The sequence below is a fragment of the Streptomyces sp. NPDC107559 genome (assembly GCF_055657365.1).
Genome location: NZ_JBVKBD010000012.1, coordinates 166,590 through 223,506, shown reverse-complemented (window position 1 = coordinate 223,506; position 56,917 = coordinate 166,590). Strand labels below are relative to the sequence as shown.

Annotated in this window: 50 protein-coding genes (2 of these 50 only partly in view); 33 read left to right on the top strand and 17 right to left on the bottom strand. The window is 71.7% G+C overall.

From position 1 onward, the window contains the following. From ACZ7OY_RS30890 to ACZ7OY_RS30880, 3 genes are all read left to right on the top strand, one after another. A protein-coding gene (locus ACZ7OY_RS30890; protein WP_471914459.1) for a winged helix-turn-helix transcriptional regulator crosses the window boundary here: on the top strand, window positions 1-291 show its 3' portion. The gene continues 93 nt to the left of window position 1, outside the view; 291 of the gene's 384 nt are visible here — the last part of the coding sequence; its start codon lies beyond the left edge, outside the window; the stop codon is at window positions 289-291. Window positions 292-461: 170 nt separating this feature from the next. Beyond that, window positions 462-953: a DUF1877 family protein gene (locus tag ACZ7OY_RS30885; protein ID WP_471914458.1), complete on the top strand. Its 492-nt coding sequence runs from the start codon at window positions 462-464 to the stop codon at window positions 951-953. Window positions 954-1,009: 56 nt separating this feature from the next. After that, a complete protein-coding gene (locus ACZ7OY_RS30880) occupies window positions 1,010-1,654 on the top strand; it encodes an SMI1/KNR4 family protein (protein ID WP_471914457.1) in 645 nt (214 codons plus the stop codon). 179 nt (window positions 1,655-1,833) lie between these two features. Here ACZ7OY_RS30880 and ACZ7OY_RS30875 read toward each other — a convergent pair whose 3' ends face one another. Continuing rightward, the gene (locus tag ACZ7OY_RS30875; RefSeq protein ID WP_471914456.1) at window positions 1,834-3,897 is read right to left on the bottom strand and encodes a cell wall-binding repeat-containing protein; all 2,064 of its coding nucleotides are present in this window, start codon (window positions 3,895-3,897) and stop codon (window positions 1,834-1,836) included. Window positions 3,898-4,481: 584 nt separating this feature from the next. Then, window positions 4,482-4,955: a hypothetical protein gene (locus ACZ7OY_RS30870; protein ID WP_471914488.1), complete on the bottom strand. Its 474-nt coding sequence runs from the start codon at window positions 4,953-4,955 to the stop codon at window positions 4,482-4,484. Between the two features lie 912 nt (window positions 4,956-5,867). Here ACZ7OY_RS30870 and ACZ7OY_RS30865 point away from each other — a divergent pair. The 7 genes from ACZ7OY_RS30865 (at window position 5,868) to ACZ7OY_RS30835 (ending at window position 11,094) form a co-directional block, all read left to right on the top strand. After that, window positions 5,868-6,902 (top strand): threonine/serine dehydratase, encoded by a 1,035-nt coding sequence (locus ACZ7OY_RS30865; protein WP_471914455.1) that lies wholly within the window; start codon window positions 5,868-5,870, stop codon window positions 6,900-6,902. A 23-nt stretch (window positions 6,903-6,925) separates the two neighbouring features. Continuing rightward, window positions 6,926-7,198, top strand: a complete 273-nt coding sequence (locus ACZ7OY_RS30860; RefSeq protein WP_471914454.1) for a hypothetical protein — start codon at window positions 6,926-6,928, stop codon at window positions 7,196-7,198. Between the two features lie 162 nt (window positions 7,199-7,360). Next, on the top strand, window positions 7,361-8,170 hold the full coding sequence (locus tag ACZ7OY_RS30855; RefSeq protein ID WP_471914453.1) for an ABC transporter ATP-binding protein: 810 nt from the start codon (window positions 7,361-7,363) through the stop codon (window positions 8,168-8,170). Then, a complete protein-coding gene (locus ACZ7OY_RS30850) occupies window positions 8,167-8,928 on the top strand; it encodes an ABC transporter permease (RefSeq protein ID WP_471914452.1) in 762 nt (253 codons plus the stop codon). The genes ACZ7OY_RS30855 and ACZ7OY_RS30850 overlap by 4 nt, the downstream gene beginning before the upstream one ends. Window positions 8,929-8,943: 15 nt before the next feature. Then, a complete protein-coding gene (locus ACZ7OY_RS30845; RefSeq protein ID WP_471914451.1) occupies window positions 8,944-9,747 on the top strand; it encodes a helix-turn-helix domain-containing protein in 804 nt (267 codons plus the stop codon). Between the two features lie 54 nt (window positions 9,748-9,801). Further along, entirely contained in the window at window positions 9,802-10,092 is a 291-nt protein-coding gene (locus ACZ7OY_RS30840; RefSeq protein WP_471914450.1) for a hypothetical protein, read from the top strand. A 159-nt stretch (window positions 10,093-10,251) separates the two neighbouring features. Then, complete coding sequence (locus ACZ7OY_RS30835) at window positions 10,252-11,094, top strand: SAM-dependent methyltransferase (RefSeq protein WP_471914487.1); 843 nt, start codon at window positions 10,252-10,254, stop codon at window positions 11,092-11,094. Here ACZ7OY_RS30835 and ACZ7OY_RS30830 read toward each other — a convergent pair. Further along, window positions 11,091-12,035: a 5'-nucleotidase gene (locus ACZ7OY_RS30830; RefSeq protein ID WP_471914449.1), complete on the bottom strand. Its 945-nt coding sequence runs from the start codon at window positions 12,033-12,035 to the stop codon at window positions 11,091-11,093. The two genes, ACZ7OY_RS30835 and ACZ7OY_RS30830, sit on opposite strands and share 4 nt — an antisense overlap. Window positions 12,036-12,234: 199 nt before the next feature. Between ACZ7OY_RS30830 and ACZ7OY_RS30825 the strand changes: the two genes are divergently transcribed. After that, a complete protein-coding gene (locus ACZ7OY_RS30825) occupies window positions 12,235-15,315 on the top strand; it encodes an AfsR/SARP family transcriptional regulator (protein WP_471914448.1) in 3,081 nt (1,026 codons plus the stop codon). 10 nt (window positions 15,316-15,325) lie between these two features. Here ACZ7OY_RS30825 and ACZ7OY_RS30820 read toward each other — a convergent pair whose 3' ends face one another. From ACZ7OY_RS30820 to ACZ7OY_RS30810, 3 genes are all read right to left on the bottom strand, one after another. Then, complete coding sequence (locus ACZ7OY_RS30820) at window positions 15,326-15,871, bottom strand: sigma-70 family RNA polymerase sigma factor (protein ID WP_471914447.1); 546 nt, start codon at window positions 15,869-15,871, stop codon at window positions 15,326-15,328. A 186-nt stretch (window positions 15,872-16,057) separates the two neighbouring features. Beyond that, a complete protein-coding gene (locus tag ACZ7OY_RS30815) occupies window positions 16,058-17,008 on the bottom strand; it encodes a hypothetical protein (RefSeq protein WP_471914446.1) in 951 nt (316 codons plus the stop codon). 11 nt (window positions 17,009-17,019) lie between these two features. After that, entirely contained in the window at window positions 17,020-17,895 is an 876-nt protein-coding gene (locus ACZ7OY_RS30810) for a lysozyme family protein (protein ID WP_471914445.1), read from the bottom strand. 172 nt (window positions 17,896-18,067) lie between these two features. Between ACZ7OY_RS30810 and ACZ7OY_RS30805 the strand changes: the two genes are divergently transcribed. The 8 genes from ACZ7OY_RS30805 (at window position 18,068) to ACZ7OY_RS30770 (ending at window position 26,854) form a co-directional block, all read left to right on the top strand. Further along, the gene (locus ACZ7OY_RS30805; protein WP_471914444.1) at window positions 18,068-18,970 is read left to right on the top strand and encodes a hypothetical protein; all 903 of its coding nucleotides are present in this window, start codon (window positions 18,068-18,070) and stop codon (window positions 18,968-18,970) included. Next, complete coding sequence (locus ACZ7OY_RS30800) at window positions 18,967-19,251, top strand: hypothetical protein (RefSeq protein ID WP_351611864.1); 285 nt, start codon at window positions 18,967-18,969, stop codon at window positions 19,249-19,251. The genes ACZ7OY_RS30805 and ACZ7OY_RS30800 overlap by 4 nt, the downstream gene beginning before the upstream one ends. A gap of 72 nt (window positions 19,252-19,323) precedes the next feature. Further along, on the top strand, window positions 19,324-19,629 hold the full coding sequence (locus ACZ7OY_RS30795; RefSeq protein WP_351611861.1) for a hypothetical protein: 306 nt from the start codon (window positions 19,324-19,326) through the stop codon (window positions 19,627-19,629). After that, complete coding sequence (locus ACZ7OY_RS30790) at window positions 19,626-20,396, top strand: DUF8175 domain-containg protein (RefSeq protein WP_471914443.1); 771 nt, start codon at window positions 19,626-19,628, stop codon at window positions 20,394-20,396. The genes ACZ7OY_RS30795 and ACZ7OY_RS30790 overlap by 4 nt, the downstream gene beginning before the upstream one ends. A 1-nt stretch (window position 20,397) precedes the next feature. Further along, window positions 20,398-21,618, top strand: a complete 1,221-nt coding sequence (locus ACZ7OY_RS30785; RefSeq protein WP_471914442.1) for a hypothetical protein — start codon at window positions 20,398-20,400, stop codon at window positions 21,616-21,618. 237 nt (window positions 21,619-21,855) lie between these two features. Further along, the gene (locus tag ACZ7OY_RS30780; RefSeq protein WP_471914441.1) at window positions 21,856-23,349 is read left to right on the top strand and encodes an SCO6880 family protein; all 1,494 of its coding nucleotides are present in this window, start codon (window positions 21,856-21,858) and stop codon (window positions 23,347-23,349) included. Then, entirely contained in the window at window positions 23,346-25,055 is a 1,710-nt protein-coding gene (locus ACZ7OY_RS30775) for an ATP/GTP-binding protein (protein ID WP_471914440.1), read from the top strand. The genes ACZ7OY_RS30780 and ACZ7OY_RS30775 overlap by 4 nt, the downstream gene beginning before the upstream one ends. Then, window positions 25,052-26,854, top strand: coding sequence for a type IV secretory system conjugative DNA transfer family protein (locus ACZ7OY_RS30770; protein WP_471914439.1), 1,803 nt, complete (start codon window positions 25,052-25,054; stop codon window positions 26,852-26,854). Before ACZ7OY_RS30775 ends, ACZ7OY_RS30770 begins: the two co-directional genes overlap by 4 nt. Here ACZ7OY_RS30770 and ACZ7OY_RS30765 read toward each other — a convergent pair. Together ACZ7OY_RS30765 and ACZ7OY_RS30760 are read right to left on the bottom strand one after the other, a co-directional pair. Continuing rightward, window positions 26,769-27,995 carry a DUF418 domain-containing protein gene (locus tag ACZ7OY_RS30765; protein ID WP_471914438.1) on the bottom strand — a complete coding sequence of 409 codons (1,227 nt, stop codon included), beginning with the start codon at window positions 27,993-27,995 and terminating at the stop codon, window positions 26,769-26,771. The genes ACZ7OY_RS30770 and ACZ7OY_RS30765 overlap by 86 nt on opposite strands. Then, window positions 27,992-28,387 (bottom strand): hypothetical protein, encoded by a 396-nt coding sequence (locus ACZ7OY_RS30760; protein ID WP_471914437.1) that lies wholly within the window; start codon window positions 28,385-28,387, stop codon window positions 27,992-27,994. Before ACZ7OY_RS30760 ends, ACZ7OY_RS30765 begins: the two co-directional genes overlap by 4 nt. 195 nt (window positions 28,388-28,582) lie before the next feature. Between ACZ7OY_RS30760 and ACZ7OY_RS30755 the strand changes: the two genes are divergently transcribed. Next, window positions 28,583-29,629 carry a C40 family peptidase gene (locus ACZ7OY_RS30755; RefSeq protein ID WP_471914436.1) on the top strand — a complete coding sequence of 349 codons (1,047 nt, stop codon included), beginning with the start codon at window positions 28,583-28,585 and terminating at the stop codon, window positions 29,627-29,629. Between the two features lie 102 nt (window positions 29,630-29,731). Here the strand turns inward: ACZ7OY_RS30755 and ACZ7OY_RS30750 are convergent, their stop codons facing one another. Together ACZ7OY_RS30750 and ACZ7OY_RS30745 are read right to left on the bottom strand one after the other, a co-directional pair. Next, on the bottom strand, window positions 29,732-31,468 hold the full coding sequence (locus tag ACZ7OY_RS30750) for a hypothetical protein (RefSeq protein WP_471914435.1): 1,737 nt from the start codon (window positions 31,466-31,468) through the stop codon (window positions 29,732-29,734). A 73-nt stretch (window positions 31,469-31,541) separates the two neighbouring features. Beyond that, entirely contained in the window at window positions 31,542-32,741 is a 1,200-nt protein-coding gene (locus tag ACZ7OY_RS30745; RefSeq protein WP_471914434.1) for a hypothetical protein, read from the bottom strand. Window positions 32,742-32,894: 153 nt separating this feature from the next. On the opposite strand from ACZ7OY_RS30745, the gene ACZ7OY_RS30740 reads away from it, so the two are divergent. The 4 genes from ACZ7OY_RS30740 to ACZ7OY_RS30725 all read left to right on the top strand — a co-directional run bounded on the left by ACZ7OY_RS30740 (window position 32,895) and on the right by ACZ7OY_RS30725 (window position 39,416). Then, entirely contained in the window at window positions 32,895-33,401 is a 507-nt protein-coding gene (locus ACZ7OY_RS30740) for a DUF4913 domain-containing protein (RefSeq protein ID WP_471914433.1), read from the top strand. A gap of 164 nt (window positions 33,402-33,565) precedes the next feature. Next, window positions 33,566-34,975 (top strand): hypothetical protein, encoded by a 1,410-nt coding sequence (locus tag ACZ7OY_RS30735; RefSeq protein ID WP_471914432.1) that lies wholly within the window; start codon window positions 33,566-33,568, stop codon window positions 34,973-34,975. 93 nt (window positions 34,976-35,068) lie between these two features. Then, the gene (locus ACZ7OY_RS30730) at window positions 35,069-38,335 is read left to right on the top strand and encodes an AfsR/SARP family transcriptional regulator (protein WP_471914431.1); all 3,267 of its coding nucleotides are present in this window, start codon (window positions 35,069-35,071) and stop codon (window positions 38,333-38,335) included. A gap of 604 nt (window positions 38,336-38,939) precedes the next feature. After that, window positions 38,940-39,416: a hypothetical protein gene (locus ACZ7OY_RS30725; protein ID WP_351618145.1), complete on the top strand. Its 477-nt coding sequence runs from the start codon at window positions 38,940-38,942 to the stop codon at window positions 39,414-39,416. A 204-nt stretch (window positions 39,417-39,620) separates the two neighbouring features. Here the strand turns inward: ACZ7OY_RS30725 and ACZ7OY_RS30720 are convergent, their stop codons facing one another. Next, window positions 39,621-40,274 carry a dihydrofolate reductase family protein gene (locus tag ACZ7OY_RS30720; RefSeq protein ID WP_471914430.1) on the bottom strand — a complete coding sequence of 218 codons (654 nt, stop codon included), beginning with the start codon at window positions 40,272-40,274 and terminating at the stop codon, window positions 39,621-39,623. An 85-nt stretch (window positions 40,275-40,359) separates the two neighbouring features. Between ACZ7OY_RS30720 and ACZ7OY_RS30715 the strand changes: the two genes are divergently transcribed. Further along, window positions 40,360-40,650: a hypothetical protein gene (locus ACZ7OY_RS30715; protein WP_471914429.1), complete on the top strand. Its 291-nt coding sequence runs from the start codon at window positions 40,360-40,362 to the stop codon at window positions 40,648-40,650. Window positions 40,651-40,757: 107 nt separating this feature from the next. Here the strand turns inward: ACZ7OY_RS30715 and ACZ7OY_RS30710 are convergent, their stop codons facing one another. Continuing rightward, complete coding sequence (locus ACZ7OY_RS30710) at window positions 40,758-42,365, bottom strand: MDR family MFS transporter (protein WP_471914428.1); 1,608 nt, start codon at window positions 42,363-42,365, stop codon at window positions 40,758-40,760. A gap of 248 nt (window positions 42,366-42,613) precedes the next feature. Between ACZ7OY_RS30710 and ACZ7OY_RS30705 the strand changes: the two genes are divergently transcribed. Together ACZ7OY_RS30705 and ACZ7OY_RS30700 are read left to right on the top strand one after the other, a co-directional pair. Further along, window positions 42,614-43,243 carry a TetR/AcrR family transcriptional regulator gene (locus tag ACZ7OY_RS30705; RefSeq protein WP_471914427.1) on the top strand — a complete coding sequence of 210 codons (630 nt, stop codon included), beginning with the start codon at window positions 42,614-42,616 and terminating at the stop codon, window positions 43,241-43,243. A gap of 73 nt (window positions 43,244-43,316) precedes the next feature. Beyond that, window positions 43,317-43,655, top strand: a complete 339-nt coding sequence (locus ACZ7OY_RS30700; RefSeq protein ID WP_471914426.1) for a thioredoxin family protein — start codon at window positions 43,317-43,319, stop codon at window positions 43,653-43,655. 71 nt (window positions 43,656-43,726) lie between these two features. On the opposite strand, the gene ACZ7OY_RS30695 is transcribed toward ACZ7OY_RS30700, so the two are convergent. Continuing rightward, window positions 43,727-43,948 carry a DUF7489 domain-containing protein gene (locus ACZ7OY_RS30695; protein ID WP_351613653.1) on the bottom strand — a complete coding sequence of 74 codons (222 nt, stop codon included), beginning with the start codon at window positions 43,946-43,948 and terminating at the stop codon, window positions 43,727-43,729. A gap of 457 nt (window positions 43,949-44,405) precedes the next feature. Between ACZ7OY_RS30695 and rph the strand changes: the two genes are divergently transcribed. Beyond that, window positions 44,406-47,018 (top strand): rifamycin-inactivating phosphotransferase, encoded by a 2,613-nt coding sequence (gene rph, locus ACZ7OY_RS30690; RefSeq protein WP_471914486.1) that lies wholly within the window; start codon window positions 44,406-44,408, stop codon window positions 47,016-47,018. A 168-nt stretch (window positions 47,019-47,186) separates the two neighbouring features. Here the strand turns inward: rph and ACZ7OY_RS30685 are convergent, their stop codons facing one another. Further along, window positions 47,187-48,656, bottom strand: coding sequence for an endonuclease domain-containing protein (locus ACZ7OY_RS30685; RefSeq protein WP_471914425.1), 1,470 nt, complete (start codon window positions 48,654-48,656; stop codon window positions 47,187-47,189). A gap of 254 nt (window positions 48,657-48,910) precedes the next feature. Here ACZ7OY_RS30685 and ACZ7OY_RS30680 point away from each other — a divergent pair, with 254 nt between their 5' ends. Genes ACZ7OY_RS30680 through ACZ7OY_RS30670 form a run of 3 tightly spaced genes read left to right on the top strand, consistent with a single transcriptional unit; the run spans window position 48,911 to window position 52,664 of the window. Next, window positions 48,911-50,710, top strand: a complete 1,800-nt coding sequence (locus ACZ7OY_RS30680; RefSeq protein ID WP_471914424.1) for an FAD-dependent oxidoreductase — start codon at window positions 48,911-48,913, stop codon at window positions 50,708-50,710. Next, entirely contained in the window at window positions 50,710-51,765 is a 1,056-nt protein-coding gene (locus tag ACZ7OY_RS30675) for a maleylacetate reductase (protein ID WP_471914423.1), read from the top strand. The genes ACZ7OY_RS30680 and ACZ7OY_RS30675 overlap by 1 nt, the downstream gene beginning before the upstream one ends. Next, complete coding sequence (locus ACZ7OY_RS30670; RefSeq protein ID WP_471914422.1) at window positions 51,762-52,664, top strand: intradiol ring-cleavage dioxygenase; 903 nt, start codon at window positions 51,762-51,764, stop codon at window positions 52,662-52,664. Before ACZ7OY_RS30675 ends, ACZ7OY_RS30670 begins: the two co-directional genes overlap by 4 nt. 39 nt (window positions 52,665-52,703) lie before the next feature. Here the strand turns inward: ACZ7OY_RS30670 and ACZ7OY_RS30665 are convergent, their stop codons facing one another. Together ACZ7OY_RS30665 and ACZ7OY_RS30660 are read right to left on the bottom strand one after the other, a co-directional pair. Next, window positions 52,704-53,633 (bottom strand): helix-turn-helix domain-containing protein, encoded by a 930-nt coding sequence (locus ACZ7OY_RS30665; RefSeq protein ID WP_471914421.1) that lies wholly within the window; start codon window positions 53,631-53,633, stop codon window positions 52,704-52,706. Window positions 53,634-53,964: 331 nt separating this feature from the next. Beyond that, on the bottom strand, window positions 53,965-54,582 hold the full coding sequence (locus ACZ7OY_RS30660; protein ID WP_471914420.1) for a YceI family protein: 618 nt from the start codon (window positions 54,580-54,582) through the stop codon (window positions 53,965-53,967). Window positions 54,583-54,799: 217 nt separating this feature from the next. Between ACZ7OY_RS30660 and ACZ7OY_RS30655 the strand changes: the two genes are divergently transcribed. Next, on the top strand, window positions 54,800-55,561 hold the full coding sequence (locus ACZ7OY_RS30655; protein WP_471914419.1) for a pirin family protein: 762 nt from the start codon (window positions 54,800-54,802) through the stop codon (window positions 55,559-55,561). A 135-nt stretch (window positions 55,562-55,696) separates the two neighbouring features. Here the strand turns inward: ACZ7OY_RS30655 and ACZ7OY_RS30650 are convergent, their stop codons facing one another. After that, window positions 55,697-56,575 (bottom strand): SCO6745 family protein, encoded by an 879-nt coding sequence (locus tag ACZ7OY_RS30650; protein ID WP_471914418.1) that lies wholly within the window; start codon window positions 56,573-56,575, stop codon window positions 55,697-55,699. A 124-nt stretch (window positions 56,576-56,699) separates the two neighbouring features. Here ACZ7OY_RS30650 and ACZ7OY_RS30645 point away from each other — a divergent pair, with 124 nt between their 5' ends. Then, on the top strand, window positions 56,700-56,917 hold the beginning of the coding sequence (locus tag ACZ7OY_RS30645) for a TetR/AcrR family transcriptional regulator (RefSeq protein WP_471914417.1). Its footprint extends 364 nt past the window's final position; only the first 218 of its 582 coding nucleotides appear in the window; its start codon is at window positions 56,700-56,702; its stop codon lies beyond the right edge, outside the window.

The following is a 56,917-nucleotide window of genomic DNA, read 5'->3' as shown; positions in this document are numbered from 1 at the left end:
TTCGGGCTCAGCCAACAGCCGCGCAGGCACGGTGAGCTCGTCGAAGTCATCGGCGGTATCTCGCGCAAGGTCCTCACCCAAACGCTGCGTCGGCTGCAGCAGTACGGTCTGGTCGCACGCCACGCCGAAGCGCCGCGGCGGGTCGAGTACAGCCTCACCGACCTCGGCCGGACCCTCGTCGAGCCCATCGAGGTCCTGACGAACTGGGCGAGGGACTATGGCGGGGCCATCCTCGACTATCAGGAGGCGGCGCGGGCTGCTGCCTCCGCTCGGCCCCGCGCCACGGATTGATGCCGGCGATTCAGGCCAGGACGCCGGCGTGTGGCGTGACTTGAGCATGGAACTCGCTCGACCTGGGGCCGAACAGCAGACGGGACGACAGCGGGACGCGCACGCATCCACTGGGCGGTCGTGTGGTTGGATCACGCCGAACGAAATCGTCGCGGCGGTGGGAGGACACAATGGCGGCTCGCGCGGTGCTTTTCGCCCTGGGCGCCCAGGATGCCGAACGCTTCCTGGCCTGCCGGGGCGATGACGAGGTCCTCGAACTGGTCGAAGAGGTCGAGGAGCGCTGGGACCTGGACCATCTCTGCGAGCTCGACAAGTCCTGGGACGCACTGCACCGCTGCTTCACGGACGGCGAGCTCGCCTTCGAGAACGGCGAGTACCCCTTGTCGCACGTCATCCTCGGTGGAGTGCCCCTGCACGAGGGCGACGACTACATCGTCTGTTACGTCGCCCCGGAGCAGGTCCGCGAGGTCGCGGCGGCCCTCGGAGCCGTGGATGACCAGTGGCTGAACAACCGCTTCGCCACACTGACGTTCAACGACTACCAGGGCACCGGCAACGCCGAGGACATCGCGTACACCCAGGCGTTCCTGCCGGGACTGAAGGACTTCTACCGCACCGCGGCGCAGAACGGCAGCGCGGTGATCTTCACCGTCGACCAGTAGGCGGCCGGGGCGGGCCATCAATACCTTCTCAGGTGTGAAGCTCATAAGGTTGCCATATGAGCGACGCCCTTGGTGTCACCCTCGCCCGCCTCGATGCGTGGCTGAAGGCCAATGCGCCCGCGGATTACGCCGCCTTGAACCCACCCGCCGCCCGGGACGACATCGACTCCATCACCGAATACCGGTTCACCCTGCACCCCGACCTGGCGACCTGGCTGGGGCACCACGACGGGGCGACAGCTGTGAAGGGTCATGACGGTCCCGGCGTCATCCTCCCCGCGGGGTTCATCCTGCACAGCGCCGGGGCAATGCGCGACGGCCAGCGAACACAGGAGGAGGCGATCGCCGAGTGGGTCGACGAGAACGAGTCGGAGGCTCCCGGCCTGCGGGACATCTATGAAGGGGTGTACGGATACCTGTTCCACGCCCGGTGGGTTCCCATCGCCACGGACAACACCGGAGGCAAGCTCATCGTCGACCACCGTGCGGGAGACCGGTACGGGAACGTGCTGCACGGTCTCCACGGCGGGGACACGGAGGGCCCGGTGAAGGTGTGGGACAGCCTGTCGCACATGTTCCGGGACCTCGCCGACGCCTTTGCCGGAGGGACGGGGATCCGCTTCCCCGGCTACGCCAATGCGGTGACACCGCGCCTCTGCGATGACGGCGACGGCGACGGCACGTTCGTACGGTGGTCGTAGGACAAAGCGGGGTCCGGAGCATGCCGCTCCGGACCGCCGCTTGCCTGAACGGTTCAGGGATCACGGGGTGACCACGCACAGGTGCTCACGGCGGGCTTGCATCAGCGCCGCACGACGATGGTCCTGGGACCGGCGGGTTCTCCGGTCTCGGTCATCCGGCCCGATCGCAGCGGAACACCCTAGTGGCCGGTGCGTCCATCGGGCGCCGGCAGGTGCTCGCCGGGCACCACCGTGGGGTCGGCCGCAGGCCGGCCGGTTGTGGTGGGAGCCGTGCCGGCGGCCAGGAACGACCGTGCCGTGGCGGACGCACTCGGAACGTCACCGTTGGCGAACGAGTAGGTCGTGGTCCAGGCACTGCTCGCGGCGATCGCGGCACTGAGGGAGAGCCGGACGCCGGCCGCGTACGACGCGTTCCCGCCGAAGGTCTGCACGTTCCAGACGCTCGCAGCCTCCTGGTTCAGGTATGTCGAGGCGGGCCCCGAGAGCGCGTTCGGCGCCGACCAGAGCATCGGTCCGTAGGTGGCTGCGGCTGAGCCGCCCGCGACCGCGTTCTGCCAGTTCTTGTTGTCCTCGACGGTGGCCTCGGTCGGTGAAGTCCACCAGAAACGCGCCAGGTTGGCGGCGACGTCCTCGTGTGTCTTGCCTGCGACGTCCCAGAAGCTCCACTGCTTGGTGAACGTCGTGTGCTCCATCGCGTACGTCGCGTTGGTGCCGACCGTCACCAGGTTGGTCTTGGCCGGGTTGAGGGCGTTGAGGTAGCTCTTGACCGAGGACGGGATGGTCTTGCCGGTTGTCAGCAGGACCACACCGGTGCCGCGGTAGCCCAGCGCGCCGGCCGCCGTCGCGGCGGCGATCGGGTCGTGGTAGTCGCTGCCGTCGGCGACGAAGATCCAGCTCGGGCTCGGGGTGATCTGCTTGGCGACCCGGACCGACAGCGACGACAGGTCGGGGGCGTCGAGGCGCAGTGCCTTGTATCCGAGGGCCTGCACCTGGCTGGCCACCTTGGAGCTGAGGATGCGTGTGCTGCCGTTCAGGTAGACGGTGGCGCCCTTGGGAAGCGAGCGTTTGAGCTCCGCGACCGTGGCGGAGTCCAGTCCGCTTGCGGAGGTCATCAGGACCGGCCCCTGCTTCTCGGGGGCCAGCGTGACGGCGGGCGCCGAGTAGGTGGCGATGGCCTTGTTGACCAGTACCGCGGACCGGGCGGCGATCAGGCCGGGCACGTGCGTTCCGCCCGACTTGTCGAACGTCCAGCGGGAGGCGGCCGCGTCGATGCCGACGGAGCCGGTCCCGAAGATCCGGAGCAGGGAGTTCTTCTGCAGTGGCTGCCAGGCGGGCTTGCTGCCCTTGCCCGCGCCGACGACCTGGGTGGACGTGCCGCTCGCCAGGTCGAGGAGGCGTACCGTCTGCACGTCGTCGGACCAGCCGGCGTGCGAGGTGTGCGCGTCGTAGGCGATCCGGCCGCCGGCCGGGTCCCACGTCGGGTTGAGGTGGTCGGACGCGTCCGTGGTCACCTGCTGGATGTTGCCGCCGTCCGCGTCGGCCGTGAAGAGCTGAGTCCAGTCGTCCACCAGGCGCGTGAACGCCAGCTTGGTGCCGTCCGCCGAGAACACGGGCGACGAACCGGACTCGATGATCTTCTTCAGCGTCTTGGTCGCGGAGTCGTACGTCCAGATGCCCTGGCTGTCGTAGCAGCCGTAGTTGGCGCGCCGCTCGAAGGCCAGGATGCCCGTCGGGCTCGACGTCGGGTGGACGTCGCAGACCGTCGAGGGTTCCTGGGCGTTTGTCAGCAGCGGCTCCGGGGCCCACGAACCGTCCGAGGGGCCGTAGACCAGCTGGCCGGCCGTGCTGAACACCACGAATCGGCCGCTCAGCCAGAACGCCGGGTCGTCGTACGACGCGCTGGAGCGAACCCCGGTCGCCCAGGGCAGGGTGACGAGTGCGGTGGTGCCGGTGGTCCGGCCGGTGGCGAGCTGGCTCCATCCGGCCACCAGCCTGCTGCCGTCCGGCGACCAGTTCGGGGTGTAGGCATAGTTCGGGATGTTCGGGACGGAACGCAGACCTGTCCCGTCGGCGTTGACGGTTTCGACGCCCGAACCGCCGTACAGACCGAGCTGGCCGGCCGTCACATCGCCGGCCGTGGCAGGCGCCGCCTGTGCACCCGGCGCCATCGCGCCGAGCAGGCCGGCCACCAGCGAGGCGGCCGACGTGATCGCCGCGAGGTCGCGGCGCTTGCGTGAGTTCAAAAGAATGCCCCCTGTAAAAGTACCTGTTCGCGTGACGAGCACCCCGCCCTGTCGCGTTCAGGTGTGCAGGTGCGCAGACCCCGTGATTCCGGCGTGTTCATGCGCGCAGTACTGCGGGCCCCCGGCGGTCGGTCGTCAACAGACGGACACTATGAGACGGCACGCGATCTCACACCAAGTGCATTTGAACGATGAATGAACGTATGTGCGAGTTCACTGCGGCTGAGGGGACTTGAGCGCCAGGTGAAGCGACAGTCTCGGGTACCGTCACCGGCCGGCCGCGGTTCATGATGGGGCGGCGGCATGCCTGACGTCGCGTCACTCCCGCCCGGGCGGACGGACCGGGCGACAGGGTGGATCGGGAGCCGGACGTCTGTGCGAGCGGGGCGGGGGCGGGGCGGCTCGCGCGACTTTCGCCGAACCTCGACAGCGGAGTGGATCACTCGGCCGGGGCCTGGCATCGGAGCCCCGATCCTCGGTCCTGCCCTACAGGCCCGGCTTCAGCCGACTTGAGCAGCACGCTTGGGCGCGGCCGCCAGGTGATCATGAACGGCTCCAGAGCCCACTGCCAAGCCCCCGGCCCGCTAGGGCCTGTCCACGTTCCATTCCTGCGGCAGTTCCTCGTCACAGAAGACGCAGACGAAATACTCCTCTCGAACGATGTTCAGCTGATCGCAGGCGGGACAGCGCCGGAATACCACTTCATGGGTGAAGCCGGCTGGATGATCGATCCCAGCTGCGTCCAGAGCCCGCGCGACAGCCGCCCACGAGCTGGCGTCCGGGCAGTATCCGGTCGACTGATTGCTCACCTCACCGACCGTCCACTGCCCGCCCTCCGCACGGAAACTCATCTCCCCGGCACCCAGAACATGGCCACCGCCGGCACAGATCACGTGCTCGCTCCGGCGCGGCGCCAGCCGCAGCACACCTGCCGAGTCGACGACGAACGTGAAGGGCTCAGCCAGTTCCGCCGCGGTCAGAGTCGAAACCCAGTCGTCGAAGTCCGCCGCCGAGTGGATGCTTCGGCCCTCAGCCTCCGGCCGGACGAGGGCCCGCAGATCAGGCGGCCCGACATACCGATAGCTCCCCTCGGCGCCGGCCCGTGCCGTGGTGGCGGCGTGGATCAGCTGGCGGAGGGCGCCGTAGTAGACCTCGTGGTCGACCAGGGCGGGCAGGAGTGCCGACAGGTGGCCTGTCAGCTCGGGGAACTCCTCGGGGTCGAGCGCGGCCAGTGCCTGGCGGGTGGCGGTCTGGGCGGTCTTCGGATGTCGGTGATCTACGAAGCTCGCGCTGCCGAGCGTGAGGAGGTACAGCCGCCGGTAGGTGACGATCGCCGCCTCGGGTGTCATGCCGGCCTTGAGGGAGTGGGCGAGCTGCGGCTCCACCAGCCGTTTGAGGAGCTGCGGGCCGAGCCAGGGCCGCGCGCCGCGCAGGGCGACCAAGCCCGGATGGGCCGTCAGCAGCTCGTACAGCGCGCTGAACCGCTGCTCGGTGGCACTGGCCCAGTCGGCGTCGGCGGGGATGTGCGGCAGTCGGGCGGCCAGATGGTCGGTGACCAGGTCCAGCAGGCCGGCCAGGTCGGTGCAGCGGCGCTGGAGTGCGGCGACGGAGATGTCCAGCGCCGCGGCCAGGGTGCGGAAACTGAGGGCGGTATGCCCGTCCTGGTCCACGATCCGGAGGGCTGTCTCGGCGATGTGGCGAGGGGTTGCGAGGTCCAGGGAAGCGGATTGCCTAGGCATGCGAGTCAGCGTACGGTACATCGTATCGCCATGCTGGGCTCACCGTCCCGCGCGGAGGCGACATGCCGGCAGTTCCGGCGTCTCGACGCGGATCGGTACCGGCGGCCTGCGGCTGCCGATCCGCGACGGTCGAGCGCCGGCGATACGTGTGCCTGACCCCCTGCGGGCGACGCGCTGCTGTTCAGCCCGGCCGGCTCATCGCCTGGTCCCGACCCTGACTGGAGCAACACCATGCACGCCCTCACCTATGGCGACGTCAAGGCCGCCACCGACCGGATCGCCGGACGCGTCCGGCCCGTCGCCGTCACCCCAGTGGACCCGGGTACCATCCGCACCGCCGGCCGCGGCCCCATCGAGGACCGGCCCGAGGAACCCTGCCAGGTATGGCTGGCCCTCGAGTTCATGCAGCACACCGGAAGTTTCAAAGCCCGCGGCGCCCAGAACTTCATCCGGGCCCACCGCGAAGCAGGCACCTTCCCCGACGCCGGAGTCACCATCGCCTCCGGCGGCAACGCCGGACTGGCGTGCGCCTGGGCGGCGCAGCAACAGGGAGTGCGGGCCACCGTCTTCCTGCCGGCCAACGCCCCGGCAGTGAAGGTGGCCAAGCTGCGGGGCTACGGCGCCGACGTACGCCTCGTCGGCTCCGAGTACGCCGAAGCCCTCGCGGCCTGCGAGGAGTTCACGAACACGACGGGCGCCCTGGCGAGTCACGCCTACGACCATCCGCTCATCGCCGCCGGGGCCGGCACTCTGCTCGACGAGATCCGCCACCACATCCCCGGCCTGGACACCGTGGTGGTCGCAGTCGGCGGCGGAGGCCTGTTCGCCGGAGTGGCCACCGCCGCCCGGCATCACGGCATCCGCACCGTCGCGGTCGAACCCGAGAACTGCCGCGCCCTCGACGCCGCCCTCCGGTCCGGCACCGTCACCGATGTCACCGTGGACTCGGTCGCCGCAGACTCCCTCGGCGCACGCCGCGTCTCCGCCATGGCCCTGCACGCCGCCCGGCAGGACGGAGTGCACTCCGTGCTCGTACCGGACGCCGAGATCGTCCGCGCCCGACAGGCCCTGTGGGACCACCGCAAGGTGGCGGTCGAGCACGGTGCAGCCACCGCCCTCGCCGCCCTCACCTCCGCAGACCAGCCCGGCCGGCCCACCGCACCGGGCCACGGCTACCGGCCCGGTCCGGGCGAGAAGGTCTGCGTCGTCCTCTGCGGCGCCAACACCGATCCGAGCGACCTCGTACACCGGTCCGAAGAGCACTGAGCGAGCCGGGCCGACGCGAAGCCGTGATCCTCGACCGGGTCGGTCCCGCCGACTACTGCGAGCCGCATCCGTACGCGCCGGATCTCGAGGTCCCGCTGCCGTACCACGTCGCCGATGACGAGGAGTGGGACGAGCGGTTCCCGACCCACCCGCTGTCCCTGGTCCGCAGCGCCCTCCGACGGATCGGCGCGACCGTCGTCCTGGACGACGGCTTCAAGACCCTCCCGCCGTTCGGCGCCGCGCAGCCCGAACCGGTGTCGCCCACCCGTCGCGGCTGGTTCCGGCGGGGCCGCTGAGCGCACGTCGGGTGAGCCCGGCTGTGTCCCGCATGAGGTCGACGCGATCCGGATCCCGTGGTCGGAGCGGGCTTGACCTTGACGCTGGGTCAACCCTCCATCCTTCCGGCATGAGCTTCCGCGCAGTCGCCCGGAAGAGCTCCGCGAAGGAGGCAGATGAGCATGACAGCCCCATCGATCGCCGGTCCGGCGATTCGCGTACAGGGTCTGCAGAAGTCGTACGGAAAGCTCGAAGTGCTGCGAGGCGTGGACTTCGACGTGGCGCCGGGCAGCATCTTCGCCCTGCTCGGCTCCAACGGAGCGGGCAAGACCACGACCGTGAGGATCCTCGCCACGCTCCTGACGGCCGACGCGGGGACGGCGGGCGTCAATGGCTTCGACGTCGCCACGCAACCGGCGAACGTGCGGGAATCCATCAGTCTCACCGGGCAGTTCGCGGCCGTCGACGAGATCCTCAGCGGCCGGGAGAACCTCGTCCTCGTCGCCAGGCTGCGCCACCTCGAGGACCCGGGCGGGACCGCGGACGACCTGCTGCGGCGGTTCTCGCTGAGCGAGGCGGGCGCGCGGCGAGTCTCCACGTATTCGGGCGGGATGCGCCGCCGGCTGGACATCGCGATGAGTCTCGTAGGGAATTCGCCGGTGATCTTCCTGGACGAGCCGACGGCCGGACTCGACCCCGAGGCCCGCATCGAGGTGTGGGACGCGGTCAGGGAACTCGCCGGAAACGGAACGACGGTGCTGCTCACCACGCAGTACCTGGAAGAGGCCGAGCAGCTGGCCGACCGGATCGCGATCCTCCACCAGGGCCGGATCATCGTGAACGGCACCCTCGCCGAGCTCAAGCGGCTCTTCCCGCCCGCCAAGGTCGAGTACGTCGAGAAGCAGCCGACCCTGGAGGAGATCTTCCTCGCCGTCGTCGGCGGCGGCGACAAGAGCGACGCCACCGGCGTGACCACGGGGGGACGGAAATGACCGCGTACTTCTTCAGCGACACCGCCGCGCTCACGGGGCGGACCCTGCGCCATGTCACACGCAGCATGGACACCATCATCACGACCGTCATCACCCCGGTCGCCATGATGCTGATGTTCGTCTACGTGTTCGGCGGTGCCATCGACACCGGGCAGGTTCCGTACGTGAACTACATGCTGCCCGGCATCCTGCTCATGACCGTCGCATCCGGCGTCTCCTACACCGCCTTCCGGCTGTTCACCGATGTGAAGAGCGGGATCTTCGAACGGTTCCAGTCCATGCCGATCGCGCGGTCGGGAATGCTGTGGGCCCATGTCGTCACCTCGCTGGTCGCCAATCTGATCGCGCTCGTGCTCGTCGTGGGCGTCGCTGTGCTCATGGGCTTCCGCTCAGGGGCAGGAGTGACGGCATGGCTCGCGATCGCCGGCATCCTGCTCCTGTTCACCCTGGCCCTGACCTGGCTCGCCGTGATCCCCGGGCTCTCCGCGTCGTCGGTCGAGGGAGCGGGCGCGTTCGCCTACCCGCTGATCTTCCTGCCGTTCGTCAGCTCGGCGTTCGTGCCCACGAAGACGATGCCCGGCCCCGTGCGCTGGTTCGCCGAGCATCAGCCGGTGACATCGATCGTCAACACGATCCGTGCTTTGTTCACGGGCCATCCGGTCGGCGGCGACATCTGGACCGCGCTCGCGTGGTGTATGGGCATCCTGGTCGTGGCGTACGTCTTTGCGATGGCCGCCTACCGCCGGAAGATCGCCTGAGGCAGGCTGGGACACATGCTCACCATCAGCCAGCTCGCGGCGTACGCCGGGGTGACGGTACGGGCGGTACGCCACTACCACAAGATCGGGCTGCTGCCCGAGCCCGAGCGCAACCGGTCCGGGTACCGGACCTACGACGCCGCCGCGGTCGTGCGGCTGATCCGGATCCACACCCTGGCCGATGCCGGCGTACCGCTGGCCAGGGTGCAGGAACTCCTCGACGCCGGCCCGCAGGAGTTCGCCGACGGCGTCCAGGAGATCGACAAACATCTGCGCGCCGAGATCCGGCGGCTGCAGGACACCCGCAGCCGACTCGCCCGCCTCGCCACCGGAGAGCACCTGGCACTGCCGCAGAGCGTCGTGGGCTACCTCGACCGGCTGCGCGGCCTCGGCGTCGGGGAGCCGTACATCGAGCTGGAGCGGGATGCCTGGATCATGATCGCCGCGCAGGTGCCGCACCTGATCGACTCCGTGATCGCCAAGAAGCACGAGGAGCTGGACGACCCCGACATGGTGAAGCTCTACAGCTTCTTCACCGGGGAGTTCGACTGGCCGGCCGACGATCCACGGATCGTCGAGATCGCCGACATCCTGGAACGTCTGATGATTCGCGCCGTGGAGGCCGGCGAGGTGGGCGGTACCGACGGCTTGGACGACCAGTTCGTCGACCTGATGGACTCGGCCGTGCTCGAGTCCGCACCGAATGCCGAACTGGTGTTGGCCATACTGAAGGAACGTGGCTGGAGGGGCTGGACCCGCATCGAACGAGTGCCTGCCGACAGGCTCGACACCGAACGAGGGAACGACGGGCATGCATGAGGGCGCTCCCACCACAGCGCGTCTGCGCGAGGTACTCAGCCGTGCCGGGCCGTCGTGATCACCGAGGCATCTCCCGACGAGGCGGACTCCGTCGGCGCGGCGCGGACCGTGGTGACCGGTGCCGAGATCGCCGACCTGGCCCGGCTGCTGGCCATCGTGGACGGCGGTACCGGCGACCGATGCCTGTGCAACGGCCGGCCGACGATCATGGTGCACGGCCTGGAGGGCGAGCTGCTCGCCCGCCGAGCCCGGCCCAACTCGACGGCGCGGCAGGGCTCTTCGCGTCCCTCGAATGGACCGCAGCACACGGCAGGCAGCTGCCCGAGCCGGTACGGTCCCTGTTGATCGGGCACATCCGAGCAGTCGGCACCGACCCCATGAGGTTCCGGATGGACCACGGTTACTACGGCGCCGGGTGAACCGCCTCCGCCGAACGAAGCGGACAGGTTCGTCGTCTAGGCTGGCGCGGTGACTGATGGGCAGGAGCGGGTGCGGCCGTCGGGTGTGTGGGCCACGGCGGTGGGGGTGGCCAGGGTGCGGGCGCTGGAGAGCGAGCGGGAGAACGCGCTGTTCCGCGACCCACTGGCACGGGCCTTCGCCGCCGCGGGCGGCCTGTGGCCCTCCTCGACGCCGCTGCCCGATGATGACGAGGCGGCGCGACTGCGCCGGCTGGCCGTGTCGTTCTCCATCGTCATCAGGACGAAATTCCTCGACGACCTGGTGCGGCAGGCCTGCGCGTCCGGTATCCGGCAGGTCGTACTCCTCGGCGCCGGCATGGACAGCCGGGCCTTTCGGATGGACTGGCCCGAGGGCACCCGGCTGTTCGAGGTCGACACCGCCGACCCACTGGACTTCAAGGCTTCGGTACTGCGCCAGGAGCGGGCCGTCGCACGCTGCGAGCGGATCACCGTCGCGGTGGACCTGCGTGAGGACTGGCCGGCCGCGCTGGCCGCCGCAGGGCACGATGCGGCCGTACCGACCGTGTGGATCGCCGAAGGGCTGCTGATCTATCTCCCCCAGGACGCGGTGGAGCTGCTGCTGGCCCGGATCAGCACGCAGTCGGCGCCGGGCAGCCGGATGGGGCTGACGTTGGGCTCGCCCGGCGTGATCGAGCGCTTCGCCACGGACGCCGCGCCGGGGTCCGCGGCGTCCCTGTGGGTCTCGGAGATGCCCGACGACCCGGTCGCCTGGCTGGCCGGACACGGCTGGGAGGCCGACACCCGCACCCTGCGCGAACGCGCCGCCGCCTACGGCCGCCCGATCAGCACCCCGCCGCAGCGCCAGGAACAGCCCGGCGGACTGATCTCGGCGGTCCGCCGCGCCCCGACGTCCCGGTCGCGGGACTAGGACGCCGAGCGGTCGGGTTCGTTTATCTTCCCGAAGGGGACGTGCACGCTGGGCGTGCTGCGGGCGGTACCGGTCAGGTGGCCGACCTGGTCGTCGAAGAAGATGTGGGGCTTGAGGACCTCCATGATCGTGCCCTTGTCCACGCCGCCGAGGAAGAAGGCGTCGTTGACGGTCACACCCCAGTTCTTCAGGCTGCGCACCGGGCGTTCGTGAGTGGGCGCGCCACGGGCGGTGACGAGGGAGACGTGGACGCGGATCCTGTAGTCGGCGTCCGCTGCCCGTTGTTCTTCCTCCCGCCGCTGGAGCCGGTTGACGCCTGCGAGGAAGTCCCGCAGGGGACCCGGGTCGTGCGGGGTGGCGGCGTTCGTCGTCTCATGGAAACGAAAGTCGTCGATGCCGCCGGACTGATAGATCTGTTCCGAGGCGTCGTCGGCAAGCACTCCGTCGAAGTCGAACGCGATCCGCAGATCCTGGTCGTCCCCCTCGTCGGCCACTGCCGGGCCGAGGACGCGGCCCGCGGGCAGCCCGAGCGCGACGGCCTCGCGCACGTCGTCCTCGTTCGCGGACAGGAACAGGGACATGTTCAGGGCGGGCATGAAGTGATAGGGCGAGCGGCCCTGCATGAAGATGGCCCGGCTGATCGGCAGGCCGTACGACTGGATGGACCGCATGACCCGCAGCCCGGTGTCGGGATCGTTGCGGGACAGGATGACGACCTCGACCAGAGGGTCGTCGGGTGAGAGGTCGTTCAGGGACAGCAGTCTGCGGATGAAGGGGAAGGCGACGCCTTGGTCCAACGTGTCGCCCAGGTGCTCCTCCTGATAGGCACGGTAGGCATCCGCGCCCTGATCACGGAAGACGGCATCGGCCTCCGCCAGGTCGAACAGTGCACTGGAAGCGATACCGACGACCAGGCGGCTCTTCAGATCGTAGACGGCCACTGCGTCCCCCCAGCACTCGTGCGCACACATCCCCATCATTCCCGCGAAGCTGCCGTCACTCCCGCACAGTTCCCGCTCCAGGCAAGATCGTTCGAAAACGGACCCCGGTTACCTCGGGTTCCGGACGAGTCGCCGGGCGCATGTCCGGGAACGACCGTTCCGCCTGACGGCGAGGCCTTCGTTGGCTACTGTCCTGCGGATGGACGCACGTTCGAAGGAGTCATTCCGGTTCTGTGTGCTGGGTCCGCTGCGCGCCTGGCGGCACGACACGGAGCTGGTGCTCGGACCGCCCCAGCAGCGCGCCGTCCTCGCCCTGCTGCTCCTGCGACGCGGCCGGGCGGTCGGTGTCGGCGAACTCGTGGACGGGATCTGGGGCACCGAACCGCCGACGGCCGCCGTCTCCGTGCTGCGGACCTACGTCTCACGGCTGCGCAGACTCCTCGAACCCGACCGGCCCCTGAACGAAGCACCGCGGCTCGTGGTCTCCCTCGGTGACGGGTACGCCCTGAGCCGCGACGCCGCCACCGGCGACATCGACCGGTTCGAGGACCTCGTCGGGCGGGCCGAGGCCCGGCACGCCGCGGGCGACGACCTGGCCGCCGTACAACTGCTGCAGAGCGCGCTTGAGTTGTGGGAGGGCGTCCCGCTCGCCGGAGTGCCGGGACCGCATGCGGAGATCGAGCGGCGTCGGCTGGAGGAGCGGCGGCTGGCCGTCCTGGAGACGCGGCTGCGCATCGAGGCCGACCTCGGCGAGCACGCGCGGATGCTGCCGGAAATCACCGCCTTGTACGAGACGCACCCGCTGCGCGAGACGCTCTGCGAGCTGCTCCTCGTCGCCCTGTACCGCAGCGGGCGCCGGGCGGAGGCGCTCGACGTGTACGACGGCACCCGCCGTACCCTCGCCGAGCGGCTCGGCATCGAACCGGGCCCGCGCCTGCGCACCCTGCACGCCGAACTCCTCGCGGACGGTCCCGCACCGGTGACGCCCTCCCGCTCCGAGGGACCGGGCCCCTTCGACTCCTCCGGCACACCGACGAGCGGCGGCGGTTCGACCGGCCCGCTCACCACCGGCGAAACGGGCGGCCCTGGTCCCGGCCCCGGCCGCCCGGGTCTCGCGGACGCAGCGGACGGCCCTGGTCCCGGCTTCGCGGACGAAGCAGGCGGCCCCCACCCGGACTTCGACGACAACGACGGCGACGACGACGGCACGGCCGGCCAGGACGATCCGGGCCGTCCCGCCGACATCGTACGGCCCAGTCAACTGCCCACCGATCTCGCCATGTTCACCGGGCGCCGGGCCCAACTCAAGGACTTCGCCGCGCTGCTGCCGCACCGGGAGCATCCGCGGACCACGGTGATCGGCCTGATCAGCGGAATGGCCGGTGCGGGCAAGACGACCCTCGCCGTGCACTGGGCCCACCGGACCGCCCACCGGTTCCCCGACGGCAGCCTGTACGTCAACCTGCGCGGCTACGACCCGTCCGCGTCCCGGATGGAACCGGGCGAGGCGATCGAGACGTTCCTCGTGGCGCTCGGCATCGCCCAGCAGGCGGTCCCCGAGGGGCTCGACGCGCAGGCCGCCCTCTTCCGCAGCGTCCTGGCCGGCCGGCGGGTCCTGATCGTGCTGGACAACGCGGCCGACACCGAGCAGGTCGTGCCGCTGCTCCCCGCCGCCCCCGGCTGTCTCGTCATCGTCACCAGCCGCAGCCGGCTCAGCGGGCTGGTGGCTCGGCACGGCGCCCATCCGCTCACGCTGGGCCCGCTGTCCGCCGGGGAATCCCTCGAACTGCTGGCCCGTCGGCTGGGCGACGCACGCATCGACGCCGAGCCGGAGGCCGCCCGGGCCATCGTCGGCCTGTGCGCCAGGCTGCCGCTCGCGCTGTCGATCGTGGGGGCGCGCGCCGCCCTGCACCCCGGCTTCCGGCTCGCCGACATCGCCGCCGAACTGCGCCAGGACCACGGCAGTCTGGACGCCTTCTCCGGCGGCGACCTCGGCACCGATGCCCGCGCCGTCTTCTCCTGGTCCTACCGTGCGCTCTCGCCCGAGGCGGCCGGTCTCTTCCGCCGCCTCGCCCTGCACCCCGGCCCCGACATCACCACCGACGCGGCCGCCGCGCTGGCCGATGTGCCCGCGCGCCGGGTGCGCACGGTACTGACCGAGCTGACCGGGGCGAGTCTGCTCATCGAGCGGGCACCCGGACGGTTCGACTTCCACGACCTGCTGCGCGCGTACGCCACGGAGCTCACGCACGCCGAGGACGACGAGCCGGCGCGCGGCGCGGCGCTGCTCAGGATGCACGACCACTTCCTGTTCAGCGCGCACCAAGCCTCCGTCGTCCTCGATCCGTTCCGTGAGCGGATCCCTCTGCCGCCGAGCACAACGGACGTGGCGCCGCTGCGGTTCAACGACCGCGCCCGGGCGACCGCGTGGCTGCGCACCGAGCGGTACGTGCTGCGCGAGATCGTCGCCCACGCCGCCGCACACGGCTTCGACGCGCACGCCTGGCGCATCGCCGCTGCCCTGGACGTGTACTTCAACCGGCTCGGCTACTGGCACGACCTGCTGGAGATCAACACCGCGGCGCTGTGGTCGGCCCGGAAGCTGGGTTCCGTGACCGGCCAGGCGTACTCCCTGTGCGGACTGGGTGTGGCGCACTCGCAGCTCAACCACGCGGCGCGGGCACGGGAGCACCTCGAATCCGGTCTCGGCCTGTTCCGCGCGGCGGGCCACGCCAGCGGCCAGGCCCGCGCCCATCGCGGCCTCGCCTACCTGTGCAACCGGACGGACCGCCGCGACGAGGCGCTCGACCACTACGCGCAGGCCGTCGAGCTGTACCGGTCCGAGGACGACGTCAGCGGCGAGGCCGGTGTGCTCAACCAGGTCGCGTGGACGTACATCCTGATCGGCGAGCACGGGAAGGCTCTGGAACGCTGCACGGAGGCCATCCTGCTCTACCAGGACCTGGGCGACCCCTACGGCGAGGCGTCCACGCAGGACACCCTCGGCTACGCCCTGCACCACCTCGCCCGGTACCCGGAGGCGATCGAACACTTCGAGGTGTCGGCGCGGCTGTTCCAGGGGATCGGGGACCGGTTCCTGGAAGCCGACGTCCTGCGTCATCTCGCGGACGCCCACCTCGCCATCGGCGACCGCGGCGCCGCCCGTACGGCGCTGGACGCGGCACTCGCCCTGCTGGAGGAACTCGCCCACGCGGAGGCCGACGTGGTACGGCGCCGGCTGCACGAACTGGAGCAGGACCGAGCTGAACCAGCCGTATGACAAGGGGTGTTCAGTTCACCCCGTGGTCCGCCAGCACTGTCCGCAGACTGCGCAGGGCGTAGTACACCCGGGACTTCACCGTGCCCTGCGGGACGCCGAGGACGTCGGCCGCCTGTTGCGTGGTGCGGTCCGCGAAGATCGTCGCCCGGAGTGCCTCACGGTGCGCCGGGGTCAGCGACCGCAGCGCGTCCCGTACGACCATCGACGACAGCATCCGTTCGATGTCGTCGGCCTCGACGCACATGTCGGTCAGCCAGGAGTCGCCGGCGATCTCGGCCGGCCGGGCCATCCGCGTGCGATGCGCGTCGATGACGAGGTTGCGGGCGATCCGGAACATCCAGGGTCGCACCGCCATGCCCTCGCCGTCGGCCAGGGTCCGCTTGTTCCAGCAGCGCAGCAGCGTCTCCTGGAGGATGTCCTCGGTGCGGTGGGTGTCCCCGCCCAGCATGCCCAGCACGTACGAGTACAGCGCCGGGCCGTGTTGCAGGTAGAGGTCCCGCAGCGCCCGCTCCTCGGGAGAGACGGCGCATGCCGATCCGATGACCGTCACGTTCATGGTGTGCTCCTGCTCTTCGGGGTGACCTGCCCCCGGTGCGCGGACCGGGGGCCGGGTCTCCTGGAGCTCGGAGTGTCGCGACGGGCGATGCACGTTCGTTCGATGTGCCGTCCACGGGCGATCCACAACCGGTCCACATCGCGATGACGGCGATATACGCGCAGGCCACAGCAGGTGCGGGGAAGCTCAGAGACAGGCGTCCTCCAGCGCGTCCACCCGTCTGCGGACCCGTCCGGCGAGCTCTCCGTGGACCGGCAACAGCGCGCCGTGGTGGTCCAACTGGGCCCACATGTGCAGCAGTTCGCGCCCGTGTGCCGCGGCCGCGCGGTCGTCGTCGAGCCACTGCCAGGCGGCCGCCGCCCGCACCACGTCCTCCGGCGCCCGCCGGTCCCCGGCGCGGCACCGGATCCGGGCGACGGCCAGGGCCAGCACGACGGCCTGACGGTGATCGCCACGCAGGTGCGCGATGTATGCCTCCACGGCCCGCGTCTCCAGCGCGCGCGGATCGTCGGCGCCCGCCTCCTCGGTCAGGTTCTCGCGCAGTTCGCTCGCGAGCGCGTACGCCTCGTCCAGCAGTCCGGCAGCCGCGAGGTCGTTGATCCGGCCGATCGGTCCGGCGAGTTCCGAGGGGAGGAGCACGGCCGGTACGAGGGCCGGTACGAGGGCCGGTGCCGGGGCGGCGGCCCGTGCGGCAGCGGCGGCCCGGGCCACGGCGGTGGCGACGGCCGTACCGCCGGCCGCCCTGTCCTCGGCCCGGCCGCCACCGGCTCTGTCGTCGGCCGGGCCGGGCTGCGGCAAGGATGCCTCCCGCGGCACGGATCCGAGGTCGGGCCGCTCGGACTGCTCGGGCTGCTCGGGCTGGACGGACTGCTCGGACTGCTCGGGCTGGACGGGCCGAGCCTTCGCCGTCGGGACGAGCAGGCGGCTGGAGCCGTCCGGGGACACCTCCAGGACGAAGGGGCCGCTCTCCGGGCCGTCGTTCACGGTCGCCTCGACGGCGGCGTCCCGTTCGACGGCGTACTGCTGGAGGCGGTCCAGTACGGCCTCGTGGACGGACTGCCCCGTCGCGGGGACGAGGGACTCCCCGTCGACGACGGCGAACCCCTCGTCGGAGATGAGCACTTCGTAGCGGGTCATGGCCGTCCTCCTCAGGGAGCGGATGCCGGGGAGAGGGACTCGGTGGGCACTGCGGTGGGCAGGGAGGTCTGGACACCGGTGGGTGTGGGCGTGCCCGACGGGATGGCCGCGACCCCCGCGTACTTGGCGAACTGGGCGCGGACCGCCGCGACATACCCCTGCGCCTCGGCCGTCTTCGGCACGCCCTTGGCCGCGCGGACGGCGTCCATTCCCACGTCGTACCCGGCCAGGGCGAGATCCAGGACGCTGCCGACGGCCTCGTTGGCGTCGATCAACTGCTGTGCCTGGCCGGCCAGATCGCAGATGTACCGCCCCTGGGCCGTGATCGAGTCCTTGGCGTCCAGCGCGGACGTCTTGCCGTTGCCGTCGTCGTCCTTGCCGTACTGCGTGAAGACGGCGGGGAGCAGCTGCGAGATGCCCTGTCTGCCGTCCGGGCCGGTCAACGAGGCGTTGAAGCCGGACGCCTTCTCGATCTGGGACGCGATCACGATCGGGCCGATGGCGCTGCACACCGCGCCGGCCTTCTGGATGGGGTCCAGCAGGTCCTCGGGAACCGTCGAGGTGTCGAGGTCGCCCTGGCCGTCGCCCTGGAAGACGGCCAGTACCGAACTCGCGTCGCTCGGGCCCGGGATGTCGCCGCCGCCCCCGCCGCCGAAGATGCTGTGGAAGAGCAGGTAGATCGCGATGAGCGGGGCCAGCAGCACGCCGAACCCGCAGAAGACGATGACGATGACGGTCCCGCCGGCCAGGCCGAGCGGGAAGAGCAGGCAGCCGGCGCCCCCGGCGGCGATCGCCGTGTTCCTGGCGGTCTTCGACCCGCTCTCCTCGTCCTGCCCGGCCGACGCCCGGGGCGGCGCGCCGCCCTTCTCTCCCTGATCCACGCCCATGGGTGTCCGCCTTCTTCCTCTCACCTTGAACCGCTGTACCTGGGCGGCCCGTTGTGCTGTCCGACCGGCTCGGGAGATCGAAACGGGCGACGGAACAAACAAGTTCAAATCAGTGGAAACCAAATTGAGTCAGAGCAGCGGACACACGAGGCAAGAAGGGGGCGGGGCAGCCATGGAAACGTCTTCGGCAAGGCCGCCGGTCCAGTCGGGAGGCTGGGTCCGGGGGCCGAGCACCCCCAGGTCCGGGCCGACACCGACCACCGGGCAGTCGCCGACCACCGCGCCGACACCGACCACCGGGCAGTCGCCGACCGCCGCGCAGGCACCGGCCACCGGTCAGGCACCGACCACCGCGCAGGCACCGACCACCGTGCCGACGCAGACCCCGGCGGCGGTGCAAGCCCCCGACACGGCGCAAGCCCCCCACGCGGCACAGGCCACAGCAGCCGCGCAGGCCCCGGCAACGGCACAGACCGCCGCCCCCACCCAGAGCACCGCCCCCGCCCCCGGAGCGGCGCCCGCAGCAGGCCGCAGCGCTCCGCGGTCCGCTCCGCAGTCCCCGAGCCGTCTCTCCGCCGTCCCCTCCCCCGAACCGGCCTGGGGCGAGCCCCGCCGTCCCGGCCCGGTCCGGGGCCGGTCGCGCGACGACGTCGGCTGGGTCAAGGCACACGGCGGCGCCGGTGTCACCTCCCTGGTCGAGGTGCTCGGCGGGACCGACGTCGGGGCCCGCTGGCCGGACCCGGCGCGCGGCGAACCACGCCGGATCGTGCTCGTCGGGCGGACCAGCGCACGCGGACTGCGGTCCGTGTCCCAGGCGCTCGGCGCACTGAAGGACGGGCGCGCCCCGCAGGGACTCGACCTGCTCGCCGTGGTCCTCGTCGCCGACGCCCCCGGCCGGCTGCCGCTCCGTCTGCTGCGCCGTATCCGCGTGCTGCGCTCGGCCGTCCCGGTACGACGGGTGCCGTGGATACCGGCGTGGCGCACCGGCGCCACCCCCAAGGTCCTGCCCCGACAGCTCGACCGGCTCGCCGAACTGGTGGGCGGCGCGCGCCACGGCGAGGGGGCAGTGTCGTGATCCCTCCCCTGCTCGGTGTCCGGTTCCTGGCCGACACCTACACCCCGCCCGAGGGTGCGCACACGATCATCAATCTCCTCGCCTGGTGCGCCTCGGCCGGCGGCGTCTTCGGGCTGATGGTCGTCGGCATCAACATGGCCGTCCAGCTCAACCGCGGTGAACCGGGCGAGGGCGGCGTCCACTTCCGCGGCGTCTTCTTCGTCACCATCGCCTGCCTGGTCGCCGCGACCGCGGGGCCGCTCGTGTCGTTCCTCGGCGACCTGTCCCTCCTCGGGCCGTAGGTCCGCGCGCGCCTTCCCCCACCGACCGTCCCCCTCCCGCGCACGCGGGGCACTCATTCCACGGAGATCTCCATGTCCTCACTGCTCCTCGAAGCCTCCAACATCCTGGCCGCCGCTCCCGCCCCCTCCGGCGGTGTGCCGCAACCGGTGAGCAACGCCCCCGGCGAACTGACCGGCAAGGTCAACACGGTCCTCGGCATCGTGGCCTGGGCGGGCACCGCGGCCGGCGTGCTCGGCGTGCTGGTCACCGGCGCGATGATGGCCGTCTCCCTCAAGCGCGGCGAGAGCTCGGAGCACATGAGCCGCCTCGGTATGGTGCTGGGCGGCTGTGTGCTGGTCGCCACCGCCGGTCCGCTGGTCAGTTTCGTCTTCGCGTGAGCGGGCGGACGGGCGGGATGCTCATGCGCAGGCAACGGCGGACCGAGGAGTCCGGACCGTACTGGAGGCAGCGCAACTGGCAGTTGTCGGCGGGGTTCCTCGGCCTCGTGGTGCTGCTGGCCGGGTTCGTCGCGCTGACGTCCGGCGGCGACGACGCGAACGCGGCGGCGTCCGACGGCCCGCTGTCCGGCGCGTCCGCGCCGAAGGACGGGCGGCCGGACGGCTGCCGGACCGACGACAGCGCGGGGGACGCGCTGCCCACGTCCGCGCCGAAGGACATCAGCTGGCACACGCTCGGCGTCGCGCGGGTGCCGGTCTCCGCGTCGGCCGGGCCGACCCGGACGACCGGACCTCTGCGGTGGTGCTACGCGCACACGCCGGTCGGGGCCGCGCTGGCGGCCACCGTGATCCCCTCCCAGATGAGCGGGTCGAGCTGGCGCACCGTCAGCCGCCAGCAGGTGGTGGCGGGGCACGGGCGCGACCTGTTCGAGTTCCAGCGCTCGACCGTCCCGGACATCGACAGCGTCGAGCAGAGCCCCGGTCTGTCCGTGGGCACGTACGCGGGCTTCGCGGTGACCTCGTACACCGGCCGTGCCGCGCACGTCAGCCTGCTGATCAGAACCGGCCAGGGCTACGCGCAGACCACCATCGTCCTGCGTTTCAGGGACGGGGACTGGAAGGTCCTGCCCGACGACGACGGCTCCCTGCACACGTCCGTGACCACGATGCAGGGCAACCCGTCCGGCTACGTCCTCTGGGGGGCCTGACATGAACTGCGGCTCCACCGGAAGTCCGGTCCTCGACCTGGTGAAGGGCTTCTTCGACTTCCTGGGCGACCCGATCGGCACCATCGTCGAACTGATCGCCAAGACCATCCTCGCTGGCGCCATCGCGGTGTTCGGGGCGCTGGCCACCGGGGTGCCCACCCTGGCCGGGACCACCACGGCGAAGAACGTCAACGGCCAGACGCAGTGGCTCGTCGTCTACCTCGCGGTCGGCTCGCTGCTCTTCGCGGCCGCGCGTATGGCCGTCGAACGGCGCGGTACCGCGGGCACCGCCGCGCTGAAGGGCCTGCTGCGCGTCATCCTGGTGTCGGGGGCCTCCACCACCGTCGTCCTGGCGGCCGCCGCGGTCGCCGACGACTACTCCACGCACCTGTTCAACACGGGCGCCCAGGACGTCCTGACCAAGGTCGGTGCCTGCTCGGACGGCTCCGGGATCGAGGCCTTCCTGCTGCTGGTCCTGGCCTTCCTGCTGCTGATCGCGGGCATCATCCAGACGATCCTGATGTACATCCGGCTCGGCGTCATGACGCTGCTGCTGGGCACCCTCCCGCTGGCCGCGGCGGCGTCGATGACCGACTGGGGCAGCGGCTGGTGGCGCAAGCACATCGGCTGGATGATCGCCTGGCTGCTGTACAAACCCGCGGCGGCTCTGGTGCTGTACGCCGGCTCGGAGATGATCGTGTCGAGCGACGACGGCAATCAGGGCGGCAACGCGGTCAACGAACGCATCGCCGGTATCGGCGTGATGCTCCTGTCCGCGGTCGCTCTGCCGGCGCTGCTGAAACTGGTGGTGCCCGCCACCGCCGCGCTCGGCGGTGCCTCCGCGTACGGCGGCGGGGCGCAGGCGGCGGGCGGCGCCCTGGCCTCCGGCGCCCGGTCGCTCGGCGGCAGCGGCGGCGGCAGCTCCGGCGCGTCGGGCAAACCCGGTCCGAGCGGCGCGTCCGGCGGCTCCGGGTCGGCGGGCGTGAACGGCTCCGGCGGCTCCAGGGGCTCGAGGGGCCCGGGCGGCGGAGCCGGGGCGGGCGGCGCGGGCGCCGGTGCCGGTGCCGGACGGGCGGCGACAGCGGCCGGCGGACCGGCCGGTGCGATCCTCGGCGCGGCGGTGACCGCGGCCCAGGTGCTCGGCAACGCCGCCTCCGGTTCCCTGGAGGGCGCCGACGGCGACCAGGGCCACAACCCCAGCAGCGGCGGCTCGCACCGCTGATCCCGAGGACCGGGTGGCGAGGTGCGTCGAGAGCACCCGCCGCCCCCTGGACGGGCCGTCGGACATCCGCTCCCCCCGCGGAGTCCGGCGGCCCTCCCCACTGCACAGCCCGGTCCGGCGGCCTCCCCGCTCCCCGGGGAGGAGCCCCGGCCCCGGCGTCGTAGACCCCAAGACCCGAAGACCCCAAGACCCGAAGACCCGAAGACCCGAAGACCCAGGAAGGGATACCGGACGCTCATGTCCACGGAAGCCGTCACCCGCCCCACCTACGGAAACTGGCGCCGGCCACGGCGGCCGGGACTCGGGCCGCTCGGGCTCGTCGGCACGTTCGGCGTGTTCGGCGGTCTCGTCGTCACGCTGCTCGCGTCCCTGATCTCGCTGTACGCGGCGCTGGTCGTGTTCGTGCCGGTGGTGGCGCTGCTGACCCCGCTCGCGATCCGCACCCAGGACGGGCGCAACGTCTACCAGTTGCTGGCCCTGCGCATCGGCTGGCGCAACCGGAAGGCCAAGGGCGCGCACCTGTACGTCTCCGGTCCGCTGTCCGCGCGGCCCGGCGGGCGGTTCCGGCCGCCGGGGCTGCTCAACAAGGTCACCGCGATCGAGGGCCGCGACGCCTACGACCGGCCGTTCGGCGTCCTGCACCACCCGGCGCGCAACCTCTACACGATCGTGCTGGGCTGCGACCCCGACGGCGGCTCCCTGGTCGACCCCGACCAGGTCGACGTGTGGGTGGCGCTGTGGGGCGAGTGGCTGGCCCGGTTGGCGCACGAACCCGGGCTGCGCGGTGCCTCCCTGATCGTGGAGACGGCTCCCGACCCCGGCACCGCGCTCGCCCACGAGGTGCTGCCCCGGATCCGCCCGGACGCGCCGCCCGCCGCCCGCGCGGTGATGGAGGAGGTCGTCGAGCGCTATCCGACCGCGTCCTCGGAGATGCACACCTACGTCACCCTCACCTACGGGATGCCGCCCGGCCAGAAGCGCCGCAAGGAGGACGTCGTCACCGACCTCGCCATCCGCATTCCCGGCCTGCTCAGCGGGCTGATCGCGGCGGGCGGCGGGGCCGCCTACCCGCTGTCGGCCGAGCGGATCGCCGAGGTCGTCCGGGTCGCCTACGACCCCGCGGTCGCCGCCGACGTCCTCGACGCCCGCGCCCAGTACGGCGGTACGGGCCTGGAGTGGGAGGACGCCGGACCGGCCGCAGCGGTGGAGACGGTCGGCAGCTACCAGCACGACTCCGGGGTCTCCCGGACCTGGCTGCTGACCCTCGCGCCGCGCGGCACCGTACGGTCCTCGGTGCTCAGGAACCTGCTGGAGGTGACCCCGGGCACCCGGCGCAAGCGGGTGGCGCTGGTCTACCGGCCCATCGACCCGGCCACCTCGGCGCGGATCGTCGAGGCGGACCGGCGCGCCGCGCAGTTCATGGCGACCTCGGGCCGGGGCATGGTGCAGGCGCGGGCGGCCTCCGAGATGCGGGCGGCCGAGCAGACCGCGGTGGAGGAGGCGTCGGGCGCCGGGCTCGTGGAGTTCTCACTGCTGGTGACCGTCACCGTCGACGATCTGGACCAGCTCGCCGACGCGACCGTCGCCGTACGCAATCTGACCGCGGCCTCCCGGGTCCTGATGCGGCCCGCGGACCGGATGCAGGCGGCCGCGTTCGCCTGCACGCTGCCCGCCGGGATCCTCCCGTGGGAGCAGACCCTGATCCCGCACGAACTTCAGGAGGCGCTGTGAGCCGCCGCAGCGAGGAGCGCAGGGCCGAGCGCGCGGACCGGCTCGCGGAGGAGGCGGCATGGCGGGCGGGGCCCGGCGGGCCGCCGACGCCGCCCGATCCCGCGTGGGCGGGGTCAGGACCCGGCAAGGGCAAGGCGGAGAAGTCGGGCGGCGGGAAGGAGCGGTCCCGGCCCAAGGAGCTCTACGTCCCGCCGCGCGGCTGGTACGGCCCCGGGGGCGGCCGGGTCGGCTACATGGATCCGCCGACCATGTGGCGGGCCACCACCGTGCAGGCGTGCGGTATGTGGCCGTTCGCCGCGGGCTCCGGCTCGCCGATGACCGGAGTGCCGCTCGGACAGCATCTGTTCACCGGCGCCACGGTCTGCGGTGACCCGCTGAACTGGTTCACCCGTGCCCGCTACATCTCCAACCCGTCCCTGTTCATGCTCGGGATGCCGGGCCTGGGCAAGTCCACCCTCGTCAACCGGATGCTGATCGGGCTGAGCGCGACCGGCGTCGTCCCGCTGGTCCTGGGCGATCTCAAGCCCGACTACGCCGACACCGTGCGCGCCCTGGGCGGCCAGGTGATCTCGATCGGCCGCGGCCGGGGCGGCATCAACGTGCTGGACCCGGGCGCGATGGGCGCGGCGGCCGTACGGATCGGCGGCGAGGCGGGCGAGGTGCTGAAGGCCGAGACGCACGGGCGGGTGCTGAACATGGTGGCCGCGCTGGTGACCATCGTGCGTGGCCGTCCGATGGACGACCACGAGCAGTCGGTGCTGTCCGCGGTCCTGCACCACCTGCGCGAACGCACCACCCCGGGCCGCCCCGCGCTGCTGCCCGACCTGCTGCGGGTGCTGACGGAGGGCCCCGACCGGGTGCGCGCGGTCACGCTCGATCGCGGGGACGACACCCGATACCGGGACGCGGTCGACCCGCTGCACCGCTCGCTGCTCGGCATCCTCGACGGCCCGCTCGGCGGCACCTTCGCCTCCGAGACCTCCACCCGGATCGACCCGGACGCGCCCGCCGTGTGCATCGACATCTCCGGCATCGGCGAGGCCGACACCCAACTGACCGCGGCCGCGATGCTCGCCGCCTGGTCCGACGGGCTGGGCACGGTGGCCGCCTCGCACGCCCTCGCGGACGCCGGACTCGCGCCGAGGCGCTGGTTCTTCACCGTGCTGGACGAGCTGTGGCGCCCGCTGCGGGCCGCCTCCGGCATCGTCGACCGCATCGACGCGCTCACCCGCCTCAACCGTTCCCTGGGCCTCGGCGACGCCAAGATCACCCATACCCTGAAGGACGCCGAGGCGCTCGGCACCGACTCGGACCGGGCCAAGGCCCGCGGCTTCGTCGAGCGGGCCGGAATGGTGGTGTGCGCCGGACTGCCCAAGGCCGAGATGGAGGAGCTGGGCAAGGTGGTGGGCCTGTCCCGGCGCGAGATCGAACTCGTGTCGTCGTGGTCCTCGCCGCCCGGCTGGGGCGTCACCGGCCAGCACGAGGAGCCGCCGGGCCGGGGCCGGTTCCTCATCAAGGTCGGCGGCCGTCCCGGCATCCCCATCAAGGTGGCCATCACGGACTCGGAGCGCCGGCTGCACAACACCAACACCCGCTGGACGCCCGAGGAGACGGCCGTCGAGCAGTCGGTGGCGCACGCCGCCGCGCAGGTGGCGCGGGCCGCCCAGGAGGGACCGCGAGCCCTGCCCGGGAGGTGGACCGCGTGACCGGCAGAACCCCCTCGACCGGCGGCGTGCACGACCTCGCTCCCTGGGCGATCGCAGCCCTCGCCGGGGCCTCCCTCGCCGTGTTCACCGTCGGCTGGGCGGGCGGCACGCTCGGCGCCGGGGTCACCGGACACGGCTGGCACGCCCCGCCGTTCGCCCTGTCCACCGCCACGCACCTGACGGGCGACGGACCCGGCGCCCTGTGGCCGGGCACCCCGCCGGCCGCGGTCTACGGCGGCATGTTCGCCCTGCTCGCACTGATCGCGGTGCCCGCGGCGTTCGTCGTACGACTGCTGCTGGAACGCGCGGGCCGCACCAAGGGCCTGGCCGGGCGGCGCGAGCTGGCGAGCATGTGCCCCAAGGGCATCGAGGCCCGCGCCCGGGAACTGCGGCCGGGCCTCGAGGGGCGGGAGCGGCTCCATCCGGACGAGACCGGCAACCTGCTGGGCGACCTCGACCCCAAGGGGCCCGAACTGCGCAGCAGCCACGAGGACGTCGAGCTCGACCTGATGGCCCCGCGGGCCGGCAAGTCCACCGGCATCGCGGTACCGCGCGTGCTGCGCGCCCAGGGCGCCGTCCTGCTCACCTCCAACAAGTCCGACGTCTACGCCGTGACACGCGCCGAGCGCACCAAGGCGGGCCGGGTCTGGACGTTCGACCCGCAGGGCATCGCCCACACCGAGCGCGGCATGTGGTGGAACCTGCTGGGCGACTGCGAGACCATCGAGGGCGCCCGCCGGCTGGCCGGGCACTTCGTCGCGTCCGTCAACGACGACTCCGCGAAGAAGGACTTCTGGATCTCGGCCGCGCAGAACACCCTCACCGCGCTGTTCCTGGCCGCGGCCCGCTGCGGCGCCCCCGTCGGCGACCTGCTGGGCTGGCTCGCCGACCCCGCCGACCGGACCCCGATCGATCTGCTGCGCGACGCCGGACTGTACGCGATGGCCGAGCAGTTGCAGGGCACGGTGCGCGGCGCGGTGGAGACCAGGGACGGCATCTACGAGACCGCCCGGCAGACCGTCTCCTGCCTGCTCGACCCGGAGATCCTCGCCTGGGTGACCCCCGATCCCTATCTGCCCGAGTTCCGCCCCGACCGGCACGTGGTCGGCACGGACACGCTGTATCTGCTGTCCAAGGACGGCGGCGGCTCGGCGGCCGGGGTCATCGCGGGCCTCGCGGACGCGACGATGCGAGCGGGCGTGGTGGCCGCCGAACGCATGGGCGGACGTCTCGATCCGCCGCTGACCGCGGTCCTCGACGAGGCCGCCAACGTGTGCCGCATCTCCGATCTCCCCGACCTCTACTCGCACTTCGGCTCCCGCGGCATCAACGTGGTGACACTGCTGCAGAGTTACCGGCAGGGCGCCCGGGTGTGGGGCGAGGTGGGGATGGACGCGCTGTGGAGCGCGGCGACCGTCAAACTGCTCGGCGCGGGCCTGGACGACGCCGACTTCGTGCAGAAGATCTCGACCCTGGTCGGCCAGCACGACGTGAAGACGCCGAGCCTGTCCCGCAGCAAGGAGGGCACCTCACGCTCGTACTCCTACCGCCAGGAGTCGATCCTGCCGCCGGACAGGATCCGTGCGCTGCCCAAGGGCACGGCACTGCTGCTGGCCACCGGCATCCGCCCGGCGCTGATCCGGCTGCGCCCCTGGTACAAGGAGCCCGGCGCCGACGCCATCTCCGCGCAGGCCAAGGCGGAGTCGGAGGCCATCACGGCACGGGCCGCGGCGCGGGCGACCCCGGCGGTACGGCTGGAGAAGCGCAGCCGCTGGGAACGGGACGCCGCGCCAGCGTGATCGTGCGCAGCAGCAGTTCGGCAGGGCCGTACCGCGTCCGGGACAACAGGGCGCGGCTGCCTGCGAGTTGCAGCCCGTAGAGGACCAGGCACCCCGCCGTCACGGCGGCGGTGCCTGTGCTGTCGTAGCGTCCGAGGCCGTAGCCGGTGAACACCAGGGCGAGGACCAGCGACTGGGTGAGGTAGTTGGTCAGCGCGGCCCGCCCGGCCGCGGCGAGCACCTCCGCCGCCCGGCCGCGCACCAGGAGCAGCAGCCCGCAGGCGTACGACGCGGTCAGCGCGGGTGCGGTGAGCACGTCCACGGCGTGGCCGACGAGGAACCAGCGGCTGTCCAGCGGCCCGTTCGCGCAGCAGGCGGTGACCACCCCGCCGGCCAGCCCCAGGGGCAGCCGGCGGGCGATGACCGCGCGCAGCCATCGCGCGTCCCGTCCGCGCCGTTCGACGAGCCGCGTCTTCGCCGCCGCGAGCCCGGCCAGGAAGGCGGCCAGCATGTCGGGGGCGTACGTCAGGTCCGCCCGGAGCACGGCAGGCAGCTCGCGCAGATGGACGCCGAGCACCGACAGGGCGCTCCCCCGGTAGGCGGCGACGGTGCGGGCGGCGTGGGGCGCGTAGGCGGCGGGGGTGACCGGGTCGGTGGCGGCGACCGTGAGCAGCCCGTACCCGAGCAGCAGCACGGTCAGGGTGAGGACCAGCCCCGCCGCGAGGCGCAGCGCGGTGCGCGGAGCCAGGTCGCGCAGTCCGTACAGGGCCAGCGCCAGCGCCGCGTACGTCACCAGGATGTCGCCCGGATAGAGCAGCACGGCATGCAGCAGTCCGAGCCCGAACAGGCCCAGCACGCGCCGCAGATGACGGGGCGCGAACGCGGTGCCCGCCCGGTGCGCGGAGCGCCGCTGGAGCACGAAGCTGTAGCCGAACAGGAAGGAGAAGAGCAGGTAGAACTTGCCGGAGACCAGCGCGGTCACCGCCCACGCGACCGCCCGGTCCGCCCCGGAGGCCGTCGGGCCGCCGCCCAGCGACGCGTAAGGGCTCGCCGTCATCTGGGCGTTGACGAGCAGGATGCCGAGCAGCGCGAACCCGCGGAGCACGTCGAGCTCCCCGACCCGCCCCGGTTCGTCCCCGCGCCGGGGCTCCTCCTGCGTCACGGCGACACCACCACGACCGCCGTGCCGAACGCGACGGTCGAGGACACGAACCACCCGAAGGACGGGGCGAGCAGGTGCCGCAGCGTCCACAGCCGGGCCGCCGTGGGCCGGGACCGCACGAAGACCACGGGCACGGCGGTACCGACCGGCGGCAGACCGCACAGCGTCCCGTACGCCCCCGGGTCGAGGACACGGTCCCGGCCGAGGTGGTCGGAGTAGGCCACGAGCCCGCCGCGCCGCCGGTCGGCCGGGGCCCGGGCGGTGACGACCCCGGTCACCCGCAGGCCGCGCGCCCACAGCCGTACGGCCGTCAGGACCGCGCGGCCGGCGAGCAGCAGAAAGCCGCAACCCGCCCCCGTGCACAGGGCGAGCAGCACCAACTCCGTGTCCATCCGGTCCCCTTGTCGTCCAGGTGCCTCGTGTCGGTGTGGGACGCCACCGCAGGCGTGGCTCGCCACGACAGGCCACAACGGGCGCCGGACCGGACCGGTTCACACGATCTTGCGGGCTTGAACCGCCGTACGCCGGGCTCCCGTTGTGTGATCGAGGCCGTCACCGCGGCGGCCGCGAAGGGAGCTTCGGACGGCATGAGACGGTCCCCCGGCGCGCACGGCCACCGGACGGCGGCGGCCCTGACCCTGCTGTGCGCCCTGACGGCCACGACGCAGGCGCCCGCGCTCGCGGCGCCCGGCCCCGCCACCCTCGACGAGGTGCGGGTGCAGCTGGACGCGCTCTACCACCAGGCCGAAGTGGCCACCGGGAAGTACGACGCCGCCGACCAGAAGGCCCGCGCACAGCGGAAGAAGGTCGACGTCCTGAACGGCCAGGTGCGGCGGGCGGCACAGCAGCGGGAGCGGCTGACGCGGCTGCTCGGCGCGGCGGCGCGGGCCCAGTACCGCGGCGGCGGACTGCCCGCCGAGCTCCAGTTCGCCCTCTCCTCGGACCCCGAACACGCGCTGGACGACGCGGCGTTGACGCAGCAGGCCCAGCAGGCCACACGGCAGCGGCTGACGGTCCTCGTGGCGGCCCGCGAGGAGCTGCGCAGGCGCACCGACCAGGCCACCGCCGAACTGGAGGACCTGCGGGCCAGCCGCCGCGCCATGGACCAGCACCGCGACACGATCGAGAAGCGCATCGACGCGGCCCGCGCGCTCGAGGCACGGCTGAAGGAGAAGGAGCGGCAGCGCCTGGCCGCGCTGGAGAAGCGGGCCGCCGACAGGGCCCAGGCGCAATGGGTCGGCACCGGGGTCCTCGACCGGATCGGCACCAAGGGGAGCGAGGCGGGCAGGAGGGCCATCGCCTACGCGACACAGCAGCTGGGCAAGCCCTACGTCTGGGGCGCCGAGGGCCCCGACTCCTTCGACTGCTCCGGCCTCACCTCGCAGGCCTGGCTGCACGCCGGAGTCGTCATCCCCCGCACCTCCGAGGAGCAGTGGGCGCGGCTGCCGCACGTCCCCGTCGACCGGATGCGCCCCGGTGACCTCGTCATCTACTTCTCGGACGCCAGCCATGTCGCGCTCTACATAGGCAACGGCAAGATCATCTCGGCCCCGCGCCCCGGACGGTTCGTGTACGTGTCCCCGGCGGGGTCGATGCAGATCCTGGGCGTGGTGCGACCGGACCCGGACGCCTGAGCGGGCCCGCGTTCACCGGCGGACGGACGCGGACGGCACGGCGCCCCTGGCCGGACGGCAACCGTCCGGCCAGGGGCGCCGGCGTGAGCGGGCCGTGGCCCCCTACCTCTTCTTCACCTTCCCGCTGGTGCTGCCGGCGGCGCCACCGGCGCCCGGAGGCTTCCTGCTGCCTCCGAAGAAGAACGCGTTCAGGTGCGGATGATCCTTCTTGTTGACCTTCTTGCCCGACTTCTTGGCGGATTCCTGCTGCCCGGCCGGCTGCTGGGCGTCTGAAGCCCTCCGCGGAGGGGAGTCGCCGGTGTGGGCGTCGACCCGCGTCAGATCGGCGCCCTCGTCACCGTAGGAGCCGGCCGAGCGGGTGCTCGGCGTCGAACGGCTCGTGCGGGTGCGGGTGGGCGGGTTGTAGCTGCTGGGGTCGACGACGGGCGCCGTCGGAAAGTCGAAGGACTGGTCGGCCCCGTAGTCGTCGTAACCGAAGTCGTCGGCCGCCGGGAAGTGGAACGCGTCCAGGGTCTCGCTGAGCGCCGGCATCGGGTGGCTCTCCGAGATCGGCGGCAGGGTGGTGGGCGCGGTGGTGTCGAAGTACCCGGAGGTCGACACGGGCGGGTACACGGTCGGGCCCGAGGACGGGTCCATGTACTGGTCGACGGTCGTGGCCGGCAGTCCGCCGTAACCGGGTGTGGTCGCGTACGACTGCGTCCGGGACAGGCTCGGAGTGGCGACCGCGCTGGAGCCCCGGCGGCCGGGGAAGATGGAATCGGTGTCGCTGCCCCGCTGCTGCTGCTCGGCCTCGATCGCCTCCAGCCTGGACATCAGCGACGCGGCCGAACCCCTGCGCCCGGACGAGGACGCTCGTCCCTGCCCCGAGGTGTTCGTCTGCGTCCTGGACAGGTTCGCGGGGCTCTCGGAGATGTCGGGGCCCGGTCCGTCCGGGTGGGACAGCACGAACTCGACGTCCTGACCGCTGTTGGACCACCTGCGGCGGAAGTTGTCGAGGGTGGTCTGCACACCGGCGCGGTTGCGTTCGATGGCGCGGGCGACGTTCTGGGTGACGAACTCCCGCTGCTGACGCGCGACATACGAGTCGGTCCGGGTCACCTGGGGCAGGTGGTCGAACTCCTGCTGCGAGCGCACGTCGTAGTGACCGACCTGCTCCAGCAGGCCGGTGTCCGAGTTCCTGCGGATCACGTTGACGTGCAGATGGTCGACCTGGCCCTGCTCGATCAGGTCGTTGAGCGCCGGCCACTCCACCGACCGCAGGACGCACTGCTCCGGCAGCCCTTCGAACACCGTGGCCTGGGCGACTCCGCGCGTGCCTCGGGCGAACTCGGGTGACATCTCGCCCCAGAGCTGCCACAACGAGGGGGACCACTCACCGCGCGGGGAGTCGAAGCCGTACGTCAACTGGTCGAACACGCCGGCTCCGACGCCCCCTTCGAGGGTGTCGCCGAGCTGTTCCGCCGGACGCGAGGTCGACTTCACCCAGAAGGCCGTGTTCTCGGCGGACGAGGCCGCCACGTCCCGCCGGGCCTGCGCCAGCTCCGCCGGGTCGGCGCCGCGGTTCTCGGTGGCCCAGGCGGCGGAGACACGAAAGGCGTCCACCGCCCGGAACGCGTCCATGAGTTCGGCCCGCGCGGCGACCGACGCGGCACGGTTCTCCCAGCCGGAGTTCGCGGGCGCATTGCCCGCGCGGATCCACTCGCCCTCCTGCCTCATCACGTCGGTGAAGTTGAGGTAGGCGTTGCGGACCTCGTCCGTGCCCACCGCCGCCCCCCACCGGTCGATCCGGTCCAGGCCCCTTTGCACATCGCGGTTGAACTTGTTCTCGTTCCACGCCATCCGGTCTTTCCTCCTTGCCTCGTGGACGGACGCCGGTGTGCACACACCGGCGCGTTATGGGGGCGCGCCGCCGCTAGCGCCGTCGCCCCGGCCGGGCGGTGTTGCCACCCGGCAGCTGCGCGGACCCCGCCGCGCGCCGCTCCCGGTCGGAACCCTGCGTGGTGCGCCGGGTCGAGCCCGCCGATGGCGGCCGGTGGAGCTCGGCCCCCTGCCCCAGCGGATTGACCGGCAGCGGGGTCACCGCGGGCAGGAACGGGCTCACGGGTGACACGGACGAGCTCACGGGCGGCGCGGGTGCACTCGTGCGTGAGTCGGGGAGGCTCGTACGTGAGTCGGGGGAGCTCGTACGTGAGTCGGGTGCACTCGTACGTGAGTCGGGGAGGCTCGAACGTGAATCGAGTGAGCTCGTGCGTGAGTCGGGGGACGGCAGCGGCGCCGGGACGGACGGGTTGACCGGGGTGACCGGGATGGCCGGAGTGGCCGGGTCCCGCTCCTGGGACGCCGGTCGCTCCATGGAGGCGAGAAAGCGATCCCAGTGGTCGAGGACCGGTTCGTCGACCAGGACGTCCACGCCGCCGCGGTCCCGCGCGTCATTCCGGTCGTGCGCCTCCTCGCGGGCCGGTGCTTCGGAATACGCCGGGGGTCCCTGCGTGAAGTCGGCCGCGTCGCCGCGCTCTTGCGGGTCCGGCCCGGCGGACGGCGCCACCTCCCGCTGATAAGCGTTGTTGGCGAACTCGACGAGGAACGAGTCCCGGCCCTCGGCGACATCCCGGTCGTAGGCCCGCAGCCATCTGTCGTCGGTCCTGATCCTCTCCAGGACCGTGTCCTCGAACGCCCGCCGGTGCTCGGGCGGCAGCTCGCCGACCGCCCGGACCAGCTGGTCGACGGACGAGAACTCCCGGTCCCGGTCCCGCTGCCGCTCCGGGCCGGGCTCCCGCTGCCGTTCCTCCGGCCGTCCGCCCGACTGTCCCCACCCCGCGGGCCCCTCGGACGGCTGCTGCCCGACCGCTCCCGCCGGGCCGTTCGGAAGGTCGTACCCTCCTTCTCCCGCTCCTCCCCCGGACCTGCGGCGGAACCTCCGCCGCATCAGCCGCGCCAGCCTCCGCATCCACTCGGCGAGCAGCCGACGGGTGTCCTCCCAGGCCTGCCGGGCGCGGCCGGAGTGCTCCAGCCTGAGCAGGGCGTCCGACATCCGCTCGACATCGACGGCGGCGGCCGCGGCGGAGACGGACGACCGGCCGGCGTCCCGGGGGCTCGGGCTGAGGTCGGACATGGCGCCCCTCTCGTGGGCCGGAGATGCCGATGGCAGGCACAACGGGTCGTGCGGGGCGCCCGGTTCAACCGGCCGTTGAACCGCCCCCCGGCGTGGGCGCGTTACGTCCTCACCCCGGCCGGAACCGAGCAGCGAAGAATGGACGTGCCGACCATGACCACCGAGACACCCGCGGCCCCCGCCACCGCACCCGAGCACCACCGCGACGAACCGGCCACCGAAGCCCGGGCTCCCGGGAACCAGGACGCGCCCGCCCCCGAACCGGAGGCGCCCGCCCCACCGCGGTTCATCCTGTATCTCCAGGGACCCGAGTACGGGCAGACGCTGCGTCGGCTGACCCTGTGGGTGCACAACGTGCTGCTCCCGGTGTACGGCCGCGAGGTCACCTCCACCGCCCCCTGGTGTTCCCGCTGGTGGGACCACCATGAGGCGGTGGCGCAGCTGCACGCCCTGTGGCTGGCCTGGGGGGAACTGACCGGCCCCGACGGGGGACACACCGGGCCGGCCGCCTGGCACCGGGATTTCCTGGGCCCGGTGATGGCCACCCTGCGCGACCCCCAGGGCCCGTTCGCGGGCTGCAAGCCCGGCGGTCACCGGGCCAAGGAAGCCCCGCCGGTGGACGCCAGGGACCCGTTCGGTCCGCGTCCCGGCGTGGCCTGAACGGAACGGGCCCGCCCGCCGGATCGAACCGCTCGGCGGCCGGGCCCGTTCCTGCCTCCCGTCGACCGCCCAACGCTGTTGATCCCGATCGACCCCACGGAGCTTGAACCGCGGCCGGACGCCTCCCGTTGTAGTGGCATCCGGAACGCCAGGAAAGGAAGGGCATGAGCCGGAACGAAGAGACGGACGACCCGAAGGTGCTCTCGGTGGTCATCGCCGCCGACGGCTCCGCCGCCATCGACGGCGTGCCCGTGCCGATGACGGCGGGAGCCGCTGTCGACGAGGTGATCCTCGACGCGTTGCACGACCACGCGCGCCGACGGAACTCGCCTGTCACTGCGGCCATTTCCGATCCGGCCGTGGCGGACGTGACCTATGTCGAGGTCGCCCCCGACGGTTCGAGCAGGATCGTGGAACGGCCACCCGCGCCGGGACCGGCGGCGATCGAAGCGCCGGTCGAGGCGATGGCGGAGCCCGTCGTGGCCGGCGTCGGGCGCAACGACGTACCGCCCGGGGGCGAAGGCACGGACGAGCACACGGACGACGGCGAGGACGAGAGCGAGGGCGAGGGCGAGGGCGAGGGCGAGGGCCAGAACGTAGACCGAGGCGCGTATCCGCAGCCGTCGCCTGCGGCCCGGCGCACCCCCGTGCCCGGCTCCCTCCTACGACGCCCGAGTACCGCCGAGGGGAGGACACCGCGTCAGTCGGACGACGAGTACCGGTCGGCGGGTCTGCTGCACCGGCCGCTGATCGTCGGGCCGGTGGCCCTCGGTGTGGCCGCGCTCGTCATCGTGCCGCTCGTGATCACGGGCGGCGGATCGGACGACGGCGGACAGCAGAACACCGCCGCAGGCGCGAGCGCCGAGCCGAGCCGTTCGCGTACCGGCCACGACCCGGCGGGCGGCGGTACGACGCCGACAGCGACCGACTCCGCGACGCCCGACCCGACGCCGTCCGCGACCAGTACGCCGCCGAAGGCCAAGGACAAGCCGAAGCACACCTCGCCCGGCGGCGCGGCCGGGGCCACCGCCACCGTGACCGTGCGGCCCCCGAAGGCCACGGCGACCGTGACCGCCGCGCCCGCGAAGGAGACCGCCGCCACCGTCGTGAACCGGCTCGCCGCGAACGACCCCGGGCGGCACATCTGCTACCGCGCCTACGTCTCCGGAAAGGGCTGGCAGAAGCCCGTGTGCGACGGCACGGTGGCCGGTACGACGGGACAGAGCCGAACGATCAAGGCACTGGACATCGCGGTGCGCGGGACCGGCGGCGTGGCCGCCAACGCCTTTGTGCACAACCCGGCCTCGACCGACGGGAAGGGCGTCTGGAAGCCGCACTGGACGCCCAACACCGCCGACGGCAAGGACATCTACATCGGCAGCACCGCCAAGGGCGCCCCGGCCATGCTGGGTTACGCCATCAACATCGGCAGCGGCAGCCAGGTCTGCCAGACCGCCCATGTCCACAACATCGGCTGGAACCCGACGGGTTGTGTCGGGCCACGCCCCGCGTACATCTTCGGCGGCACCCTCGACAACCGCCTCTGGCTGGAGGCGGTCAAGTTCACGGTCTGATCCGTGCCGGGCACGTATCTCGACGGTCACCGGTCGTAAACAGTTCATGACTGACACCTCCTTGACACAGGCGGTGTCACTAAAGTCCGAACCGTGAACGGAACGAACACATCCTCCTTACGATTCGCCGTACTTGGTCCGGTACGGGCCTGGCGCGACGGCCGGGAACTCGACCTGGGCTCGCCGCAGCAGCGGGTCGTGCTGGCCGCGCTGCTGCTGCGCCGGGGGCGGGCCGTCACCCTCGCCGAACTCGTCGACGCCGTCTGGGGGATGGAGCCACCGACGGCCGCCGTGTCCGTGCTGCGTACCTATGTCTCTCGCCTGCGCAAGACGCTGGAGCCCGACCGCGACCCGGACGTCCCGCCGCGGACGATCGTCTCGGTGGGGGACGGATACCGGGCCGAGGTACCGGAGGACGCTCTCGACCTGGCCGCGTTCGAACGCCAAGTGGCGGACGCGTCGCGGGCGTCCGCCGCAGGCGACACGGCCGCCGCCGCGGTCCTGCTGCACCGCGCCCTCGACGGGTGGCGGGGCATGGCGCTGGCCGGACTGTCCGGTCCGCTGGCCGAGGCAGAGCGCTCCCGGCTGGCCGAGGAGCGGCTGAACGTGCTGGAGCGGCGCCTGGACCTCGACGTCCGGCTCGGCCGCCACGGCCGGGTGGTCTCGGAACTGATGTCGCTGACGGTCGAGTTCCCGCTGCGCGAGGAGCTGTGCCGGCTGCATGTGCTGGCCCTGTACCGGTGCGGGAGGCAGGCCGAGGCGCTGGCGGCCTACCGCAGGACCCGCACGACGCTGGTGAACGAGTTGGGCATCGAGCCCGGCGCTCCCCTGCGGGACCTGCACGCGCGCATCCTGGCGTCCGACCCGTCCTTGGCCGCCACGCCGACACCGGTCCCCGCACCGACGGTCTCCGCTCAGGCGCCGATCTCCACCCCGACGCCCGCCTCCGCTCAGGGACCGGTCTCCACCCCGACGCCTGCCGCCGCCCGGAGGTCGCTCACCGCCCCGGCGGAGGTCCCAGCTCAGACACCGGTCGCTCCCCCGACGCCCGCCTCCGCTCAGGCGCCGATCTCCACCCCAACGCCCGCCTCCGCTCAGAGGTCGCTCCCCGCTCCGGCCCCGGGCGCCGCCACCGCCGCTGATGCCGGGCCGCGGCACCCCGCGGACTCGCCGGCCCTGGCGCCGCCCGCGAGGGGCGTCCCGCACGGCAGGGCGGCCTCCGCCGGATCCGCGGACACCCCGGGCTCGGCGCGAAGCGCCACCCGTGAGGACCCCGGGCCCACCGGCCCCTCCCCCGCCGAGACCGCCCGACAGCCCGCCGCCCGGCCGGCCTTCTCGCCGCGCCTGGCCCAACTCCCCGCCGATCTCCCGTCCTTCATCGGGCGGCGGGCCGAACTGGAGCGGGCCCGGGAGCTGCTGCCCCTCGACGGGAGCGCTCCCGCCACGGTGCTGATCAGTGCGATCGGCGGCATGGCGGGCGTCGGCAAGACCACACTGGCGGTGCATCTGGCCCACCAGGTCGCCGCCCACTTCCCCGACGGACAGCTCTGCATCAATCTGCACGGCTTCGGCCCGAGCGGCTCGGTCACGCCTCCGGTCGAGGCCGTCCGTGTCCTGCTGGACGGCCTCGGCGTCCCCCCGCAGCGGATCCCTGCCGGGCTGGAGGCCCAGACGGCGCTCTACCGCAGTGTGCTCGCCGAGCGGCGGGTGCTGATCCTCCTCGACAACGCCCGCGACAGCGAGCAGGTCCGCCCGCTGCTGCCGGGTTCGCCTGGCTGTCTCGTCATCGTCACCAGCCGCAACCAGCTCACCGGCCTGGTCGCGGGCGAGGGAGCGCAGCCGCTGACGCTGAACCAGCTGACGCCCGCCGAGGCCCACGAGTTCCTGGCGCGCCGGCTCGGACCCGGGCGGCTGGCGAAGGAGACCGAGGCGGTGCGGGAGATCGTCGCGCGGTGCGCCCAACTGCCGCTGGCCCTCGCCGTGGTGGCCGCTCGCGCGGCCACCCACCCGGACTTCCCGCTCAGTGCCATCGCCGAGGAACTCCGGGACAGCCACGGCAGCCTGGACGCGTTCACGGGGGACGACAGCATCGACGTACGGACGGTCTTCTCGTCGTCGTACGAAGCCCTGTCCGCGCCGGCCGCGCGCCTGTTCCGCCTGCTGAGCCTGCACACCGGCCCGGACATCTCCACGTCCGCCGCGGCCGCCCTGGCCGGGCTCGCCCCGCGGGAGGCGCGTGGCCCGCTCGTCGAGCTGACCCGCGCCCACCTGCTCACCGAGCACTTCCCCGGCCGCTACACCCTGCACGACCTGCTGCGCGTGTACGCCGCCGAGCGCGTCCAGGCCGAGGAGAGCCCGCGGGACCGGGAAGCGGCGGTGGAGCGGCTGCTCACCTGGTATCTGCACACCGCTGACGCCGCTTACGCCCTGATCACCCCGAAGCGCAGCCGGATCCCGCTCGAACCCCCGGTGGCCCCCTGCCGGCCCCTGTCGTTCACCACCCACGACCAGGCCCTGGACTGGTGCGAGACCGAACGGCCCAATCTGGTCGTCGCGGTCCAGCAGGCCGCCGCGTCCAAGCTGACGGGCATCGCCTGGCGGCTGCCCGCCGTGCTGTGGGGGTTCTTCTACCTGCGCAGCCATCTCAGCGACTGGGCCAACACCACCCGCACGGCGCTGTCCGCCGCCCGCGCCGCCGATGACCGTCCCGGCGAGGCGCGGGCCCTGGGCGACCTGGCCGCGGCGCTGCGCAGCGCCGGCCGCTATGACGAGGCGATCGACCACTACCACCGGGCGATGACCATCCACCGCGAGCTCGCTGACGCGGAGGGCAGACGGCGGGCCGTGGGCAACCTGGGCGATGCCTATCTGCACGCCGGTCAGTTCGCCAAGGCCGTCGAGTACAGCCGCCGGGGTTTGGCGCTGGACCGCAAGGTCGGTGACCTCTGGGGTGAGGGCATCGCGCTGAGCAACCTGGGCGACGCCTACCAACGGCTCGGCCGGTACGACGATGCCGTCCGCTGTCTGGAGCAGGCGCTGACCGTGCTGCGCACCGGCGGCAACCGGTGGGTCGAGGGGGTCGCCCTCGACGTGCTCGGCACGGTCCACCATCGGCTGGGTGCCCATGACCGCGCGGTCGACCACTACGAGCAGGCCCTCGCGACCCACCGGGACATCGGGAACCGGTGGGGTGAGGGCGACACCCTGGGTCATCTCGGCGACGTTCAGCTGGCCGCGGGCGACGCGGCGGCGGCCGACGGCAGCTGGCGCCAGGCCCTGGCGATCTTCGCGGAGTTCGAGCACCCGGACGCCGAGAAGATCGAGGAGAAGCTGAACTCGCTGCGGCTCACGGCCCGGTAGCCCCGACCGGTTCGAACCCCGGGGGCAGCGGCAGCAGGGGCAGCAGCGCGGAGGGCGGCGGGGCCGCGGGAGGTTCCGGGGCAGGACCGGCGGGCTGCGTTCGCTGTCCGGGTCGCGACGCGGGGTCTTCCGCGTCCGGCCCGCTCCTGCGCCGGCTCATGAGACCGCGCGGCCCCAGCCGCGGACGATCGTGCGAGGCCGAACGGTACGGGGCGGAACGGCCGGACGGTTCCGGTGACGCGAACGACGATGTGGACATGGGGATCCTCCCCGGCTCGACGGCCGGCCACCGAGACCGGTCACGACCGCACAACGGCTCCCGTGGGCTGGGCGGTTCACCGTCGACCCGGACCTCCCCGATCTCGACCCCGAGGGAGGCGGCACCCGTTCACCGAGGGACAGGCAGCACAACTACGGTTGCCTGCAAGGGCGTTCACGCGATCGGCCAAATTTCAACCTTGTGGGCCCGTGCCGCTCGCGCATCAATGGGAGCCAGGATCCGACGGTCCGTCAGATCCGGCGCCCCGCGGTGTGACCGCACCCACCCGGACGGGGTCACCACTTCCACATGGCATTCCCACGTAACGGGAAGGAAGCCCGATCCATGAAACGATTAGCCTCAGGTGCGGCACTCACGGCCGGCATCCTGGCCGCCACGGCGCTGGCCTTCGCACCCTCCGCATCCGCCGCCGTCACCCCCGGTTCGGCCACCATCACCGCGAGCTGCGGCCTCTTCGGCGGCGGCGCGGCCACACTGACCGCGACCCAGGTCAGCAGCACCTCGGCCACCATCACCCTCAGCTCCACCGGCATCACCACCCCGCTCGCCCTCTCGGCGAACTCCATCAACTCCACGCTCACCATGACCAACTCCACGGGTGCCAACCGGGTCTTCAGCGGCACCGTGAACCCGGCCATGCCTGCGGGCGGGGCGGTCACCGTCGGCCCGCTCCCCGGCACCGTGGCCGTCGGCGACAGCCTGGACTTCTACAAGGGCTCGCTGAAGATGGTCATCTTCGGCATCACCGTGACCTGTACGTCGAGCGCCGCCCAGTCGCCAGGGCCCTTCGTCTTCAGCTGAGCCGACTGCGGGTAGAGCACTTCGTTCGTTCCTGATGCCGTGGGGACCTGCGGACTTGACGGTCCGCGAGGTTCCCGCGGCATCCCAGGACTGCCGGCGGGCCGTGGACAGGCGGCCTCCCGGCCGTCCCGGCACAGGGCTGGCCGGCCGTCCCGGCACAGGCCGCCCGGCCGTCCCGGCACAGGGGCGGCCGGCGTGCTCCGGTCACCTCCGCCAGTAGAGGTGATGCTCGACGCCGCTCGCGCTGGGCACGGCCTCGTGATGGAACCGGTCGTCCAGGTCGTCGGGCGAGTCCCAGAGCCGGAGCCCGGAGCCGAGTTCCACCGGTGCGACCGCGATGTGGAGGGTGTCGACCAGGTCGGCGTCCAGGAACTGCCGGACGGTGGTGACCCCGCCGCCCAGTCGGACGTCCTGGCCCTGCGCCGCCTCCTTCGCCAGTTCGAGAATCGTTTTCGGGGCGCCCTCGACGAAGTGGAAGGTGGTGTCGGCGAGCGTGAACGACGGGCGGCTGTGGTGGGTCATGACGAACACCGGGGTGCGGAACGGGGGTTCGTCACCCCACCAGCCCTGCCAGTCGTGGTCCTGCCAGGGCCCGCGCTGGGGGCCGAACTTGTTGCGCCCCATGATCTCGGCGCCGATGTTGCGGGGAAAGTCCCGGGTGAAGTAGTCGTCCAGTCCGCGGCTGCCGCCGGGGTCGGTCCGGTTGGGCCAGCTGGCCGTGGCGCCGGCCCAGGAGAAGAGCCGCTCGGGCCGGGGCAGGCCGAAGGGTTCCTCCAGGCTCTGGGCCTCACCGGGACCGGCCGCGATCCCGTCGCGCGAGACGCAGAAGTTCATCACTCTCAGTAGCTGGTCTGCCATGTTTCCTCGTTCGGTTCCTGGCCCGTCCCTCGTACGGCGACGGGCCCCACATCAGGACGTCGAACGAGGCGTTGCCGGATCGACAGTGCCCGGCAACTCTTCCCGGAAGTTCCCGCCCGAACGCCGCCGCGGCGGTGCCGTCACCCGTTCCGGTCTCCGGCCCACCCGGCTGGTCCGGGACTTGTTCCGGCCGAGGGCCGACAGGCTCGCGCCGTCGATGCGGGCGGCCTCGATCAGTGCCGTGTGGATACCGCGGAAGAACCGGATCCCCGGCCCCGGCCGGCCCGGTGCAGTCCCCGCCGAAGCCGAGTTCGTCGCCGCCTGCTCCGGCACGACGCTTCCGCCCGAGGTGAAGAAGCTGATCGACGGCTCATGACGCCGGGAACCCGGGACGGATGTCCGGCCGGGGCGGTGGGCAGGCAGAAAGCAGTCCGGGGCGGTCCGTCGAAGGACCGCCCCGGACTGTTCGGGTTACGTGGTGGATCAGCCCGCGGACGCCGGGGCGGGGGTGTTCTGGTCGGTGTCCTCGGGAGCCGCGCCGGGCTTGGCGGCGGAGTCGAAGCCGCGCAGCGGGACGTGGCGGATGAAGACGGCGATGAGCAGTCCGGCGGCGGCCACGGCCGCGCCCCAGGCGAAGACCATGCCGACGCCGTCCGTGACACCCTGCTGGAACACGTGCTGCACCGTCTCCGGCAGGCTCTTCAGGGCCTGCGGGGTCATCTGGGCGACCGAGAACTGGCCGCCGGACGCGCCGGCCGCGGGGTCCATGTGGGAGGTGACGCTGTCGGTGAGCTTGGTGGCGTAGAGCGAGCCCAGCAGGGAGACGCCGACGGAGCCGCCCATGTTGCGCAGGAAGGTCGCGGCACCGGTGGCGGCGCCTATGTCACGCAGCGGGGCGTTGTTCTGGGCGATGAGCATCGTGCTCTGCATCAGGCAGCCCATACCGGCGCCGAGCACGACCATGTACAGCGAGGTGGTGGCGCTGGTGGTGTCGATGTCCATGGTGGCGAACAGCGCCAGACCGATGGCCATCAGGACGGTGCCGGCGATCGGCAGGGCGCGGTAGCGACCGGTGCGGCTGATCACGGCACCGCCGGCCAGCGACACGGCCATCGACGACAGCATCATCGGCATGAGCAGCAGACCGCTGTTGGTGGCGGAGGAGCCCTGGACGAACTGCTGGAACTGCGGCAGGAAGGTCACCCCGCCGAACATGGCGAAGCCGACGATGAAGCTGAGAGCACCGGCGAGCGAGAAGTTGCGGTTGTTGAAGACCGCGAGCGGCATGATCGGCTCGGCGGCGCGGCGCTCGACGATCACGAAGGCGGCGAAGGCCAGCACGGTCGCCACGGCCAGCCCGATGATCGTGGCCGAGCCCCACTCGTACTCGTTGCCGCCCCAGCTGGTGATCAGGACGAGGGTGCTGATCCAGGTGGTGAGCAGGGCCGCGCCGGTCCAGTCGATGCGCGCCTTGCCGGTGCCGCGGGACAGCTTGGCCAGGGTGAACCAGCACACTGCGAGGGCGCCGATGCCCAGCGGCAGGTTGACGTAGAAGGCCCAGCGCCAGTTCAGGTGGTCGGTGATGAAGCCGCCGGCCAGCGGGCCGCCGATCATGGCGACGGGCATGACGGCCATCAGTACGCCCTGGTACTTGCCGCGCTCGCGCGGCGGCACGATCTCGGCCATGACCGCCATCACGCCGACCATCAGGCCACCGGCGCCCAGGCCCTGCAGGGCGCGGAAGCCGACCAGCTCGCCCATGTTCTGCGACATGCCGCAGAGCACGGAGCCGATGAGGAAGATCACGATCGACGAGAGGAAGGTCACCCGACGGCCGAGGAGGTCGCCGAGCTTGCCCCAGATCGGCGTGGCGGCGGTCGACGCCAGGATGTAGCCGGTGGTCACCCACGCCAGGTGGTTCAGCCCGCCCAGGTCACCCACGATGGTGGGCAGCGCGGGGGCGACGATCATGTTGTCGAGCATGGCCAGCAGCATCGCGATGACCAGGCCGCTCATTGTCACCATGATCTCACGGTGGGTGAACCTGGGCGGCGCCTCCTCCTCGGCGGTCTTCGTTGCTGTCGACTCCATGGCACTGCCTCTCTTCGAACGGTCACTGCAAAGGCTGCGAGCAGCCCACGCCAAAGGGCGGCCCGGTCCACAGGGGTGCGGACGGCGGGACCGCCGGAATAGGGGGGATCTGCTCCAGGCGCGGCCCGCGTACGGCGAGGCCGAAGCGGAGTTCGATGGATGCTCCACTTACCTGTCGTTAAGTAAACTACTTGCCGGACGGTAAGCTTGCAAGCGGAACCCCCGGGGACGAGAGAGAGCGGACATCCATGGCGGCAGGCGCAGGGCACCGGCGAGGCAGTGACACCAAGGCCGAAATCCGCAACGTGGCCATGGAACTGTTCACCGAGCAGGGGTACGAAGCCACCTCACTGCGGGAGATCGCCGAGCGGCTGGGGGTCACCAAGGCGGCCCTCTACTACCACTTCACCAGCAAAGAGGACATCGTCGTCTCGCTCTTCGCCGAGCACCTGGCCACCTTCGACGAACTGATCGCCTGGGCCCGGACCCAGACCCCGGGACCGCAACTGCTTGCACAGGCCATCGACCGGATGGTCGACATGGCGTCCGAGCGGGGATCCCGGATGGTGCGGTTCGCCCTCGCCAACCAGCGTGTGATCAAGGACCTGCACCCCGGTCACCAGAGCGTCCACGAGCGCATGAACACCCTGTGCGACGCGCTCACCGGCCCGGACGCGTCCGTCGAGGAGGCGCTGCGGATCCGCATGGCCCTGCTCAGCGTCAATTTCACCTACTTCGCAGCCCAAGGGCTCGACGCCTCCGACGCCGAGATCACCGCCGCCGCCCGGAACATCGCCCACCTGCTGAACCCCGTAGCCGACGTCTCGACGGAAGCCGCCCCGGTCACGCCGCCGGTCGCCGGGGCTCCGGTCAGGTGATCTCCGCGCCGTGCCTGTACCGACGTACCGGATGATGGGGGCGGCATGACGGAGCACGAGGTCAGGAGCGTTCATGGTGAAGCGGGTTCACCAACCCCGCGAGGACGCGGAGTTCGATTTCATCCTCAGGATGAGCACGACCCCGGTCCTCGCCTACTTCACCGGGGCATGGCCCAAGGCGATCGAGCCTTCGCGGGCGATGGACCTCGTCATGGGTGACATCGCCGAGGCGTACGCGGGCCGTCTGACGGTCGTCCGCACCGACATCACGCGCTGCCCGCTCACGACCGGCCGGTACGGGATCACCGGAGCGCCGTCCTACGTCCTGCTCCGGGAAGGGGAGACGGTGGCGCAGGGTACGGGGCTCATGACCGTCGCCGAAGCAGGGCAGTTCCTCGACGACCGCCTCTGAGCGGCCACCGGCACCGCGGCCGCGACGCCCGCTGGTCCGGCACGTCGGCCCACCGAATACCGAGTGGTGGATCACGCCTTGGCCGGGCCGCTCCCCGGCTCCTTGACGATGCGATCGCCGACCGCGATCGACTTCCACAGCCCACGGTCGACGCGCACCTTCATGAACTGGCCGTCCGCACGTCTCACCTTGACGAAGTGGTACATGTTCGCGCCGTCGAGCATGCCTCGTGACTTGTCCTCGACGATGCCTTCCCAGGCGTCGTCCGGTCCTGGTTTGTGTGATTTGAACATGCCGCAAGCCTACGAAGACCGTCAGGCCTGGTGCAGTGTCGAGAAGCACGAACACCGCAGTACGGATGTCACACGAGGTGCCGTGCAGAAGTCCTGAGCAACGCGACGACGACGGTGCTCGGAACTCGCGCGAGAGATCCGCGCGGAAACTGCCGGTCGATTCGGACCGCACATGGCAAAGGCAAGGAGAGCCCTCTCCTTGCCTGTCTCAACTTATAGCGCACCGGGGGGCTTGCCGCAAGGCCCCGGTCGTGGCGCAGAATCGTCGGCCTGTGCCGCGACCAGCGGGTGCGGGCGTGCGCGCCGCCCGACCGGCGGAGCGGCCGGACGAGTCGTCGGCGGGAAGGCAAGCAGGGATGAGGACGTGCTCGACAAGGGGTTCGACAAGGTGGGAGGCGCCCGTGATGCGATCAGCAGTCGCAGTGCGGCGGCGCACGGCCGCCGTGGAGGTGTCGCGGTGACCGAGCAGCTCAGGCAGTACGTCTCGGATCTCCACGAGGTCGACGAGACGCAGGTCGCGGTCGTCGGCGGCAAGGGCGCGCAGTTGGGCGGGCTGGCGCGGATCGAGGGCGTCGCCGTACCGGACGGCTTCTGCGTGACGACGGACGCGTTTCGGCGGGTCATGGCGCAAGCGCCGTCGGTCGACGGACTGCTCGACGAGTTGTCCCGCGTGGACCCGGACGACCGGGAGGCGCTCCGGACGCTCAGCGCACGGATCCGCCGGGACATCGAGGAAATCGCCGTCCCCGGTGATCTCGCGGCGGAGATCACCGGCGCGCTCGCCCGGTTCGGTGAGCGGGACGCGTACGCCGTCCGGTCCAGCGCGACGGCCGAGGACCTGCCCACGGCCTCCTTCGCCGGCCAACAGGACACGTATCTGAACGTCGTGGGGCCGGCGGAGGTTCTCCGGCACGTCAGCCGATGCTGGGCCTCGCTGTTCACGGAGCGGGCCGTGACCTATCGCCGGCGCATCGGCATCGACGACCGTACGGTCCGCATGGCGGTGGTCGTGCAGCGGATGGTCGTACCCGAAGCGTCCGGGATCCTGTTCACGGCCGATCCGGTCACGGGCAACCGGAAGGTCGCCACCGTGGACGCCGGCTTCGGCCTCGGCGAGGCCCTGGTCTCGGGCCTGGTGAACCCGGACGTCTTCAAGGTGCGCGACGGCGAGATCGTCGACAGGACGATCTCCGCCAAGCACCTTGCCGTGCAGGCCGATCCGGCCGGCGGTACACGGGAAGTGACGGTCGAGGCGCAGCGGCAGGAGCGGCCGGCGCTGACGGATGCGCAGGTCGTGCGGCTCGTGCGGCTCGGGCGGCGGATCGAGGCGCACTTCGGGCGTCCGCAGGACATCGAATGGTGTCTGGTCGACGACGGTTTCCGGATCGTGCAGAGCCGGCCGATCACCACGCTGTTCCCCGTCCCCGAGAGCGCGGACCAGGAGAATCACCTCTACGTCTCCGTCGGTCACCAGCAGATGATGACCGACCCCATGAAGCCGCTGGGCCTGTCCATGTGGCGGCTGACGGCCATGGTGGCGATGCACGAGGCGGGCGGGAGGCTGTTCGTCGACGTCGCCCCGCGTCTTGCCTCACCCGCGAGCCGCGCCGCCCTGCTGGACGTCATGGGCCGAGGGGATCCGCTGGTGCGCGACGCTCTGGAGACGGTCCTCGGGCACGAGGATCTCGCCCCTTCCGCCCTGGACGCGGCCCCCGGCGTGCCGTCGGCCGGCGAGGCGCCCACCCCGCCCGAGGCCGATCCGGCGATCGTCTCCGAGCTGATCGAACGCAGCCGCGCGTCCGTCGCGGCCCTGGAAGACGGCATCCGGTCCAAGACCGGACCGGCGCTGTTCGACTTCCTGCTGGAGGCCTTCGAGGAGCACAAGCGGGTCCTCGGTGACCCGCTGAACATCCAGGCGATCATGGCGGGGATGGAGGCCACCTGGTGGCTCAACGACACGCTGTGGGAGTGGCTGGGCGAGAAGAACGCGGCCGACACGCTGACGCTGTCCGCACCGGACAACATCACGTCGGAGATGGGACTGGAACTGCTCGACGTCGCGGACGTGATCCGGCCGCATTCGGAGGTGGTGACCTTCCTTCAGGGCGTCGGTGTCGAGGACGAGGGCTTCCTGGACGACCTGGTGAAGTTCCCGGGCGGGGCGGAGGCGCGCGACGCGATCGAGGGATACCTCGACCGGTACGGCATGCGCTGTGTCGGCGAGATCGACATCACGCGGCCACGGTGGAGCGAGCACCCCACCACGCTCGTGCCGGTGATCCTCGACAACGTCAGGAACTTCGAGCCGGGCGCCGCCGGGCGCCGGTTCGAGGAGGGACGGCAGCGGGCCGCGCGCAAGGAACAGGAGGTGCTGGCGCGGCTGCGGGCCCTGCCGGACGGGGACCGCAGGGCCGACGCGACCAAGCGGATGATCGACCAGGTCAGGGCGTTCGCCGGGTACCGGGAGTATCCGAAGTACGGCATCGTCTGCCGCACTTTCGTCTACAAGCGGGCCCTGCTGGAGGAGGCCGGGCGGCTCGTGCGGGTCGGTGTGCTCGCCGAGAAGGAGGACGTCTTCTACCTCACGTTCGAGGAGTTCCACGACGTCGTACGCACGAACCGGGTGGACGACCGGCTGGTGCGTCGACGCAAGGAGGATTTCCGCTCGTACCAGGCGCTCACGCCGCCGCGGGTGCTGACCTCGGACGGTGAGGCCGTCATGGGGTCCTACCGGCGCGACGACGTGCCGGACGGGGCGCTGGTCGGCCTGCCCGTCTCCGCCGGGACCGTCGAAGGCAGGGCCCGGGTCGTCCTCGACATGGCGGAGGCCGACCTCGAAGCGGGCGACATCCTGGTCACGTCGTTCACGGACCCCAGCTGGTCGCCGCTGTTCGTCGCCGTCGCGGGCCTGGTGACGGAGGTGGGCGGTCTGATGACCCATGGGGCGGTCATCGCCCGCGAGTACGGCCTGCCGGCCGTCGTGGGCGTGCATGGGGCCACCCGGCTGATCCGGGACGGGCAGCGCATCCGCGTGCACGGCACCGACGGGTACATCGAGATCCTGTCCTGAACGGCCGCGGCAGCAGGCGGGGCACGGTCGTTCACGGCTGTCGACGTCCTCCCGGGTGAGTACGGCGGGCTCATGCCGCGGCCGGCCGGGCGGCGGCGATCGCCTGGTGGGCATCCGGCTCACCAGGCGATCGCGGCCCGGCTGGTCTCCCGGGATTCCGATGCCCGCTCAGAACAGTGACAGGCCCTCGCCGCTGGTGTCCTCGACGACCGGCCGGGACTGGGCGGGCAGGTCGTCCAGGCGGTCGGGGCCGGCCGCGGCGGCCACGGCCGGGGCGGTCTCGGCCAGCCAGCGACGAAACCGTTCGACGGCTTCGCGGTAGGGGACTTGGGCCAGGACGCGGTGCTCGCCCGAGGGGCAGAAGTCGACAGTGACCGTGAGCAGGCAGGAGCGGGGCGCGTTCTGACTGCCCGTCCAGGACACGCGCAGGACCCCGCAGGGCTTGCGCCCGCGGGATGCGGGGTGGGTGGGGCGCAACGACCGGCAGGCCGTGTGGGCGGTCCAGGCGGCGAGGTGGGGCAGGGGCAGGGTGGTACGGGCGCGGCAGCCGGGGCAGCGGTGCCAGTGGCGGAGCCAGGCGACGGCGTCGGTGCCGAAGAGGCGTGTGTAGCGGTTCGCCACCCGGATGTCGTTGCTGTAGAGGTGGTCGGGGCGTTCCTGGGTGTTGCAGGACTGGCAGAGGGGGGCGCGGACGTAGCCGTGTTCGTGGCAGTGGTCGAGGACTGCGGCGGACGCGGTGTGGCAGACGGCGCAGGTCCACCCGGCCACCTGGCGGGAGGTGCCGGGTTGCCTGCTGAGCACCGAGTACAGCCGGCCTTCCAGCTCGCCGTCGTACGGGCGCGGTACGGCGGTGGGGCTCCGGGGGCTCGTCGTCCGCCGGCCGTCGGCGTCCGGGGCGTCCCTGAGCCGGTCCGACGACTCGGCGGCGGCAGCGCCTGCCCGGCGGGTCCGGGCCGGCGGCTCGGCGGCGGCAGCGCCTGCCCGGCGGGATCGTACCGGCGACTCGGTGACGGCCACGTCTGCCGGGCGGGTCCGTACCGGCGGCTCGGCGGCAGCCGCGCCTGCCCGGCGGGTTCGAGCGGCGTGCACCCACTGCGTCTCGGTGTGCTCGGCCGCGTCGAGCAGCCGGACCAGGGCGCGCGGCAGCCACCAGGTCCGCTGGGTCCTGGCGTGGGTCTGCTCCACGAGCATCCGCCGCCAGTCGATCCCGGCCAGATGGTGCGGGCGGCCGGTGTCAGGTCGTGCTGCCCGCTCGGGGCCGTCCGGCTCCTGAAGTTCCCCCGCGATGCGCCGCCGCCAACGCAGCGGCGTCTCCTCGTCGCCCTGCTGCCTCGGCACGCCACGAAACGGACCGACGCGGACGAGATCCTGCCGGTCCACCGCCACCGCGCTCAGTTCCGCGGCCGCCCGGCGCACCTCGGCCTCCGCAACACTCCACTGCCCGCCGCCCGCCCTCACCGTCGCCACCACCTGGGCGCCGAGCAGGACGTACCCCACGACGGCCCGGGCGGGGAAACGGGTGAAGGCCCCGGAAGCCGTCGGCACAGCGCTGTCGGCCGTCAGACCGACCCAGAGAGCGTCCGCGGCGCCGAGGGTCATCAGGCCGTCCGTGCAACCGGGCGTGACACGCTCTGACATACCGACAGGCTATCGGCCCGCGCGCTCCCCCTCCGATCTTCACCGTGGCGCACCACGGCGCCCCCGCAGCGATGCAGTGATGCAGCGATGCAGGCACGGGCGCGCCGCCCGCCCCCGTGGTGCGGCCGCTTTCGGATTTCCGCCACATGTTGGCAGAGCCGCCAACCTCGGAGCGTTCTGTTCCTCCTGGACCTGTCCGGTTACACACTTGCCTCTCCGACAACGCCGCCGGATCGACGAAAGGCTGCACGACGATGCCTGCATTCAGCGATGGGACACCGGAGACCGGGCTGCCTGCCGGCTCGACCTTGACCACGGACGTCGTGGTCGTGGGTTCGGGTCCCGCAGGAGCCGCGGCCGCACTCATGCTGGCGACGCTCGGCGTCGACACCGTCATGATCACGAAGTACCGGTGGACGGCCAACACGCCCCGCGCCCACATCACCAACCAGCGCACGATGGAGGTCTTCCGCGACCTCGGCATAGAGACGCAGGTGCTCGCCGACGCCACCGACCACTCCCTGGTCGGCGACACCGTGTTCTGCACGAGCATCACCGGCGAGGAGATCGGCCGGATCCGCACCTGGGGCACCCGCCCCGACCGGGAGGGCGACTACCGGCTCGCCTCCCCCTGCCTCACCGTCGACATCCCGCAGACGTACCTGGAGCCGATCCTGGTCCGCAACGCGGCACAGCGAGGCGCCCAGACCCGGTTCTCCACCGAATACCTCTCCCACACCCAGGACGCGGACGGCGTCACGGTGCGCGTACTGGACCGGCTCACCGGGCAGGAGTACGACATCCGCGCCAAGTACCTGATCGGCGCCGACGGCGCCCGCTCCAAGATCGCCGCGGACATCGGACTGCCCTTCGAAGGCGCCATGGACATCGCCGGGTCGATGAACATCACCTTCAAGGCCGACATCGGCCGCCACGTCGCACACCGCCCGTCGGTGCTGTACTGGGTCATCCAGCCCGGCTCGAACGTCGGCGGCATCGGCGCCGGGCTCGTACGCATGGTGCGCCCGTGGAACGAGTGGCTGATCGTGTGGGGCTACGACATCGCCGGTGAACCCCCGGTCGTCGACGAGGCCGCCGCCGTACAGATCGTGCGCAACCTCCTCGGCATCCCCGACCTGGAGGTGGAGATCACCGGCACCAGCCTGTGGGGCAACAACGAGATGTACGCGACCCGGCTGCACCAGGGGCGGGTGTTCTGCGCCGGCGACGCCGTCCACCGCCACCCGCCGAGCAACGGCCTGGGCTCCAACACCTCCATCCAGGACTCCTACAACCTCGCGTGGAAGATCGCCGCCGTCCTCAAGGGGCACGCGGGTCCCTCGCTCCTGGACACCTACAGCGCCGAACGCGCACCGGTCGCGGAGCGGATCGTCAAGCGGGCCAACAAGTCCAGCCGTGAGTTCGTCGACCTCTTCGCGGCGCTCGGCGTGCTCGACGCGAAGACCGAGGCCGAGATGGCGGCCGCGATCGAGGAGCGCAAGGCCAACACCCCGGCCGGGACCGCCAAGAGGGCCGCGCTGGTGCGCGCGATGGAGCTGAAGAACTACGAGTTCAACGCGCACGGCGTCGAACTCGGACAGCACTACACCTCCGCTGCCGTCGTCTCCGACGGCAGCGAGCTGCCCGCCCCGGCCCGCGATGCCGACCTCTACTACGAGATGTCCACCGTCCCCGGCGCACACCTGCCGCACGCCTGGGTCGGCGACAGCACGCACCGGCACGCCCTGATGGACCTCGCGCCCTACGATCGCTGGACGCTGCTGACCGGCATCGCGGGCACGGCATGGGAAGAGGCCGCCGAGAAGGTCGGCAGCGAGCTGGGCATCCCCCTGACCGCCGTCGTGATCGGTCCGGGCCGCGACGTGAGCGACCTCTACTACGACTGGGCCGGACTGCGCGAGACCGACGAGAGCGGGGTGCTGCTGGTACGGCCCGACAAGCACATCGCCTGGCGGGCGACGAGTCTGCCCGACGATCCCGAGACGCAGCTGCGGCGCGCGCTGCTGTCGGTCCTGGGAAGGAAGGAGCACTGATGCGTTTCGTCCACGACATCCTGCCCCAGCGGGTGCGCTTCTCCTCCGGCGCGGCCGCGGAGAGCCTGGCCGCCGAGATCGCTCTGCTCGGCAGCGAGCGGGTGATGGTCATCGCGGCTCCGGAACAGAAGGACCTGGCCGAGCGCATCACCGCAGGCCTGCCGGTCGCGGTCCGCCACGGCGACGTCGCCATGCACGTCCCCGTCGAGATCGCGGAGCGCGCACGCGCCGTAGCCGCATCCCACGAGGCCGACGCCCTGGTCAGCATCGGCGGCGGCTCCACCACGGGGCTCGCCAAGGCTGTCGCGCTGAGCACCGGACTGCCGATCGTCGCCGTCCCCACCACCTACGCCGGCTCCGAGGCGACGCCCGTGTGGGGGCTGACCGAGGGATCCGTCAAGAGCACCGGCACCGACCCCAGGGTCCTTCCGCGCACCATCGTCTACGACGCGGCACTGACCCTCGGCCTGCCCGTGGAGCTGAGTGTCGCCTCCGGTCTGAACGCGCTGGCGCACTGCGTGGACTCGCTGTGGGCCCCGCGGACCGACCCGCTCAACCAGGCCCTGGCACTCGAAGGCGCGCGGGCCCTGCACGCCGGTCTGCCGCAGGTGGTGGCGCGGCCGGACGCACTGGAGGGCAGGGAACAGGCGCTCTACGGCGCCTACCTGGCGGCCGCCGCCTTCGCCTCCGCCGGCTCCGGCCTTCACCACAAGATCTGCCACGTCCTGGGCGGCATGTTCAACCTGCCGCACGCCCAGACGCACGCTGTCGTCCTGCCCCACGTCCTGGCCTTCAACGCCCCCTTCGTCCCCGAGGCCGAACGGCGCCTCGCCGTCGCCCTCGACGCCCCCACCGCCCGCGAGGGACTGACCCGGCTGCGCGGCCGACTGCATGCGCCCCGCTCCTTGCGGGACCTCGGCATGCCGCCGGACGGCATCGCCCAGGCGGCCGAGGCCGTCGTCGGCGCCGCTCCGGCGGGCAATCCGCGGCCCGTCACGCCGCAGGCCGTCACGGCCCTGATCGAGAGCGCCTGGGAAGGAGCCGACCCCCGATGACACACACCCCCGACGCAGCCGCCCCGGTCCCGCAGCAGGACCGCGAAGCCGACGTCGTCCGCCAGGTGCTGGAGTCCTTCGAGCCCTGCACCGATCCAAGGCTGCGGCAGGTCCTGCAGTCCCTGGTGCGCCACCTGCACGCGTTCGTGCGGGAGGTACGGCTGACCGAGGCGGAGTGGAGCGAAGGGATCGACTTCCTCACCCGGGCCGGGCACATCACCGACGAACGGCGTCAGGAGTTCATCCTGCTCTCCGACGTCCTCGGTGTGTCCATGCAGACGGTCGCCGTGAACAACGAGGCGTACGGCAGCGCCACCGAGGCCACCGTCTTCGGACCGTTCTTCGTCGACAACAGCCCCGAGATCGCCCAGGGCGGCGACCTCTCCTTCGGTGCCGCCGGAGAGCCGTGCTGGGTCGAGGGCACCGTCACGGACGCCGACGGAAAGCCGGTGAGCGGGGCACGCATCGAGGTGTGGGAGGCCGACGAGGACGGCTTCTACGACACGCAGTACGGCGACGACCGGCTCGCGGCCCGCGCCCACCTGTTCACCGATGCCGAGGGCGGTTACCGCTTCTGGGCGCTGACCCCGACGCCGTATCCGATCCCCCACGACGGTCCTGTCGGGGCGCTGCTAGCGGCCACGGGCCGCTCACCGATGCGGGCGTCGCACCTGCACTTCATGGTCGCTGCACCCGGTCTGCGCACTCTGGTGACCCACATCTTCGTCCGCGGTGACGAACTGCTGGACCGCGACTCCGTTTTCGGGGTGAAGGAATCCCTCGTCAAGGATTTCGACACGCAGCCGCCCGGCACACCGACCCCCGACGGACGCGATCTGCCGGACCGGTCCTGGTCCCGGGTGCGCTTCGACATCGTGCTGGCACCGGACGGAACCTGAGCAACGACCGCGGCCCCGCCCAGCCGGGCGGGGCCGGGGTCACGCCTGTGTACGAGCCTCGCGCAGGACGTCCGACGCCCGTACGCCGTAGCGTTCCCTGAACCGGTGGGAGAAGTGGGTGACCGAGCCGAAGCCGCAGCGGACCGCGGTCTCGGCGACCGTCGTCCCCTCTCCCCCGGCCAGCAGAGCGTGGGCCAGTTCGAGCCGACGGCCCAGCAGGTGCCGGGGCACGCTCGAACCGCTCGCGGAGAACACCCGCGACAGATGCCGCTCGCTGATGCCCACACCACGGGCGATGCTCCGCGCGGACAGGCCGGACTCCCCCAGATGCCGGTCGATGTACACCTTGGCGACCGCCAGGTGGACCGAGGCGAGCGCGGGCAAGCGGCCGGTCACGAGGTTGCCGAGCAGTTCGAGCATGGTGTCCTCGTCGACGGCGCCGCCGCCCCCGGGGCGCACGGCCTGGCCGGCCAGCCGTGCGAACGTCTTCGCCTGGACGGAACCGTCGTTCACGTCGAGGACGAGGGGCCGGTCCAGCGTCGCCGGTCCCCCTATGTCCTGCCACACCGAACGGGGGATCTTGATTGCCAGCTCCTGCAGGCCCCTGGAGAACCCCCGGACGAAGGGCCGGTCGGCGTCACAGACGATCAGCTGCCCCGCGCGGAGCAGTTGAACCCCGTCGTCGTGGTAGAAAAAGGCCTCGTCCGCCAGGTTCAGATAGCAGGCCATCGCCTCGGACGGCATGCGCCGGATCACCGCCGAAGGGCGCTCCACGATGTGCGGGCTCCCGACGACCCGCGCGACATGGATCCGGGGCAGCTGGAGATTGATCTCCGTGGCGTCCAGCGGCACCTCCCCCAGGGAGCGGCACCGCAGACCGATCAGCGCTGCTGCGTTGTGTCTCTCCCACAGAGCGACACGCTGGGCCTCGGGAAGGTTCAGCGTGCTGAAGCTCACCGGTTCTGCCATGCTCCCGGCCCTCATGTCCTCAGAAGACTGATTCTGGCGCCCGGTCCACGGCACGCGCTCCTGACGGACTCCTCACCACCGGTGGCGGGGACGGCGCCCTGGAGCGACCTGTCGGCGTCACGACCGCGTCGCTATTTCACACTTCAACCATATTGGCGTGCGGCTGCGCGGACAAGCCGCGCAGACCCGTGATCCGATCCACCCCTGGCGAGTCCGCGAGCCCCGCGTCACGGCTGCTGTGCACCCTGCCCCCGCCCCCACTCCCGGCTCAGGCGGGAGTGGGGCTCCGCGGCCGCCCGACGACACAGGGCGGGCCGTGACGCACTACGCGTCAGGCGTTCTTGATCGCCGAAATGTCGAAGTGCAGCTTGATCTTGTCCGAGACCAGCACGCCACCGGTCTCCAGAGCGGCGTTCCAGGTCAGGCCCCACTCGGAGCGGAGGATCTCGGCCTTGCCTTCAAAACCGACGCGCTCGTTGCCGAACGGGTCCTTCGCGGCGCCGCTGAACTCCAGGTCGATGGCCAGCGGCTTGGTCACGCCGAGGATCGTCAGGTCGCCGGTGATCCTGAAGCCGTCCCCGCCCAGCGCCTGCGCCCGGGTGGAGCGGAAGGTCATCACGGGGAACTCGTCGGCCTTGAAGAAGTCCGCGCTCTTGAGGTGGCCGTCGCGGTCCGCGGAGCCCGTGTCGATGCTGTCCATCTTGGCGTCGATGGACGCCGTCGAGGCGGCAGGGTCACGGCCGTCCAGCTGCAGGCTGCCGGTGAAGTCGTTGAACTTGCCCTTGACGTTGGTGACCATGGCGTGCCGGGCGACGAAACCGAGCGTGGAGTGCGCGGGGTCGATGGTGTACTCACCCGTCACGGCGGCGAGGTGGGGGTTCGCGGCGGCGGTCGCCTGCGACGCGGTGGCGGTCTGGACGGCGCTGTTCTTACGTCCGAAGAGGCCCATGATCTGTCTGCTCCCAAAGGGGTCGCCCGGGCCACACAGCCCAGTTCGTTTAACGTTCAACCACGCTAACACCATCGGGCGCAGACCCATTCCCGTGACGGCCGACACCCTCCGCCCGCCGACAAGGGGCGGGAATAACCGGAGGCGCCATGTTGTATAACTTTCAACTATAAGCCGAGAGCAGCCCCCCGGCCGCACGAACAGCAAGGACATCCCCATGGCCTCCCTCCTCGACATCCGACGTGCCGACGAGCGCTTCCACACGCGTGCCGGCTGGCTCGACTCCCGGCACTCCTTCTCGTTCTCCCGCCACTGGGATCCCAAGAACACCCACTTCGGACTGCTGCTGGTCTCCAACGACGACGTCGTCGCGCCGGGCACCGGCTTCGACACCCACCCCCACCGGGACATGGAGATCATCACCTGGGTCCTCGACGGCGGCCTCGTCCACCAGGACTCCGAAGGCCACAACGGGGTGATCTACCCCGGCCTCGCCCAGCGGATGAGCGCAGGCACCGGCATCCTCCACAGCGAGAAGAACGACTCCTGGACCCTCACCGGGGAGCCGGCCCACCAGGACCCCGTCCACTTCATCCAGATGTGGGTCATCCCCGACGAGGCCGGCATCAAGCCCGGGTACGAGCAGCTCGACGTCAACGACGAACTCGCCCGCGGTGACTGGACCACCCTCGCCTCCGGCATGTCCCAGCACGCCCACCAGCGGGCGATCGGCATCCGTCAGAAGCACGCCGCTCTTCACGTCGCCCGTATCCGCCCCGCCGAGACCCTCCAGATCGCCACCGCTCCCTTCGTCCACCTCTTCGTGGCCCGTGGCAGCGCCGAACTGGAGGGCGCGGGAGCACTGGCCACCGGCGACACGGTCCGGATCAACGGCGCGGAGGGCCAGCGCATCACCGCGGGACCCGACGGCGCCGAGGTCCTGATGTGGGAGATGAACGCCGCCCTCCCCACCAGCTGACGCACCGAAACGCACGCCGGTCCGCACAGCCGCACGCCGGTCCGCACAGCCGCCCTTCCGGACGGCTCACCGGCCGACTGCACACCACACGGCCGTGATCAGGCGCGGGCCCGCCTTCCTCGGCCTACTCCGGATTCACTCGTAGTCGAACTTCAGGCCGATGCCGAGCGTGCTCTGCTGCGGGAGGAGCCCGGTGCCTACGATGTCCAGCACCGGCGGTACGAGCAGTTCGGCCAGCCGGGCCGTTTCTGCGGGCGTGAGCGCGTCCCAAGGTGCGGCCGCGAGCTCGTCGGTGAGCTTCTCGACCGCGGTACGGAGCCGCAGCCCCTCTTCGGTGGCCCGGCCGTCGGCCTGCACCAGGCCGCGGGCGGCGAGGCGTTCGCGGGCGGCGTCCCACTCCTCTCCGGTCCACTGCCTGCTGCCGAACACTTCCTGCGGCGCGGCGCCGACGGCGGCGTGCGAGACCAGGGATTCGGCGGGGCCGAGGCCGTGGGCCTGGAGGGCGGCGATGTGGCCGTCGCCGCGGTGCTCGCGCAGGAGGGTGGCGGCCTGCCAGAGCACCATGTGCGGCTCGTCGGGCCAGGGCAGCGCGGAGTTGGCGGCGGCCAGGGCGCGGCCCGCGGTGTCCGCGGCCTCGGCGGTGCGGCGAGCCAGGTCCGCGGCCTCGCGCAGCTCCGGTGAGCCGATCCGGTCGCCGAGGATCCTGCGCAGGGCGCGGTCCACTCCCGCGCTGCGGGCCGCCAGGACCCGCTCGGGTGCTGCGGTGCGCCAGGCCTCTGCGGTGTAACGCTGCACCATCTGCCGCCTGAAGCTGTAGAAGAGGGCGTTGACCAGCTGAGGGCCGGCCGGGCCGAGCGGCGCGGCGCGGTAGGCGAAGTAGCTCGGCCAGCGCTCGTCGGTGGCGTAGCCGAGAGCCGCGGCCTCCTCGAAGGCCTCCCGCGCGTAGTAGAGCGTGGCGTGCACCGGCTCCAGTAACTGCCACATCTGCCGGACCGTGCTCAGGCTGTGCTGCATGTCGCTTCCTTCGCTGTCGCTGTCGCGCATCCAACAGGAACTTGACGCTGCCTAGATTGCTCCGCGCCAGCCATCTTGTCAATGACTACTTGTCAGTGACTAGATATGGGCTAGCCTGGAGCGCATGACCGCAACACGCACCTATCACCACGGAGATCTGCGCCGAGCCGTCCTCTCCGCCGCGCTCGAGGTCATCGCGAGCGACGGCATCGGCGCGATCAGCCTCCGTGACCTCGCCCGCCGCGCCGAGGTCTCGCACGCCGCGCCCGCCCACCATTTCAAGGACAGGGCCGGGCTGCTGACCGCGATCGCCACGGAGGGTTTCGAGCTGCTGGCCGCCGC

Bases quoted from the DNA above. Each gene is read 5' to 3' on its own strand.
- ACZ7OY_RS30815 (WP_471914446.1), bottom strand. From the start codon at position 17,008: ATGACCCGCTACGAAGTGCTCATCTCCGACGAGGGGTTCGCCGTCGTC.
- ACZ7OY_RS30705 (WP_471914427.1), top strand. From the start codon at position 42,614: ATGGCGGCAGGCGCAGGGCACCGGCGAGGCAGTGACACCAAGGCCGAA.
- ACZ7OY_RS30825 (WP_471914448.1), top strand. From the start codon at position 12,235: ATGGACGCACGTTCGAAGGAGTCATTCCGGTTCTGTGTGCTGGGTCCG.
- ACZ7OY_RS30695 (WP_351613653.1), bottom strand. From the start codon at position 43,948: ATGTTCAAATCACACAAACCAGGACCGGACGACGCCTGGGAAGGCATC.
- ACZ7OY_RS30810 (WP_471914445.1), bottom strand. From the start codon at position 17,895: ATGGGCGTGGATCAGGGAGAGAAGGGCGGCGCGCCGCCCCGGGCGTCG.
- ACZ7OY_RS30855 (WP_471914453.1), top strand. From the start codon at position 7,361: ATGACAGCCCCATCGATCGCCGGTCCGGCGATTCGCGTACAGGGTCTG.
- ACZ7OY_RS30655 (WP_471914419.1), top strand. From the start codon at position 54,800: ATGGCCTCCCTCCTCGACATCCGACGTGCCGACGAGCGCTTCCACACG.
- ACZ7OY_RS30685 (WP_471914425.1), bottom strand. From the start codon at position 48,656: ATGTCAGAGCGTGTCACGCCCGGTTGCACGGACGGCCTGATGACCCTC.
- ACZ7OY_RS30660 (WP_471914420.1), bottom strand. From the start codon at position 54,582: ATGGGCCTCTTCGGACGTAAGAACAGCGCCGTCCAGACCGCCACCGCG.
- ACZ7OY_RS30780 (WP_471914441.1), top strand. From the start codon at position 21,856: ATGTCCACGGAAGCCGTCACCCGCCCCACCTACGGAAACTGGCGCCGG.
- ACZ7OY_RS30760 (WP_471914437.1), bottom strand. From the start codon at position 28,387: ATGGACACGGAGTTGGTGCTGCTCGCCCTGTGCACGGGGGCGGGTTGC.
- ACZ7OY_RS30670 (WP_471914422.1), top strand. From the start codon at position 51,762: ATGACACACACCCCCGACGCAGCCGCCCCGGTCCCGCAGCAGGACCGC.
- ACZ7OY_RS30740 (WP_471914433.1), top strand. From the start codon at position 32,895: ATGACCACCGAGACACCCGCGGCCCCCGCCACCGCACCCGAGCACCAC.
- ACZ7OY_RS30805 (WP_471914444.1), top strand. From the start codon at position 18,068: ATGGAAACGTCTTCGGCAAGGCCGCCGGTCCAGTCGGGAGGCTGGGTC.
- ACZ7OY_RS30750 (WP_471914435.1), bottom strand. From the start codon at position 31,468: ATGGCGTGGAACGAGAACAAGTTCAACCGCGATGTGCAAAGGGGCCTG.
- ACZ7OY_RS30865 (WP_471914455.1), top strand. From the start codon at position 5,868: ATGCACGCCCTCACCTATGGCGACGTCAAGGCCGCCACCGACCGGATC.
- ACZ7OY_RS30820 (WP_471914447.1), bottom strand. From the start codon at position 15,871: ATGAACGTGACGGTCATCGGATCGGCATGCGCCGTCTCTCCCGAGGAG.
- ACZ7OY_RS30755 (WP_471914436.1), top strand. From the start codon at position 28,583: ATGAGACGGTCCCCCGGCGCGCACGGCCACCGGACGGCGGCGGCCCTG.
- ACZ7OY_RS30725 (WP_351618145.1), top strand. From the start codon at position 38,940: ATGAAACGATTAGCCTCAGGTGCGGCACTCACGGCCGGCATCCTGGCC.
- ACZ7OY_RS30700 (WP_471914426.1), top strand. From the start codon at position 43,317: ATGGTGAAGCGGGTTCACCAACCCCGCGAGGACGCGGAGTTCGATTTC.
- ACZ7OY_RS30680 (WP_471914424.1), top strand. From the start codon at position 48,911: ATGCCTGCATTCAGCGATGGGACACCGGAGACCGGGCTGCCTGCCGGC.
- ACZ7OY_RS30710 (WP_471914428.1), bottom strand. From the start codon at position 42,365: ATGGAGTCGACAGCAACGAAGACCGCCGAGGAGGAGGCGCCGCCCAGG.
- ACZ7OY_RS30845 (WP_471914451.1), top strand. From the start codon at position 8,944: ATGCTCACCATCAGCCAGCTCGCGGCGTACGCCGGGGTGACGGTACGG.
- ACZ7OY_RS30735 (WP_471914432.1), top strand. From the start codon at position 33,566: ATGAGCCGGAACGAAGAGACGGACGACCCGAAGGTGCTCTCGGTGGTC.
- ACZ7OY_RS30745 (WP_471914434.1), bottom strand. From the start codon at position 32,741: ATGTCCGACCTCAGCCCGAGCCCCCGGGACGCCGGCCGGTCGTCCGTC.
- ACZ7OY_RS30880 (WP_471914457.1), top strand. From the start codon at position 1,010: ATGAGCGACGCCCTTGGTGTCACCCTCGCCCGCCTCGATGCGTGGCTG.
- ACZ7OY_RS30675 (WP_471914423.1), top strand. From the start codon at position 50,710: ATGCGTTTCGTCCACGACATCCTGCCCCAGCGGGTGCGCTTCTCCTCC.
- ACZ7OY_RS30665 (WP_471914421.1), bottom strand. From the start codon at position 53,633: ATGGCAGAACCGGTGAGCTTCAGCACGCTGAACCTTCCCGAGGCCCAG.
- ACZ7OY_RS30720 (WP_471914430.1), bottom strand. From the start codon at position 40,274: ATGGCAGACCAGCTACTGAGAGTGATGAACTTCTGCGTCTCGCGCGAC.
- ACZ7OY_RS30850 (WP_471914452.1), top strand. From the start codon at position 8,167: ATGACCGCGTACTTCTTCAGCGACACCGCCGCGCTCACGGGGCGGACC.
- ACZ7OY_RS30885 (WP_471914458.1), top strand. From the start codon at position 462: ATGGCGGCTCGCGCGGTGCTTTTCGCCCTGGGCGCCCAGGATGCCGAA.
- ACZ7OY_RS30795 (WP_351611861.1), top strand. From the start codon at position 19,324: ATGTCCTCACTGCTCCTCGAAGCCTCCAACATCCTGGCCGCCGCTCCC.
- ACZ7OY_RS30650 (WP_471914418.1), bottom strand. From the start codon at position 56,575: ATGCAGCACAGCCTGAGCACGGTCCGGCAGATGTGGCAGTTACTGGAG.
- ACZ7OY_RS30785 (WP_471914442.1), top strand. From the start codon at position 20,398: ATGAACTGCGGCTCCACCGGAAGTCCGGTCCTCGACCTGGTGAAGGGC.